We start from the raw sequence: 55,105 nt of genomic DNA, 5'->3' as shown, positions 1-55,105 counted from the left end.
CGGGCGCCACCGCGCTGCTGCTGCGCCGGCCCGGCGAACTGGTGCGGCGGCTGCACCGGCTGCTGCGCGTCCACAGCCTGTGGACCGGGGCCGACGACGTCCCGCCCGGTCTGCTGGACGCCCTGCCGGCCGCCCTGCGCCGGGTGGGCCCCGGGCCGCTGCTGGGGGCGTGGGGGCGGCTGCGCGTCCCGCACGAGGCGGGCGAGCGCCGGGTGTTCTTCCCGCGCGGCACGATCGCCCTGGCCCACGGCACCGACGACCACGCGCCGCCGGTGCCGCCCGCGGCGGCCGCCGCGGTGTGCGCGGTGCTGGAGGCCGAACTGCTGCGCCGCGCGGGCGAGTCGGCGGGCACGGCGGACGGCGGGCCGGGCGGTACGGCCGTCCTGGACGCCGCGCTGGCCGATCTGGTGGTGCCGTTCGCCGAGCGGGCGGCGGCCCGGACGCTGGTCGCCGTGCCGCGCGGCAGCCGTCGGCCGCTGCCCGGCGGCGACGGTCCGCTGCGGCTGTTCCTGCACTGGACCGAGCCCCGGGGGCAGCGGGTCGACCTGGACCTGTCGGTGGCGCTGTACGACGCCGAGTGGCGCTTCACCGGCCTGTGCGACTACACCCGTCTGACCTTCGCCGACCGCGCCGCCGTCCACTCCGGCGACCACACCTCCGCCCCGCCGCCGCGCGGCGCGACGGAGTTCGTCGACCTGGACCCGGCACTGCTGGCCCGGGCCGGGGCGCGGTACGCCGTGATGGTCGTCCTCAGCTACAACGACGTGCCGTTCGACGAGCTGTCCGACGCCTTCGCGGGCGTCATGCGGCCGGACGGGGCGCGGACGGGCGGCCGGTCCCGGCCGTACGACCCGCGGCGGGTGCGGCAGCGCTTCGACCTGGCCGGGCGCGCCCGGGTGTGCATGCCCATGGTCCTGGACCTGGCGGAGCGCACCGCGCTGTGGACGGACACCAACCTGTCGGTCGCCGGCGGCCTGCACAACGTGTACCGCCACCGCGGCCGGCTCGGCCGGCTCGCCGCCGACCTGACCGCCCACTTCGCGCCCGGCGCCCGCGCCACCGTGTGGGACCTCGCGGCCCGGCTGGCGGCGGCCGGTTCCGCGCAGGTGTGGGTCCGCGCGTCCGACGGGCGCTCCGCGGCCCGCTACCGGCGCGGCGGGCAGGAGCCCGTGGAGCGTTTCGCCGCCCGGGTGCTGGCGGGACGGGGCCACGACGAGCTGCGCACGGGGACGGCGAAGGAGATCGGCGGGGTGCTCGCCGGGGAACTCGGCGCGGACGGCCGCTTCGCCGCGCTCGTCGACGGCGACCTGCCGGCCCGGTGGGAGCGCGGCGACCTGTACCGGCTCTTCCCCGGCCCGCTGGACGCCGGTCTCGGCCCGGACGTCCGGCTGCTGGCGGCCGCCGACCTGACCACCCGCTTCGCCCCGGCCGCGGACTGACGGCCCGGCAGGCGCCCGGCTGACGGACCGGCAGATCACATGACGGTTGCGCCGCCGACCCCGCCCTCCGTGCGGAAAGCCCCACGGGACCATACTGGCCCGCGGGTTGGTGAGTTCCTGGGGGCGGGGTTGGAACGGATCGGCAGGTACGCCGTCGAGCGCAAGCTCGGCGAGGGCGGCATGGGCACGGTGTATCTGGCACGCTCGCGCGGCGGACGGGCCGTGGCCGTCAAGGTGGCCAAGCCGGAGCTCGCCTCGGACCCGGCGTTCCGGGAACGCTTCCACGCGGAGATCGAGGCCGCCCGGAAGGTGGGCGGCTTCCACACCGCGCCCGTCGTCGACGCCGACCCGGACGCCGAGCCGCCCTGGCTCGCCACCGCCTACGTACCCGGCCCGACCCTCTCCCAGCTCCTCGCCGCCGAGGGCCCGATGGACGAGGCCGCCCTGCGCCGGCTCGGCGCCTCGCTCGCCGAGGCGCTCCAGGCCATACACGCCTGCGGGCTCGTCCACCGGGACCTCAAACCCGGCAACATCGTCATGGCCGAGGACGGCCCGCGGGTCCTGGACTTCGGCATCGCGCGGGCGGTCGGCAGCACCCGGCTCACCGGCGCGGGCGCCGCGTACGGCACCCCGGGGTTCCTCGCCCCCGAACAGGCCCGGGGGCACGCGGTGACCAGTGCGGCGGACGTGTTCGCGCTGGGCGCGGTCCTGGTGGCGGCGGCCGGCGGCAGCGCGTTCGGCGAGGGCGCCCCGTCGGCGCTGCTGTACCGGTCGGCGCACCACGGCGCGGACGTCTCCGCGGTCCCCGAGGGGCTGCGGCCGGTGGTGGCCGCCTGTCTGGCGAAGGACCCGGAGGACCGGCCGGGCACCGAGCTGCTGCTCGACTGGTTCACGGAGGAACCGGACGCGGCGGAGCTCCCCGCCGCCGCTCCCGCTCTCTCCGCCGCTCCGGCCGCCGCGGCAGTCCCGGCCGTCTCCGCCGTCTCCGCCGCGCCCACCGTCCCCACCGCCCTCGCCGTCCCCTCGCAGCCCGCCCGCCGGCCCGGCGCGTACCCGCCCGTGACCGACCTCCCCACCCAGGCCACGCCTCCGCCGCCGGAGGCCGAGTTCCTCGCGACGGACCGCCGGAGCGACATCGTCGCGGACGCCGACGGGATCTCCTTCAGCGTGAAGGGCCTGGGCGTCGACTTCTCCTGGCACGAGATCCGCGCCGCCCGGTACGCCCGGGACGCCCGCGGCGGGCTGACGGTGACGGTCACACTGGACGACGCCAACACCTACTCCTGCCGGGTCACCACTCCGCACGGAGCCGAGCTGGACACCTGGACGGCGCGGCTCGACACCGTGCTCGCCCTCTTCCACCGGACCTGAACCGGACCGCCGCCGCCCCGCCGGACCCGGTCCGGCCGGCTCACCAGAAGGTGCGGTGGGCGGTCCGCGGCGGCTCCCCGTCCGCCCGGAACCTCCGCCAGACGCCGACGGCCGCCGTCACCATCACCCGCCACTCCGGCCGGCCTTCCCACCGGGCCTGTTCGCGTCCGGCCTCCTCCTCGGACAGCCCGACGCGGACCTCCATGCCGCCCCCGGGGACGGCCCCCGTCCCGTCGCACTCCCGGAAGGCCCGCTCCGCCGGGACGAACAGCATCCAGCCGCGCCGCCCGTCGTCGGGCACCAGCCAGGAGTACACATACCCCTCACCCGCGTCCCCGGCCGTCCGGCCGGTGAGCCACACCCCGATCGACGCCACACCCATGCCCGTCCCCCTTCCCCGCGACCCGCGCCCCGGCCCGTTCGCTCAGCTCCGCGGGTCATCGCCGCCGGGGCCGGGCCGCCGCCGCGGGTCGAACCCCCACAGGACACCGGCCAGCCGCCACAGCAGCACCGCGGCGGCGAGGACGAGGGCGACGACGGTGACGACCCTCCGGGCGGAGCCGTCCAGGTCGAACAGGAGGACCGGGCTCGCCGCGAGGAGCCCTGCCGCCACCGCGAGGAGGACCCCGGTCAGGAGCGCGTAGACGATCTCCACCGTGACGGCGTCCCGCTCGGCCCGACTGCGTGCCACCGGCGTCCTCCCTCTCGTCCCCGGCCGTCCTTCCCGGTGCACGGACGCCGCAACCGGCCCGTCCCGGCGAACGGGCGGAGACCCCGCCATGCCGATGTCCGGCGCACCCGGCAGCCCCTGCCGGGCCACTGCCGGGCCCCTCCCGCGCCACGATGGCGCCACGACGATCGCTTACGAGTGCCGGGGCGGGATCGACAACGGCGCCCTCGACGCCCTGCACGCCGAGGGCTTCGGCCCCCGGCCCACGGGGACCGACTGGCGCGCACGGCTCCACCGGCACAGTCTGGGCTGGGTCTGTGCCCGGGAGTCCGGGGAGTCCGGGGAGTCCGGGGAGGACGGCCGCCTGGTCGGTTTCGTCAACGTCGCCTGGGACGGCGGGCCCCACGCCTTCCTGGTGGACACCGTCGTGGCCCGGCGGCACCGGGGGCGCGGCACCGGCGCCGCGCTCGTCTCGGTCGCGGCGGAGCGGGCCCGCGCCGCCGGGTGCGAGTGGCTGCACGTCGACTTCGAGGACGGTCTGGCCCCCTTCTACTTCGGCGCCTGCGGTTTCCGGCCGACGCGGGCGGGGCTGATCGCGCTGTGACGGGAGCGGGCCGGACCGGGCGGGGCCGACGTGGTCGCGTACGCCCGCCGGGCGCGGGTTCCGGTCCGGGCGCTGTGGCCAGAAGGAGCGTCCCGGGACGGGTGGGGCAAGGCCCAGGATGTGGGCCCATGACGACAATCCTGGCCTTTCACGCCCATCCCGACGACGAGGTGCTGCTGACCGGCGGCACCCTCGCCCGCGCCGCCGCCGAAGGACACCGGGTGGTGGTCGTGACCGCCACCGACGGCCACGTGAGAGCGGTCCCCGCGGACCGCGAGGCCCCCCGATTAGCCGAGTTGCGGGCGAGCGCGGCCGTGCTCGGGGTGGCCCGCACCGTCCACCTCGGCTACGCCGACAGCGGTCACGGCCCGGTGCTCTACCCCGACCCGCCCGGCCGTACCCGCTTCGTGCGGGCCGACGCGGAGGAGGCCGCCGGACGGCTGGCCGCCGTCCTGCGCGAGGAGTCCGTGGACGTCCTGCTGGGCTACGACGCCAACGGCGGCTACGGGCACCGCGACCACGTCCAGGTGCACCGGGTCGGCAGACGCGCCGCCGAACTCGCCGGCACCCCCCGCCTGCTGGAGGCCACCGTGCCGCGCGAGACCGTCGCCCGGCTGATGCGGCTCGCCCGGCTGGTCCGGGTGCCGCTCCGCTTCGACCCCGCGCTCCTGCACACCGTCTACAGCCCGCAGGCGGCCGTCACCCACACCGTCGACGTACGGCGCTTCGCCAGGCACAAGCAGGCGGCCCTCGCCGCCCACCGCTCCCAGGTCACGGGGCCCGGCCGGCTCTCACCGCTCCTGCGGGCGCTGGTCCGCCTTCCCGCGCCCCTCTTCGGGCTGCTGCTCGGCCGGGAGTGGTACACCGAGGTGGCGACGGCGCCCGCGCCCCGGACCGCCGACGGCACCTTCCGGACAGCGCGGTAGGCGCGGGGACATCCGAAATCCACCGGTGGTTCACCCGGGCTTCCGGGGAGGGCCGCCCGCCGCCGCTCAGCCCAGTGTCAGCAGGAGGGTGGCGGCCGTCGCCCCCAGCAGGCCCACGGCCTGCGCCCGGGTGAGCCGCTCGCGCAGCATCGCGAGCCCGAGAACCGTGGGGATCGCCGGGTACAGCGAGGCCAGTACGACGGCGACCGCCAGCATCTGCTGGCGGGTCGCCCACAGGTAGAGGCTCAGCCCCAGCGCCGCGCCCGCCCCGATCAGCACCGCCCCGCCCAGCAGCCGGGGCGGCTGCCGGAACCGGGAGGCGTGCCGCCAGGTGCCCGGCAGCAGCACCAGTACGGCCGCCACCCGCCCGGCGAACACGGCCCACAGCCCGCTCGCCGGATCGGCCTGGGCCAGCCCGATGTACTGCACGGCCACCCCCACACTGGCGATCAGGCCGTCCGACGAGGCCCGGCCCGTCCCTCCCGCCGCCTCCCGCGCCGCCCCGGCACGGCGGCCGGTGCCGCCGGAGACGAGCCACAGCGCGGGCACCGCGAGGACGATCCCCGACCAGGCGGGCACCGTGGGCCGGTCGCCCAGGAAGCACACCCCGCACAGCACGGACAGCGCCACCCCGGTGACGGCGCTCACCGGCACCACCACGCTCATCGCGCCCCGGCTCAGCCCGCGGTTGAGGAAGTGCATCGCGCCGCCGCTGCCGACCCCGGAGAGCGCCCCCCACAGCAGGTCCGCGGCCTCCACCCGCCCGGCGGGGACCAGAAGGGCCAGGGGAAGGGCGAGGAGCAGGCCGCCGACCTGCCCGAGGAAGGTGACGACGGCGAAGTGGATCCGGCGGGAGAGCATTCCGCCGGCGAAGTCGACGACGCCGTAGCAGACCGCCGAGGCCAGTGCGAGAAGGGCGCCCATGTCCGTTCCGGGTGCCCGGCCCGGACCGGCCGACGCCTGCCGGACGGGTTCTCCTCCCGTCGTTCCCCCTCCTCCGCGGTGGTGTCCGGTGGTGTCCGGCGGCGCGGTCCAGGGCAGGTGAGGACAGGCGTCCGGGCGGTGGCCGCGAGGTGCGCGGATTCGGCGTGGACGATGGTCCGGAAGGACCCGGAGACGGAAGGACAGGGGTGTGGGGACGGACGTGCTGCGGCGGTTGAGCGACCACGAGGACCTGGACGGCGTACGGCGGTGGCTGGACGAGAACCCACCGCATGTCATCGCCGACGAGCTGGCCCGGATGGACGCGGTCTCCGCGATGGTGCCCTTCCGGCTGCTGCCCAAGGACCGGGCCCTGGCCGTCTTCGAGGAACTGGAGCCGGTGGACCAGCAGCAGCTCCTGATGGGGCTGCGCGACCAGGCGTTCGGCGACCTGGTCGAGGCGATGGACCCCGACGACCGCGCCCGGATGCTGCACGAGGCCCCGGCGAAGGTCGCCCGGCGCGTACTGGCCGGGCTGAGCCCGGACGAACAGCGGATGACGGCCGCCCTGCTGGGCTACCCCGAGGGCTCGGTCGGCCGGGTCATGACCCCGGAGGCCGTGACCCTGCCCCGGCACCTCACCGCCGGGCAGGCCCTGGAGGTGGTGCGGGAGCGGGGGGCCGGCGCCGAGACCGTCTACACCCTGCCCGTGGTGGACGGCGAGCGGCGGCTGGTCGGGGTGACGGGACTGCGCGAGCTGTTCCTGGCACCGGCCGGGCGCCCCGTGGCCGAACTGACCGACACCGGTGTCGCCCGCGTCCGCGCCACCGAGTCCGCCGAGGACGCCGCCCGGCTGATGCGGGAGACCAACCTGCTGGGCCTGCCGGTCGTGGACAGCGAGGACCGGCTGGTGGGCCTGCTGACCATCGACGACGCCGTCGAGGTCATCGAGGCCGCCGACACCGAGGACGCCGCCCGGCAGTCCGGTGCCGACCCGTGGCCGGGGCACTACATGTTCGCCAGCGTGTGGCAGCTGGCCCGCTCCCGGGCGGTGTGGCTGCTGCTGCTGATCGTCGCCGCCACGCTCACGGTCAACGTGCTGCAGATCTTCGAGGCGACGCTGGAGGAGGTCACCGCGCTGGCCCTGTTCATCCCGCTGCTGGTGGGCACCGGCGGGAACGCCGGGGCGCAGGCCGCCACCGCCACGGTACGGGCCCTGGCCGTGGGTGAGGTGCGCGGCTCGGACCTGCTGCGGGTGGTGTGGCGGGAGTGCCGGGTCGGACTGCTGCTGGGCGCGATGCTCGCGGCCGTGGGCATGGTCGTCGGGACCGTCCTGGTCGGGGGGGACATCGCGCTGGTGGTGGCCGTGTCCCTGGTGATCATCTGCTCCTGGGCGGCCACCGTGGGGGGCGTCATGCCGCTGCTCGCCAAGCGGCTGCGGATCGACCCGGCCGTGGTGTCCGCTCCCATGGTCACCACCCTGGTCGACGCCTCCGGCCTGATCATCTACTTCCTCACCGCCCGCGCCGTCCTGGGTGTGTGAGCCGCGGCCGCGTACGCGGCCGCATGCGCCCCGCACCCGTCCCGCCGCTCCCGGAAATTCCTTTTCCCTCCCCGAAGTCCTCCGCCTACCCTCCCGGTGAGGAACACAGCGGCGAGCGGGCCGCTCCCGAGGCCGTCCTGCCGGCCGGGACGGGGCGCGCGCCCGGTCCCCGAGTCCGGTCGCGGAGGAGAGAGCATGACGAACAGCACCGGCAGCACCGGCAGCACCGGCGGGACCGACCGGGCCGAGCACATCGGCGGCACGACCGTCCTGTTCTGCGCGGCCGAGGGGCCCCTGCTGCGCGGCACCCAGGACGCCCTCGACCTCATCGGCGCGGCGTCGGGCGCCGGAGCCGCCTGGGCGGCCGTCCCGGCCGGCCGGCTGCACGAGGACTTCTTCCGGCTGCGGACCGGGGTGGCGGGCGAGGTGGCGCAGAAGTTCGCGCAGTACGGCGTCGGCCTGGCCGTCGTCGGCGACATCGGTACGCACACCGCCGCCAGTGACGCCCTGCGCGACCTGGTCCGGGAGGGCAACCGCGGCAACGCGCTGTGGTTCGTGACCGACCCGGACGAACTGCGCGCCCGCCTGTCCCCCGCGGCCGGCGACCGGGCGCGGTCCTGACCCCGCCGTCCCACGGACGCCGGAAGCCCCGAGCCGTGATCGGCTCGGGGCTTCCGCCCTGCTGGGGCTGTGAGCCGCCTGTCGGGTTCGAACCGACGACCTTCGCTTTACAAGTTCGATCACGTCACCGCCCCAACGCTGAACCGTTACGTCATGGGTGGCGCTCCCTCTCCGTAGGACACCGCCGCGATCCGCCTATGTCCGCCATCGTTGATGTCAGCCATGGATGTCAGCGGTGCGCCACCACTTCACCCATGGGCATGCGCGCACACGGCTCCGGAGGCCGACTGTTCCTATGACGCCTCCGCAGTTCAGAGGTGCCTGGTGAGTGGTTAACGCTCAATTGGCCCACACATAGTCCACGGTTCCGCCAAAGATCCAGCTTGAGGACGAGCCGATCCGATGTCCTTCCAACTGCTGGGATGATGGCCAGTGGGTACCGTAGGCGCCTCGATCTTGGTGCGCCGGAGGCATGCGCATCTACCTTCCTACTGAGCTTGTGACCCATTGACCTAACGACTCTTGTGCCCCCTGCCCCGGCATCCTGAGCAATGAAATAGCACTTAGGGTTTGGCCACAAAGATAAAGGTGCTACTCGCCCAAACGGCCGAAGAGTTCGGCTATGTACTCATCTGAGCCCCTGTCGTCTTTGTCACGTAGTCGACTACCATCTGGCTCATAATCATCGTCAGGCTCGTATTCGTCTTGCAAGACTTCTTCGATTCTGTCGGAAAGTTCATACAGGCCAAAATCCTCTGCCAGTGACTTCATCTCATCGAGATCGTCCGGAGGGTGGTCCTGAAGGAGTTGTTGATCCATGAAATTCTCAAACTGCCAGGCGAGATCCGGCATGTCGTCGAGATCAACATTGTCATAATGGGAGAGGTGGTTGGCGTAGTGATACCAGTCACTGGTTTTGTTGAGAGTTGACTCGAACCAAGTGTGCAGGGCTTCATGAGCTTCATTTGAAGCATCCACTTCTAGTGGATGCTGAGAAATCATTTTCAGCGTCCTTGCAGCCGCACTCTTATCACCTGTATGGCTCCGCCAGCGCACGATCAAGAGATCTATGGCGCTCCGCACCAAGGCAGGGCTGACATTCCATTCGGTGTCAACCTGCAGGTAAAATTGGATCCGATTCTCCATTTTTTCTGGAGGATCTATGAAAATTCCAGTCGGTCCATCGGTCAGTCGAACTTCAAGTTGTGTCGAGGATGGCGAGTTAATCGTCGCTGCCATGGCTTGGAGGAAGTCATTCTTGCTCCTAACCAAGGCTGCCATCAGCGAAACATTTCCTGGACGCAAGAAAGATCCGCCGCGTCCGTAGAGGAATAGTTCGCTCAGTTGCTCAAAGAAGACCGTCGACCTTATGAGCGACGCGATGATCCTTCGATCTGCGGCGATCCGGGCTAGTGCAAACTCGGTGACCGAGGGGTTAAGGTGCCGAACGAAGGTGTTTCGGTCAGCGTCTTTATGGATAACTATAAAGGTACCCTCGAGGACATCAAGGGCCTCCCGAAAGCTGGCCTCAGTAGAGACTACTCCCAGAGCCTCACACAAGGCTGTATGGGCTTCCTGAAGGTTTTCAAGGAGCACTGACCTTGGGAGAGTGCAGAGCACAATAACGAGCAGTTGTTGCTCCATTGTCAGATGCTTCTCAAACGCTACCTTCCATATTCTTTCCGGGTGGTCAAGGGTGGACTTAAATCTTTCCGGATAACCAGGTGACTCGGTGTCGAAAGCCGCGCCCGTGCAGTACTCGATTAGCCGAGGGTTATAGGAGCGGTGCTTGATGATCTCTTTGTATCCGCCCTCTGCGATCTCGCGCAGGCAGACAAGACTCACATCTGAGTGCCACAGATGATTATAGAGTATTTGGGCTCGGTCTGCCTTATTGTAAGCCTTCAATTCAAGAAGGAAATGGTACCTCAAATCAAGTTCATTGAGTCGCTCATAGTTGAGTTTCGCATCCCGAAGAATATACTCACGGGTGGTCAAAATCAGTTTCTTTGAAGATCCCCCCAATGAGATCTTTTCGATTAGATTCGATAGGCGCTTATCTTCGTTTTTGGAAAGCCGTTCGGCGAAAGTGATTTGCCCGAGGAAGTCGTCGTATAGGAATACCTGTGGAGTCTCGCGGCGCAGAGAGGTCCATGCCTCGTTAATGTCCTCGGACACCTCCACGGGCTCGTATCGCATGGAAGTGTACTCCGCTAGGAGCATCTGGGCCAAAGTTGTCTTACCGATTCCCGGTGGGCCTGAAATGAGGCACACGTTATGAGAGGCCAGGATATCCCGCGCTCTTTGATACCCTGGACTAACTACATATTTCGGCAGAGACCTTTCGATTCGTTGCCGAAGAGCCTCCGTGCGATTCGCTATATCGGAATGCAGGGCCCAGAAAAGTTGCATTCCTGTCGAGACCCAGAGCTTTGGGTGTCGCCGTTCCACTTCGCTATGTCTCGTGATGAGAGCATCTACATCCCTTCCTCCCCAAACATCTCCAGGCCCTTTCATCCAGGGTGCGAAAATTGCATGTATGCGATCCTTCTGTGATACGGACAAGTCAAAGCTGGTGATGAAAAGGTAGCGGGACGGCTTTAGGCTTTCGACCTTCTTTCTTTCCTTTCTAGCGGAGTCTAGTAGCTGAGAAAATGATGATTTACGATAGTGCTTGCATTGGGCGATGCAGGCGCCGCTAGAAATATTCCATCGCAGATCAATTCCCCCATCGGCCCCCGCAGCGAACCGCTCCACCACCGTGTCGTGTTCTGCCCCGAGGAGGTCGCCTACCAGCTCTTCGAACTCGACGTCGGACAGCACTGAGAAGTCTCGCATGAGAGACTCATAGCACGCTTTACATCTCTATAGGTGCGGGATCTGAAGAATGTGCGCGCCTCTGCTGCCACTACCTGCGAGGTCGGCGGAGCGGGTTTGGGCGGTGTCCTGCCCGGGCTGGGGTCGGGCATGGCCAGGGGGCCGTACGCTGGTTGGCAACTCGGGCAGGCTGTGGACCTGCCCGCAATGTGTCCGAGTGGCCCCCTGGGCTTGCTCGACGCGGGTCCCGGACCGGGTAGGTGCGTAAAGCCGTCGGAGCCGACCCCCAGCCACGATGGCGCCTGGTCGGCAACCATGTGGCGTGCTGCTGGTGCGCGGCCGGCGGACGCCGGGACGGAGCGGGGCGAAGACAGGAGCGGCGGCCCGGCGGGGAGCCGGGCCGCGCGCGGCGAGCGTGAGCGAGCCGCCTTGAAGTCGTAGAGAAGGTTGTTACTCAGTGGGCCTGTTGGGCTGGCGTTGGCGGTCGTGCTCGATGTCCTGGGCGACTGTCTCGGCGCATTGGATGACCATCTGAAGGTGGTTGAGCACGTCTTTGCGGGCGGCTTCGATCAGGTCTTGGTGGGTGGCCTGGTCGGTGGTGGTGTGGGGTGTCCAGAAGCCGCGGTGGCTGTGGTCGCGGACGATGTCGGCGCAGGCGCGGACGACGGCGTTCAGGGCGGCGGTGATCTCGTAGCGGTAGAGCTGGTCGTTCTCGGTGGCGCGGTCGTGGGTCATGGTTGCTGCCTGGTGAGGGGGCGGGCGGTGAGCAGGTAGCGCACGGCGTCGTCGGGGATGGTGTGGCTGTAGGGCGCGCCGTGGGCGAGGACGGTTAGCGCGTGTTCGTGGGCCTGGTCGTCGTGGAGCCATGCCAGGACGGGGCGGGCGGCTGGTGGGTCGAGCTGGTCGCTGATGTGGCGGGCCCGGGTGTGGAGCCAGCGCAGGGCGAGGCGTGGTGAGCTGGTGTGGTGGGCGGCGAGCCAGAAGGTGCGGCCGTCGTCGGGGGTGTGGGCGATCGCCTCGCACCAGTAGGCGCGGGTGCTCAGCATGGCTGGGCTGTTCGTGCGGCCGGTTGTGGTGTGGGAGTGAGCAGGGTGGCGGTCACGGTGTGGCCGCCGGGGTCGTGGTGGACGGCGACGGCTGTGGCGAGGTGGGTGACGATCTCCAGCCCTCGGCCGTGAGTGGCGTCGGCGTCGGGGTGGGTGATGCGTGGGTGTGCGGTGGCGCCGCCGGTGTCGGTGACGGCGATGGTGACCGCTTCGGCGGTGCAGGCGACGGTGACGTGGAAGGCGGGGCCGGTGGTGTGGGTGACGGCGTTGGTGGTCAGTTCGGTGACGATCAGTGCGGCGTCGTCGGCGTGGGGGCTGCCGGTGAGGATGTCGCGGGTCCAGCGGCGGGCGCGGCCGACTTCGCCCGGGAGTCTTGGGCAGGAGAGTTCCCACGTCTGCACCCAACTCGTATACTCGTCCATACAAGTTCCTTCGTGCTGGTAGGCGGCCATGGGCAGCGGGTTCGGGCTAGACGAGTTTCACGCCGTCATGCGCCCGGACGGCCGGCGGGGCTGCCGCGTTAAGGGCGTCCAGGACGCGCACGGCGTATGCCTCGTCGGTGAGTTCGGTGACTTCCTCGCGGGTGGCCCAGCGCAATGCGCGGGTCTCGTCGCCGGTGGTGGGGGCGCCGTCGATCGCCTCGCAGCGGAAGACGAGGGAGACGATCAGGCCGGTCATGTTCTTGTAGACGCCGGTCAGGGTCGCCGGGAGGGCGATCTTGATGCCGGTCTCTTCGAGGACCTCGCGCTGGAGGGCCTCGGGGATGGTCTCGCCCGGTTCGAGGACGCCGCCGGGCGGCTCCCAGTGTCCGTTGTCCCTGCGCTTGATCAGCAGGGCGCGGCCGTGGTCGTCAACGATGACTCCGGCGACGCTCACGGAGTGGGGGCGTTCGGCAGTACTCACGTTCTTGGGTCCCCTTACCTGGCTAGGCTCTCCACCGTAGCAACGACACTCAGGTGCTCGTCTAGATATCTAAAGGAGTAAAGATGGCGGCTCTCTCCCCCGGCGTTCTCGGGGCGCTGGACCCGACCAGTGACCGCGCGGTGTTTAGGCAGATCGCCGATCAGATCCGCGAGGCGATCGACAAGGGGCGGTTCACCGAGGGCGCCAAGCTGCCGTCCGAGGCGGAACTGGTCGAGCACTACGGCGTCTCGCGGATGACGGTGCGCAACTCGCTGGCCATCCTCCAGACCGAGGGCCTGGTCGTCTCCGAGCACGGCAAGGGCGTCTTCGTCCGGCCGCGTCCGCCGGTGCGGCGGCTGGCCTCGGACCGGTTCGCCCGGCGCCACCGCGAGCAGGGCAAGTCCGCGTTCCTCGTGGAGGCGGAGGCAGCCGGGAGCAAGTCGGAGGTGGACAGCTTGGAGGTCGGGGAGGAGCGGCCCAGTCAGGACATCTCCGCGCGCCTGGGCTCCCCGCGGCGGGTGCTGGCCCGGCGGCGCCGGTATCTGCTGGACGGGCGGCCGGTGGAGTTCGCCACCTCCTACCTCCCGCTCGACCTGGCGCGGAACACCCCGATCGCCCAGCCGAACCCCGGTCCGGGCGGCATCTATGCCCGGCTGGAGGAGCTGGGTCACCGCCTGGACCACTTCGACGAGGAGATCAAGGCCCGGATGCCCACGCCCCAGGAGGTGCGGACGCTGCGGCTGGCCTCCGGCGTGCCGGTGATCCACCTGGTGCGCACCGCGTACGACACCGAGGGGCGGGCGGTGGAGGTCTGCGACACGGTGATGGCCGCCGACGCCTACGTGCTGGCGTACCGGCTGCCGGCCACCTGACGCCGGGGACGGGTGGGGTGCGATGCGGTCCGGTGCGCGGCTGGTTTCGACTCGTACACCCTCAGACGCATACTCGTATAGACGAGTGGGCAAGCTCTGTGGCACAGTGGTCCGCGTTCCCAGCCGTTCCGGGATCACCTCGACGTATCTTGTCTAGACGACTAGGTGTCATGGTTCCGGTGTGTTCTTCAAGGAGAGACATTGCTGCGCACCATCCGTGTGGAGACCTCCACCGCCACGATCCTGCTCACCGAAGCTCCCGCGCCGAAGGTCCGGGACCGGCAGACCGGGGAGATCGCCAAGGACACCGTGACCGGTGAGACGCTGATGACGGTCGGCGTCGTCTACATCGACGACGGCGAGTCGGCGCTGATCCGGGTCGCCGTGCCCGAAAGCGGCATCGCCGAGGGCCTGACGCTGGGCGCTCCGGTGTCCCTGCCGGGCCTGGTGGCCAAGCCGTGGGAGAACGTCTTCAACGGCCGGCAGCGGCACGGCATCGCCTACCGGGCCGCCGCCGTCACCCCGGGCGCCGTCCCGGCCGCGGTGGGGGCCTGAGCCGTGTCGGACCTGATGACCTGGGTGGAGGTGGGCGGTCCCGTCGCCGTAGCCGGTGGCGGGGCCGCCGCCTGGGCCAAGTCCCGGCGCCCGGCGGCCTGGTGGCCGATGGCGGGCCTGCCGGTTTCGGTGGTCCGGCTGCTGGCCTCCTACGGGTCGGTGATGGACTCCTGCGGGCTGACCGTGCCGCCCTCCCGGCTGCGGATGCTGGCCACCTGGGCGACCACCCGCCGCCAGGTCCGCCCGGTGCCGCCCCGCCGGGGCCTGATCCGGCCCACCTCCACCGGCCTACGCCTGCGGCTGCGGCTGGCACCGGGCCAGGAACCGGCGGACCTGGCGGCCTCGGCCGAACGGCTCCGCCACGCCTGGGGCGTCCACGCCGTCTACGTGACGGAGGTCAAGCCGGGCACGGTCGAGCTGCGCCTGGTCGGCTTCGACGTGCTGCACCGGGTGCGGATGCCACGCAAGACCGGAGGTGACTTCCTGGCGGTGCCGGTGGCGCTGCGGCAGGACGCGACCGCCTTCGTCCGCGACTACCGCACCGTGCCGCATGAACTCGTCCTGGGCGCCACGCTGTCGGGCAAGTCCATGTACCTGCGCAACCTCATCGCGGGCCTGGCCCGGCAGCCGGTCGCGCTGGCCGGGATCGACTGCAAGCGCGGGGTGGAGCTGGCCCCGTTCGCCCCGCGCCTGTCGGCGCTGGCGACCGATCCGGAGCAGGCGGCCGAGCTGCTGCCCGTGCTGGTCAAGGAGATGGAGGACCGATACGACCTGATCAAGGCCCGGCAGGGTCTCGCCCCGGGCACCCCGGAGGAGGAGATCACCTCCGATGTCTGGGGGCTGCCGGAGGATGAGCGGCCGGTGCCGATCGTGCTGGTCGTGGACGAGGTGGCCGAGCTGTTCCTGGTCGCGACGAAGAAGGACGAGGAGCGGCGGGATGCGATGGTCACCCATCTCGTCCGGCTCGCCCAGCTCGGCCGGGCTGCCGGGATCTATCTGGAAGTGTGCGGGCAGCGCTTCGGCGCCGAGCTGGGCAAGGGCGCCACCATGCTCCGCGCCCAGCTCTCCGGCCGCATCTGCCACCGGGTGAACGACGAAGCCTCGGCGAAGATGGCGCTTGGCGACATCGCCCCCGAAGCGGTCGAGGCGGCCTGCTCCATCGCCCCGGAGCGGCCGGGTCTGGCCGTGGCCGGTGACACCTCCGGCGGCTGGTCCCGCATCCGCACCCCCTACCTGTCCCTGACCGACGCCGCCGCTGTCTGCCGACAGACGGCGCACCTCGTCCCGGACGTGCCCGCCCTCGACCCGTTCCGGCCCGCTGTTCCGGCAGTCCCGGTCGAGCGGCCGACTCCGCTGGTCGCCCCGCGACCGGTGACCGACTGAACCACCCCGCACCGACGGTCGGCGCGACCGCCTTCGCGCCATGTCCCTACCCCCGCCATGCCTGAAACCAGAAAGGAGGTGCCAAGGATGCGCCGCTACCTGACCCGGGTCGACGCCGTGCTGATTCAGGCCGTCATCGCCGGTGCGCTGTCCTTCGCGCACCTGCACGACCTGGCCGAAGCAGCCGGACAGCACGGGTGGAAAGCCTGGGCCTACCCGATCAGCGTCGACCTGCTGATGGTCGCGGCCTGGCGGCGCCTGCGCTCCGGCACCGGGACGGCGGCCGGGTGGTGCTGGTTCATCATCGCCCTGGTTGCCTCGCTCGGCGCGAACGTCGCCACCGCCGGACTCCTCGACCTGGACGACGTACCCGACTGGCTGCGCATCCTCGTCGCCGGTTGGCCGGCCGTCGCCTTCCTCGGCGGAACCCTCCTGGCGCACTCGCCACACGCTCCGGCACCGAGTGAGGCCACGCCCGAACCGCCCGCGGCTGCCGAGCCTGAGCCGGAACCGGTCCGGCCTGCTGCGCCGGAGCTCCCGGCGGCTCCCGCTGTCCCGGCCGCGCTGGTCGAGCACGCCCGGAAGGTCGCCGACGCCCACCGCGCCCGTACCGGCTCGCCCATCGACGCCGACACCCTGCGCGCCCGCCTCGGCGTCCCGCCCGCCCTGGCCGACCAGATCGCCGCCCAACTCGCCTGACAAGAAGGAGGACCCTTGCGCCCGGTCATCCGCCTCGCCCTGGAGTGCTCCGCCGAACTCACCCGCAGAAACCGCCTCGACGAAGCCATGACCGTCGCCGAAGGCGCGTTCCAGCGGGCCACCGCAGACGAACACCCCGAGATCGAACAGTGGCTCATCGACCACGCCGACGACTTCACCGGAGAGGACTGACCACCCATGCCCGCGCACCGCCGCTTCCGCCACCTCGTCCGCCTCGGCCCCGTGCAGGTCGGCACCGCCTACGACGGCCGGGGCCGCGAGAAGCACACCGCCGCCTGCACCGCCCCGCGCTGCGGCTTCTGCGCCGACTACGACAGCCGCGCCGCCGCCGAGCTGGCCGCCCGCACCCACCGCTGCCCCGTCCGCTGAAAGGAACCCACCTGCCGTGACCGTCTCCCTGCCCCTGGTCCTCGTCCTGGGCGTCATCGCCTGGGCCGCGATCAAGTTCCTCGGCATCCGCCTGTGGGTCGTCGTGGTGATCGCCCTCTTCGGCTTCTACCTCGCTGACACCTTCCTCGCCCCCGCCATCGACACCGGCACGCGCACCGGGGTTGAGGTCGTCAACGGCACCAACAAGTGAGAGGAGAACCCGCCGTGTTCCTGCGCCCACAGCTCCCCACCACACCGCACCTCCCGGCCGCCGCCGAGCAGAGCCAGCCGCCGGACTGCTCCTGCCACCCCGCCCCCGCCCGGCGCCCGATGCTGCCTGCGGCCACGACCGGCGCGGTGGCCACCGTGCTCGTCGGCGGCGTGGTGCTGACCGCGCTCCTGGCCGCCGTCGCCGTCACCGCCATATCGGTGACCGTCGCCGCGGTGGTCCTGCGCTCCCTGCTCACCACGCAGCACCACCGCTGAACAGCCGGTCGGGGCGGCTCGATACCGCCAAGCATCCCGCCGCCCCGACCGGCCTCGCCCCCTCCCCAACTCACGCCAGAGAAGGAGAAAGCCCATCATCCCCCGCACGACCTCACTACCGCCGAAAGAACTCGGCATGTTGGCCGCCTGGGGCACCCTGCCCGGCCTGGTCCGGCAGCTCTCCGGCCTCGGCGGCTGCGCGCGCCCGATCCGGCTGTCCGGCTACCGCGTCGAGCACGCCCTGGACACCACGACCGGCGAGATCGGCCCCGAACTGCACCGGCTGGACTCCACCGACCTTCCGGCCGGTCACCTGCTGGTGCGCTGCAACAACCGCCGCACCACCCGGTGCGCCACCTGCGCCGAGACCTACCGCCGCGACACCTACCAGCTCATCACCGCCGGACTGCGCGGCGGCAAGGGCACCCCCGAGCAGGTCGCCGCGCACCCGCGCGTCTTCGCCACCTTCACCGCGCCCAGCTTCGGACCGGTCCACAACCGCCCCGACTCCGGCCGCTGCCGCTGCGGCACCCGCCACCCGGCCGACGACCCGGCCCTCGGCACGCCGCTAGATCCGGAGCGGTACGACTACGAAGCGGCCGTGCTGTGGAACGCGCACGCCGGGGCCATCTGGCGGCGCTTCTCGATCTACCTGCGTCGGGAGGTCGCCAAGCGGGCCGGACTCACCCAACGGGCCTTCCGGCAGTACGCGCGGGTGTCCTTCGCCAAGGTCGCCGAGTACCAGAGGCGCGGCGCGGTCCACTTCCACGCCGTGATCCGCCTCGACGGCCCGGACGGCGGCGACTCCCCTCCCCCGCCCTGGGCCAGTGCCGAGCTGCTGACCGACGCCATCCGCGCCGCCGCGTCCACCGCCCGGATCACCGGCCCGACCCTCGACGGACGGGCGCACACCTTCGCCTTCGGCCGCCAGCTCGACGTGCGGCCGATCCGCTCGGCCGACTTCGACGGCGGCGCCGAGCTGACCGACCGGGCCGTTGCCGCGTACATCGCCAAGTACGCCACCAAGGGCGCCGAAACCGCGACCGGCACCCTGGACCGGCCGTTGAAGTTCCTCGCCGAGCTGGCCGGACTCGACCTGTCCGACCACGCCCGGCGCATGATCCGCACCGCCTGGACCCTCGGCGCGCGCAAGGACCTGGAACACCTGCGGCTGCGGGCCTGGGCGCACATGCTCGGCTTCCGCGGCCACTTCTCCACCAAGACCCGCCGCTACTCCACCACCCTCGGCACCCTCCGGCAGGCGCGCGCCGAGTGGCAGCGCCTCCAAGCCGCCCTCGCACGCGGTGAAGACCCTGCCACCGAACCGGCGGAAACCACGCTCGTCCTCGCGCACTGGGCCTTCGCCGGTACCGGCCTCACCTCGGGCGAGCAATGGCTGACCGACGCTCTCACCCCCGACACCACCAGCACGGAAGGAGAGACCGCCCATGCCTGACGAGGAACTGCTGACCGTGCCGGAGGTGATGGCGCGGCTCCGGCTCGGCCGGTCCAAGGTCTACGACCTGATCCGCTCCCGGCGCCTGCCCTCGGTCACGATCGACCGGTCCCGGCGCATCCCCGCATCGGCGGTGCGGGAGTTCATCTCTCACCGACTGGCGGAGGCCGCGTGATGGCCGGACAGCGCAAGCGCAACCCCAACGGCGCGGGCACCATCACCAAGCGGAAAGACGGCCGCTATCACGCGGCGGTCTACGTCCTCCAGCCGGACGGCACCCGCGCCCGGAAGTTCGCGTACGGCAAGACGTGGGCCGAGTGCGACACCAAGCGCCGTGAGCTGCTGGCCAAGGTCGATTCCGGCATCCCCGTGCCGACCCGGTCGGCGAAGCTCGCCGAGTGGCTGCCGTACTGGCTGGAGAACGTCATCAAGCCGAACCGGAAGCGGACGACGTACAGCAAGTACGCGATGCACGTCCGGCTCTACCTCGTGCCACTGCTCGGCTCCAAGCGGCTGGAGACGCTGAGCCCGCGCCACGTGCGGACCTTCGTCGCCGAGGTGTCCCGCAAGGCGTCTCCGGCCACCGCCAAGGAGGCTCACCGGGTGCTGCGGACTGCGCTCACCTCGGCCTGCCGTGAGGAGCTGGTGACGCGCAACGTGGCGAGCCTCGTCGAGCCGCCGAAGGTGGTCAGCCGGGAGTCGTCGCCGTGGACGCTCGACGAGACTCTGACCTTCCTGGAGGCGGCGCGGCGCGATCCGCTGTACGCGGCCTTCGTCCTGGCCGTGGCCATGGGTCTGCGGCGCGGGGAGATCCTGGGGCTGCGCTGGTCGGACGTGGACCTGGAGGGCCGCGTCCTGCGGGTCGGCAAGCAGGTTCAGCGCGTCGGCGGCGAGCTGTACGAGGACACCACCAAGACCGGCCGGGTCCGGCCGGTACCCCTCCCCCTGATCTGCCTGGCGGCGCTGCGCTGGCACCGGATGCGGCAGCGTGAGGCGGCCCGGCGGAAGGGCGAGGAGCTGTCGCCGTCCTCGTGGGTGTTCCGCACCCGCAACGGCCGTCCGATCGACCCGCAGAACATCAACCGGTCCTTCTTCCGGATCGCGGACTCGGCCGGCCTGCGGCGCATCCGGCTGCACGACGCCCGGCACGGCTGCGCGACGCTGCTCGCCGCGGCCGGGGTGGCTCCCCGCGTGGTGATGGAGATCCTCGGGCACAGCCAGATCAGCATCACCATGGATGTCTACACGCACGTGGCGCAGGACACGCAGCGGGAGGCGATCAGCCACATGGACCGGCTGCTCAGGCGCCGCCTCGATCGCGGGTGACCGCCCTCGTGGATGTCACCCGTGGATGTCAGAAGCCCCGGACCGATCATGATCCGGGGCTTCTTCCCTGTTCGGGCGTGGAGCCGCCTGTCGGGTTCGAACCGACGACCTTCGCTTTACAAGAGCGGCGCTCTACCAGCTGAGCTAAGGCGGCGTGCGCTGTCGCGCACAGGCAGTCTACCCGCATCCCGGCGCCGGTCCGCGGGGGTTTCCGGGACGGTCGCGGGAGCGGAGGGGGACGGGAAAAGTGACGGGGATGTGTCCTGGAGATGCTGACAGCGGGCCCTCCGGCGGGTTACCGTCAGCGCACGTTCGAACAGGTTCACACCTGTGGAACACGACCTTTACTCGGATCGTCCGGCACGTTCCTGCCGGTGAAGGAGACACCAGACACATGGCTACGGTCACCTACGACAAGGCGACCCGGATCTACCCGGGTTCCGAGAAGCCCGCCGTCGACCAGCTCGACATCCAGATCGAGGACGGCGAGTTCCTCGTCCTCGTCGGCCCCTCCGGCTGCGGCAAGTCCACCTCGCTGCGCATGCTCGCGGGCCTGGAGGACGTGAACGGCGGCGCCATCCGCATCGGTGACCGTGACGTCACCCACCTGCCGCCGAAGGACCGGGACATCGCGATGGTGTTCCAGAACTACGCGCTGTACCCGCACATGAGCGTCGCCCAGAACATGGGCTTCGCCCTCAAGATCGCGGGCGTGCCCAAGGACCAGATCCGCGCCAAGGTCGAGGACGCCGCCAAGATCCTGGACCTGGTGCCGTACCTGGACCGCAAGCCCAAGGCGCTCTCCGGCGGTCAGCGGCAGCGTGTGGCGATGGGCCGCGCGATCGTCCGTGAGCCGCAGGTGTTCCTCATGGACGAGCCGCTGTCGAACCTGGACGCCAAGCTCCGTGTCCAGACCCGTACGCAGATCGCCGGCCTCCAGCGCCGGCTGGGCATCACCACGGTCTACGTCACCCACGACCAGACCGAGGCCATGACCATGGGTGACCGGGTGGCCGTGCTCAAGGACGGCCTGCTGCAGCAGATCGACGCGCCGCGCCGTATGTACGACAAGCCGGCCAACCTCTTCGTCGCGGGCTTCATCGGCTCCCCGGCGATGAACCTGGTCGAGGTGCCGATCACCGACGGCGGTGTGAAGTTCGGCGGCAGCGTGGTGCCGATCGAGCGCGACGCGCTGGCCGGTGCCGTCAGCAAGGGCGACAAGACCGTCACCGTGGGCATCCGCCCCGAGCACCTGGACGTCACCAGCGACCCGAACGCCGGTCTGGCCGTCACCGTCAACGTCGTCGAGGAGCTCGGCGCCGACGGTTACGTCTACGGCACCGCCCAGGTCGACGGCGAGGCGAAGGACCTGATCGTCCGCGTCGGCGCCCGCGAGATCCCGGAGAAGGGCGCGACGATCCACGTGGTGCCGCACGCCGACGAGAGCCACGTCTTCTCCACCTCCACCGGTGAGCGCCTGGTCGACTGAGCCCGGCGGCGCCCGCACCGGCGGGCGCCGCGGAGCAGCAGCACCGGCAGGGGCCCGTACACCCGCGTGACGCGGGGGTGCGGGCCCCTGCCGCTGTCCGCACCACCCCCGGCACAGGTGTTCCGTCACCCCGCGGGGTGACGGAATGTCGCCGGATGCCCACTCCTCGCTACCATCGCAACGGCCCCGGAACCGGTCGTTCCGCCGGCCGGACTCCCCGACCGGGGACCCGTGTCCGTCCTTCGCGAGGAAGACTCCAGCAGTGAATCAGGTAGCGCGCCGTATCGGCAGAACTCTCGCCCTCGTCCTCCCGGTCGTCCTGGTCCTGTCCGGGACGCTCGCCGTCACCGCCGTCCCCTGGGCGTCCTCCGCCGGGGCCGGGGTGCTCACCGCCTCCGCCGAACGTGCCGCACCCGGCGGGCCGCCCCGGGCCCGGCACGAGGTGCTCCGGGAGAGGCTCGTCGACGAGCTCCGGCGCGAGGACCCGGGTGCCGCGCTGACGAGCCTCCAGGCGGAGATCGACCGGGACCCGTCGCTGGCGGGGCACTGCGCCGCCCTCGCCCGGGCCCTGGGCCGGGCCGCGGTGGAGAAGTACGGCTCCGCACGGCGTGCCCACGAGTTCTCCCGGCCGGTGTGCGACACCTCCTTCGCCGCGGGGATCGCCGGGAGCCGCTGACCGGCAGCACCGCCGGTTCCCGGCGTTCCCCTTCGCTCCCCCTCTTCCTCCCCCTGTTACCCGCCACTTGTGCGGGGGTGCCCGGCCGGGCACCCCCGCACAAGTGGCGGGTACCGGGCGGGTGCGGTGGCGGCTGCGCATATCGTCACGGCATGACTCTCGACGCCCAGCTCGCTCACATCCACCCGACCCAGGCCGTGGTCCTGGCCGGCGGCCAGGGATCACGGCTGCGCCCGTACACCGACGACCGGCCCAAGCCGATGGTCGAGATCCCGGGTACGGGGACGCCGATCATCGGCCACCAGCTCGCCTGGCTGGCCGCCGAGGGCGTCACCGACGCGGTGGTCTCCTGCGGGCACCTCGCCGAGGTGCTCGAGGAGTGGCTGGTGAAGGCCGAGCTGCCGCTGCGGGTGCGGACCGTCGTGGAGTCCGAGCCGCTGGGCCGCGGCGGCGGGCTGAAGTACGCCGCCGCCTCGCTCCCCCGCCCCGACGAGCCGTGGTACGCCACCAACGGCGACATCTGGACGCGTTTCTCGCTGCGCGAGATGGCCGAGTTCCACGCCGAGCGCGACGCCACCGCCACCCTCGCGCTGGCCCGGCCGCGCATTCCCTGGGGGGCCGTGGAGACCGACGAGTTCGGGCACGTCCTGGACTTCATCGAGGCGCCGCCCTCGCCCTATCTGATCAACGCGGGCATCTACGTCTTCTCCGCGGCCTTCACCGCGCTGCTGCCGGACCGCGGCGACCACGAGCGGACCACCTTCCCCCGGCTGGCGCGCGAACGCGCGCTGGCGGGCTTCCAGATCCCGCACGGCGCGTACTGGCGGGCCATCGACACCGCCAAGGACCTCAGCGAGGCGGCCCGGGAGCTCGCGGACCGGGAACGCTCCCAGGCGGCGCGGCCGTAGGGATCGCGGGGGACGGCGGTGGCCCGGCGCCGGTCCGCGCCGGGGCCAGCGCCGGGCGCGTACGGGCCGCGTCGCGGCGCCGTCGGGCCGCCGCCGCCCGGGCGTCAGCCCAGCAGGCCGCCCAGCGCACCCGGTTCGGCCTCCGGTTCGTGGCCGTCGTCCTGCGGCTGCTCCCCGCCGCCCCCGGTGCCACCGCCCGTGACGGCCTCGGCGCTGCCGCCCGTGGCGCCCCGGTCCATCCGGGGCTGCGGTTCGGACACGGCCGGCGGCGGCTCGGGCCACTGCCGCGTCGCCTCCCCGGACCGCTCCCGGCCGGGCGTGCCGGTCCGCCGCCCGGTGTCCCCGGCGCCGTCCGTGCCGTCCGTACCGCCCGGCTCCGTGCTCCTCGACCCCGGGCCGGACGGACTCGGCGGCGCCGACCCCGCCGGGCCGCCGCCCGGCAGCCGGGACTCCCGCCCCGGACCGGACGGGCCCGGGTGCCCGCCGGGGTCCCGGGGCAGCGGCGAGCCCGGCTGGTTGTTGGTCAGCGGGCCGCCGGGCTCGGGCACCGTGACGACCCGCGCGGAGCGCACCGCGCTGCCCAGCACCGAGCCGATCAGCAGCGTCAGACCGAGCACGACCGTCGCGACGACCGCGCCGCGGCGCAGCACGCGCCGCCGCAGCTCCCCCGGCTCCACCCGCGGGCCGAGCTTCCGCCAGGCATCCCCCGCCAGCCGCGAGTCCAGCGAGTAGTACGGCGCGCCCGCGATGACCAGCGGGCTCCAGGCGGCGAGCCGGAGGAGGTCGGCGGCCTCGTACACCGGGGCCGCGCGCCAGCCCGCCACCGCGAGCGCGGCGACCGACAGCAGCACCCCGCAGCCGGCCGCCGCCCGCTGCCACAGGCCCAGGAGGGTCAGGACGCCGACGACGATCTGGAGGAAGGCGGCGGTCAGCCCGGCGCCGACGGGGTGGGCGAGCACCAGCCCGTGCAGCGGCTCGGCCACCGCCCACGGCCGCATGGCGCGCAGCCAGTCGGCCAGCGAACCGGGTCCGCCGGCGGCGAGGTGGCGGGGATCGCACAGCCTGCCGATGCCGTCCTGGACGCAGATCAGGCCGAGGAGGATCCGCAGCGGCAGCAGGACGGCGCCGAGGTTCGTACGGCGGCCGGGCTGGTAGCCGTGCCGGGCGGGGCCGCGGCGGTGCGCGTCCGCACCGTCCGCGCCGTCGGTGCCGGCCGCCGGTTCCGTGCCGTCCCCGGCGGCCGGATGGTCCGGGCCGTGGGGAACGTGTGTCTCGTACGGGTCGTACGGGTCGTCCCGGTAGAGGCGGTACGGCGGCTCGCCCTCCGGGACGTCGTACGCGCCCTCGGCCGGCCGCAGCCCGTCGAGCAGCGGGCGCCCGGGCGGCCGGGGCCGGGCACCTTGGGGCGGCACGACGGCGGGAGCGGCGGGGACGACGGGGAGAGCCTGGGTGACGGCGGTGGCGGACGGCCCGCCCTGCGGGGCGGGGCCCGGCTGCGCCGGCACCCGCGGCAGCGTCCGGGTGGCGGTGGTGCCCGGACGGTGCCCGCCGTCGGTCCTGCCGTCCGTCCCGCCGTCCGCGCGGCGGAGCGCCTGGAGGAGCCGGGCGGTCCGTACGTCGCCGGGCTCGGTCCGGCCGCTCCACACCACGGGGGCGCGCCGCCGGGCCGGACGTCCGGCCGTCGCGCGCCTGACCCGGGTGGCGCCGCGCACCCCGGCCAGTCCGGTCAGCTCACCGGCGCCGGTCGTCACCAGCCGGCCGTACGGCGGCGGCGAGGCGAACTCCACCCGGAAACTGGCGTGGTTGACGGTGACCTGGGCGGGGTCGCTCGGCACCCTGACCATGGTCAGCACCGGCTCGTCCTCGAGGAAACCGCGCTGCTTCCCTCCGGGGGCCCGCCCGGGAGCCTTCCCGGGCGGGCCCCCGGAGGAGCTGCCCGAGGGACCCGGTTCGCGGTGTGTTCTGGTGTCCACGCTCATCTAACCGAGTGACGCGCGCTGAGGACACTGCCTCGGCCGCCCCGATCTGTCGGGGGCCAGTCAAGGCCGCCCGCGGCGCCCGGCGGGTGTCCGGGCGCCGCGCCGGACTACGGGCGGCGCCGGCGGGCGGCCTCGTAGAGCGCGACGCCCGCGGCGACACCGGCGTTGAGGGACTCCGCGCCGCCCGGCATCGGGATGCGCACCAGCAGGTCGCAGGTCTCGCCGACCAGCCGCGACAGCCCCTTGCCCTCGCTGCCGACCACGAGCACCAGCGGCCCGTCCAGCGCGGCCGCGTCCTGCAGTTCGACCTCGCCCTCGGCCGCCAGGCCGACCACCATCAGCCCCGCCTTCCGGTACGCCTCCAGGGCGCGGGTGAGGTTCGTGGCCCGGGCGACCGGGGTGCGGGCGGCGGTGCCGGCGGAGGTCTTCCAGGCCCCGGCGGTCATCCCGGCCGCGCGGCGCTCGGGGACGACCACCCCGTGCCCCCCGAAGGCGGCGACGGAGCGGACCACCGCGCCCAGGTTGCGCGGGTCGGTGACGCCGTCGAGGGCGACGATCAGCGGGTCCTCGCCCTCGTCGTACGCGGCGGCCGCCAGGTCCTCGGGGTGGGCGTACTCGTAGGGCGGGATCTGCAGGACCAGGCCCTGGTGGTTGAGCCCGTTGGTCATGCGGTCCAGCTCGGGGCGCGGGGCCTCCATCAGATGGATGCCGCCGCGGTCGGAGGCGAGCTGGAGCGCCTCGCGGACGCGCTCGTCGTTGTCGATGAACTGCTGCACGTACAGCGTGTTCGCCGGTACGCCCTCGCGCAGCGCCTCGACCACCGGGTTGCGGCCGACGACCAGCTCCGAGGTGCCCTTCCCGCCGCCGCGCCGGGCGGCGGGGCGGCGGGCGGCCTGCCGGGCCCGGGCGTTGGCGACGCGGTTCTTGGCGTGGCCCTTGCGCATCTCGGCGGGCGGGGTGGGGCCCCTGCCCTCCAGGCCGCGGCGCCGCTTGCCGCCGCTGCCGACCTGCGCGCCCTTCTTGTTGGACGTGCGCCGGTTAGGGCGCTGGCTGTTCCCGGCCATCGGGATCACTCATCTCTGCTTGCTGTTCTTGCTGTCGGTGGGGTCGGGGCGGGGCGCGGAGCACCGTGCGGGACGGCTCGGCGCGGGACGGCTCAGCGGGCGGTGTCCCGCGGGCCCAGTTCCCAGCGCGGTCCGGCCGGGGTGTCCTCGATGACCAGGCCCGCCCGCTGGAGCCGGTCGCGGATGGCGTCGGCGGTGGCGTAGTCCTTGCGGGCCCGGGCCGCCTGGCGCTGCTCCAGGACCAGGCCGACCAGGGAGTCCACGACCTCGGTCAGCTCCTCGCCGCGGCCGTCGCCGGTGCCGCCGGCCCACCGCTCGTCGAGCGGGTCGAGGCCGAGCACGCCCAGCATCGCCCGTACGGCGGCCAGCGCGGCGGCCACCGCGTCCTTGTCGTCCTCGGCGAGGGCGGCGTTGCCCTGCCGGACGGTGGTGTGGACGACGGCGAGCGCCTGCGGGACGCCGAAGTCGTCGTCCATCGCCGCCGCGAACTCCCCGGGCACCTCGGCCGCGGGCTCCACGGACCCGGCCCGCTCGACGGCGCGCTGCACGAAGCCCTCGATCCGGCCGTACGCGGCCTCGGCCTCGCGCAGGGCGTCCTCGCTGTACTCGATCATCGACCGGTAGTGCGGGGTGCCCAGGTAGTAACGGAGCACCACGGGGCGCCAGCGCCTGACCATCTCGGAGACGAGCACCGAGTTGCCCAGCGACTTGCTCATCTTCTCGCCGCTCATGGTCACCCAGGCGTTGTGCAGCCAGTAGGAGGCGAACTCGTCGCCGTACGCCTTCGACTGGGCGATCTCGTTCTCGTGGTGCGGGAAGACCAGGTCGACGCCGCCGCCGTGGATGTCGAAGGCGCCGCCCAGGTACTTGTGGGCCATCGCCGAGCACTCCAGGTGCCAGCCGGGGCGGCCGGGCCCCCAGGGCGTCTCCCAGCTGGGCTCGCCGGGCTTGACGGCCTTCCACAGCGCGAAGTCGCGCGGGTCCCGCTTGCCGGTCTCGCCCTCGCCGGCGGGCTGCCGCAGGTCCGCGAGGTCCTGGTTGGACAGCGCGAGGTAGCCGGGGAAGGAGCGCACGTCGAAGTAGACGTTGCCGTCGGCGGCGTAGGCGTGGCCGCGGTCGATGAGGGCGCGCATCATCCCGACCATCTCGGGGACGTGGCCGGTGGCGCGCGGCTCGTAGGTGGGCGGCAGGCAGCCGAGGACGGTGTAGGCGTCGCCGAAGGCGCGCTCGTTGGCGTAGCCGATCGCCCACCAGGGGCGGTCCTGCTCGGCGGACTTGGCGATGATCTTGTCGTCGATGTCCGTGACGTTGCGGACGAACGTCACCTCGTAGCCGCGGTACTCGAACCAGCGGCGCATGATGTCGAAGTTCAGCCCCGACCGGATGTGCCCGATGTGCGGGGGCGCCTGCACGGTCGCGCCGCACAGGTAGATCGAGACGCGGCCCGGCGTGAGCGGGGTGAAGTCGCGGATCTGCCGGGCGCTGGTGTCGTACAGGCGAAGAGTCACGCGTCAAAGGGTAGTCGGAAAAGCGGGCCGTCCGGTGCCGGACGGCCCGTGCTTTCCGGCCGCCCCGGCCGCTCCCCGGCGGGGCGGGGGCGGGTGCCCGGACGGCGGGTGCCCGGACGGCGAGCGCTCAGACGAGGCCGCCCATGCCGGTGACCCGCTCGGGGGTGACGCGGACGACGACGCGCTCGGCGTCCCGGCCCGCGGCCGGGTTGAAGTCGGCGTACCGCTTGCCGGTGTACTTCACCGACAGCTCGTCGATCAGCTCCTGCCCGCCCTCGGTGGTCAGGGTGGCGGCGCCGCGGATCTCGGCGTACTCGTACGGCGAGTCCGGGTCCTGGACGACGACCGAGACGCGCGGGTCGCGCTCGATGTTCCTGGTCTTGCGCCGGTCCACGGTGGTGCAGATCAGCACGGCGTCGCCGTCCCGCTTGGCCCACACCGGCGAGACCTGCGGCCGGCCGTCGGGCTGGACGGTGGCGACGCTGACGAAGACGGGCTTGTCGAGGAGCTGCTTGAGGTTGTCCGACAGTACGGCTGCCACGGGAACGTCCCTTTCCCTTCGGGGGCGGCTGAATCCGGTCCCTGCCGGCCCCCCACGGGTGCCTCGGGGACCCGGCTCCCACCCTCCCCGTCCCGTCTGCGGCGGCGGAGCCGCCACGCCCGCCGGATACGCCGCACGGCCCAGCGGCTCCCGGCCCCGGGGTGATCCGGCGGTGCCGGCCGACGGCCCGGCCCGGCCCGAGTACCTCCCCAGGCCCCCCGGGCCGAGGGGTGGGGCATCCCCAGGCCCCCGGAGCCGAGGGGTGGGGCATCCCCAGGCCCCCCGGGCCGAGGGGTGGGGCATCCCCAGGCCCCCCGGGCCGAGGGGTGGGGCATCCCCAGGCCCCCCGGGCCGAGGGGTGGGGCATCCCCAGGCCCCCCGGGCCGAGGGGACGCGCTCGCCCCCCGGAAGCCGCAGGCGACCGGCCCTGCCCGGGCTTCCGCCCGGCGCGGCACGGGGTACCTCCCGGCCGGAGGCCAGGGGAGGGCCGGGGCGGCGAGCGGGGCGGACCCCGGCTCGCGCGGCACTACCCGCGGCGGACGACCAGTGCCGTCGCCACGGCCGCCAGCCCCTCGCCGCGGCCGGTCAGACCCAGCCCGTCGGTGGTCGTCCCGGAGACGGACACGGGCGCGCCGACCGCCGCCGAGAGCGCCGCCCGCGCCTCCTCGCGCCGCCTGCCGATCTTGGGTCGTACGCCGATGACCTGGATCGCCACGTTGCCGATCCCGTACCCCGCGTCCCGTACGATCCGGGCCGCCTCGGTGAGCAGGGTCACGCCCGAGGCGCCGGACCACTCGGGGCGGCCGGTGCCGAAGTGGGCGCCGAGATCGCCCAGGCCGGCGGCGGAGAACAGCGCGTCGCAGGCGGCGTGCGCGGCGACGTCGCCGTCGGAGTGCCCGGCCAGGCCGTACTCCTCGCCCTCCCAGCGCAGTCCCGCGCACCACAGTTCGCGGCCCTTCTCGAAGGCGTGCACATCCGTGCCGATCCCGACCAGGGGCAGGGGCGGCGGGGGATCAGTAGCCATCGGTGGCCCTCCGGCGGGCGAGTACGGCCTCGGCGAGCACGAGGTCCAGCGGGCGGGTCACCTTGAACGCCTCCTCGTGGCCGGGCACCAGCACCACGGGCACGCCCAGCCGCTCGACCAGCCCGGCGTCGTCGGTGGCGCCCTCGCCCTCCTCCGGAGCCCCCGCGGCGCGCTCGTGCGCCTTGAGGAGCACCGCACGGTCGAAGCCCTGCGGGGTCTGCACGGCGCGCAGCAGGGAGCGTTCGGGGGTGTCCGTCACCGGCTCGGGCTCCCCGGGCGCCACCCCGGGCGCGATCCGCTTGACGGTGTCCGCGACGGGCAGCGCCGGTACGACGGCGGGCGCCCCGGCGCGTACGGCGGCGGCCACCGCCTCCACGGTCTCCACGGGGACCAGCGGCCGGGCCGCGTCGTGGACGAGGACCACGTCGATGCCGTCGGCCAGTACGGCCAGCCCCAGGGCGACCGACTCCTGCCGGTTGGCACCGCCGGGAACGACCGTCACGTCGGTGGAGTCCGCGGAACCGGGCAGCGGGTGCTCGTCCAGCAGGGTGCGGACGGCCGCGGCACCGTCCGGCGGGGCGACGACGACCACCTGGGAGACGGTCCGGGCACGGGCCACCGCCCGGACGGCGTGGACGAGCATCGGGGTGCCGCCGAGGGGCCGCAGCGCCTTGGGGGCGCCGTGGCCGAGCCGTACGCCGCGGCCGGCGGCGGGGACGACCACGGCGGTGCGGCCGGTGGCGGACATCGGATTGTCTGGCATTGCTTGCACGTTCAGGTTTGTGTCCTCGGCGCGGTTGGGTATGGCATTCAGCGTGCCGGGCGCGACGTCCCGATCGGCCCCTTCCGTGACGACCGTTCGTGCAGCCGCCCGGGCCCGGCACCTCAGCACCGAAGCAGGCCGGGACGGCCTGGAAGTGGCCGCGAGCCCTCGGCACGGGGGCATTCGAGGTGACTTCACGGTCCGGCCGCGAAGGCCCGCGGCCGTGCGGAGTTCCTCGGCCGCCGGTTTCCTCACCCGGAGATGCCGCAGCGCCCGGTGGTGGACCGCACGTCCTCACCCGGGCACCGCGGCATTCTTCACGGTGTTCACGGTTCACGTTCGCTTCGCGGCACGTCGGGCGGTGTACGTACCCGCCGGGCCGGCTGGTCACCTGCGTACCGCCGCGGGGGCGGCCGTACGCCCGCCGCGTCCGTCCGGTCCCGCGCGCCGGATCACGGACCGGGTCCCGGAGGAGCTCCGGAGAGCCGGCTCCTGTCGGGGCCCCGCGGTTCGGCGGGCCGGGCCGGCCGGATCAGGAGGCCGCCGGATCGGTCAGGAGGCCAGGACCTCGTCGAGCAGCGTCTCCGCCTTGTCCTCGTTGGTGTTCTCCGCGAGAGCCAGTTCGCTCACCAGGATCTGGCGGGCCTTGGCGAGCATCCGCTTCTCACCCGCGGAGAGCCCGCGCTCGCGCTCGCGGCGCCACAGGTCGCGCACGACTTCGGCAACCTTGATCACATCGCCGGACGCGAGCTTCTCCAGGTTCGCCTTGTAACGCCGGGACCAGTTGGTCGGCTCCTCGGCGTAAGGCGCTCGGAGCACCTCGAAGACCCGGTCGAGGCCGTCCTGGCCAACCACGTCACGCACACCGACGAGCTCCGCGTTTTCCGCCGGTACGCGCACCTCCAGGTCGCCCTGCGCGACCTTCAGAACCAAGTAGGTCTTGTCCACGCCTTTGATCTGACGAGTTTCGATGGCCTCGATCAGCGCGGCCCCGTGATGGGGATAGACCACGGTGTCGCCAACCTTGAACGTCATGTGACAGGTACCCCTTCCGTGGCTATCCAGAGTAACACGAGAACGCTCTCTTCTGAATGGCGTTTTCGCAGGTCAGGGCGCATCTCGGGGCTTGACAACAGCGACCGGATCGTGCTGCGAGGGGGTTCCGGAAGCGCGAATTCGCAGGTGGGAGGGGATCCGCGCGCGGGAGGAATCGGGTGCGTCGCCGCCCCACGGGAGGCCTGCCGAAACGCCCGTACGTCCGTTTTGCCGGATTGTCTCGGGCGGCCGAACGGACCCCGTCCAATTGATCAGCCCAGCCGGGGCGCACACCCGGGGGTCGTTTTCCGGCGAACCTCCGCGAGGCCTTCCGCCGGATCTTCCGGAGCCCTTCCCGGCGGGCTTCCGGGGAATGCGCGTAATCGTCCGCACCGGCCCGCCGCGATATTCCGCGAGGTACCGGACACCGCCGCTCCGCCGCCGTGAGCGGGCCCCCGGCACCCCTGGCCGCCCCCGCCGGGGGCGGCCCGGCTGCGGGAACGCCCGCGGGGGTCGGTACGCTGAGGCTCGCCCACAGAACCACTCACCGCCAGTAGGAGTAGCCGCCGCCGTGAGCAGCAGCCTTCGACGCGGCGCCCTCGCCGCCACCGCCCTCGCGCTCTCGATCGCGACCCTGACCGCCTGCGGAGCCGGGCCGAACGCCCAGAGCCTGACCATCAGGCCCGACAACGCCTCGGCCACCGTCGAGGACCTCAAGCTCCAGAACGTGAACATCGTCACCTCGGAGGACGGCGAGTCCGGCCGCGCGGCCGTCACCGCCCGCATCTTCAACGGCGGCACCGAGGACGAGACGCTGGAGTCCATCACCATCGGCGGCTCCGACACGGCCGTGGAGCTGACCCCGGCCGAGGGCGGGGAGCTGACCGTCCCGGCCGGCGGCTCCCTGGCACTCGGCGGCGAGGACAACGCCACCGCGATCGTCGAGGACGTCGAGCAGGCGGGCATCCGGCAGGGCGACGCCCAGTCGCTCGTCTTCGAGTTCGGGTCGACCGGCCGGGTGGAGCTGCGCGCCACCGTGGTCCCGGCGACCGGCCCCTGGGAGGGCTACGGTCCCGGCGCCGCTCCGGAGGAGACCCAGGAGCCGGGCGACGGGTCCACCGCCGAGCCCGGCCAGGAGGAGGACGACCCCGACGGCCAGGACGAGGGCGCGAACGACAGCGGGGACGACGGCACCCAGGGCGAGATCGGCAACTCCCAGGAGGAGCAGAACGACTGACGGCCGGTGACCGGCGGCGACCGCGGCCGCCGGTCACCCGGACGAGTGGCATGCCGGTGGGGCCGCCCCGTTCGGGGCGGCCCCACCGGCATGCCACTCACTCACCGGACAGCGGCCCGGGGCCCTGTCACGGCCGGTACCGTCACGGCTCGAACTTGTAGCCCAGCCCCCGCACCGTCACCAGGTAGCGCGGCGCGCCCGGGTCCGGCTCGATCTTGGCGCGCAGCCGCTTGACGTGCACGTCAAGCGTCTTGGTGTCGCCGACGTAGTCCGCGCCCCAGACCCGGTCTATGAGCTGCATCCGGGTGAGCACCCGCCCGGCATTGCGCAGCAGCATCTCCAGCAGGTCGAACTCCTTCAGCGGCAGGTCGATCTTGGTGCCGCCGACCGTCACCACGTGCCGGTCCACGTCCATCCGAACCGGTCCGGCCTCCAGCGCCGCCGGGGCGGCCTCCTCCGGCTCGCCGCGCCGCCGCAGCACGGCCCGGATGCGGGCCACCAGCTCCCGCGAGGAGAACGGCTTGGTGACGTAGTCGTCGGCTCCTATCTCCAGACCGACGACCTTGTCGATCTCACTGTCCTTGGCGGTCACCATGATGACCGGGACGTTCGAACGGCCGCGGAGCTGCCGGCAGACCTCGGTGCCGGGCAGCCCCGGCAGCATCAGGTCCAGCAGCACCAGATCGGCGCCGTTGCGCTCGAACTCCTCCAGGCCGTCCGGGCCCGTGGCCGCGACGGCCACCTCGAAACCTTCCTTGCGCAGCATGTACGACAGTGCGTCGCTGAACGATTCCTCGTCCTCGACGACGAGCACTCGGGTCACGGGAGGACCTCCGGGGCGGGTGCGGAATGGTGGTTGTCGGACTCATGGGGGGTTCGAGTGTCGTCTCGGGGGCGGTCGCGGACCGTGGCGGACGCACGGCCGGTGCCGTACGGCCGCGCGGTGCCCGGACCGCCCGGTTCGTCGGTTCCACCGGGTCCGCCGGCGGAGTCGTCCGGGCCGCCCGGGTGCGGGAGGCCCCTGCGGCCGGGGCCGCCGGGGTTCTCGGCGGCCCTGGCGTCCACGGGTTCGTCGATGTCGTCGAGGCCGTCGAGGCCGTCGAGGTCGTCGAGGTCGTCGAGGTCGTCCACGTCGGACGGCTCGCGCAGCGCGCCGCCCACCCGCTCCCGCTCGCGTCGCCGGGCCTCGGCGCGCTCCCGCGCGCTCCCGGCCTCCGGCAGCCGCAGGGTGAAGGTGGAGCCCTGCCCCTCCGCGCTCCACACGGTGACCTCCCCGCCGTGCGAGGCGGCCACGTGCTTGACGATGGCCAGCCCCAGGCCGGTGCCGCCGGTGGCCCGGGAGCGGGCCGGATCGACGCGGTAGAACCGCTCGAAGATCCGGTCCTTGTCCCTGTCGGAGATCCCGATGCCCTGGTCGGTCACCGCGATCTCGATCATGTCCCCGCCGGGTGCGGCCACCCGGCGGCCGGAGATGCCCACCCGGGTGCGGGAGGGCGAGTAGTTGACGGCGTTCTCGACGAGGTTGCCGAGCGCCGCCGCGAGCTGGCCGCGGTTGCCCCACACGTGCAGGCCGGCGGTGCCGCCGGTGGCCATGGTGATCTGCTTGGCGCCCGCCGGCTGGCGGCAGCGGTCGATGGCCTCGGCCACCAGCTCGTCCACCCGTACCGGCTCGGAGTCCTCCAGCGGGTTGTCGTTCTGCACCCGGGAGAGGTCGATCAGCTCCTGGACGAGGTTGGTGAGCCGGGTCGCCTCCTTCTGCATGCGCCCGGCGAAGCGCTGCACCGCCTCGGGGTCGTCGGCGGCGTCCATGACCGTCTCCGACAGCAGCGACAGCGCGCCGACCGGGGTCTTCAGCTCGTGGCTGACGTTCGCCACGAAGTCGCGGCGCACCGCCTCGATGCGCCGGGCCTCGGTCATGTCCTCCACCAGCAGCAGCACCAGCCGGGAGCCGAGCGGCGCGACCCGCGCGGAGACGGCCAGCGCCTCGCCGCGGCCGGTGCCGCGCCGCGGCACGTCCAGGTCGGTCTGGCGGATCTCGCCGTCGCGGCGGGTGGCGCGGGCCATCTGGAGCATCGGCTCCACCGTCAGCCTCCCGCCGCGCACCAGCCCGAGGGCGTAGGCCGCCGAGCTCGCCTTGACCACGGCGTCGGACTCGTCGAGCACCACGGCCGAGGAGCGCAGCACCGACAGCACGGTGTCCACGCCGGGCGGCAGGACGGCCTCGTTGTGCAGGGAGGTGCGCGTGGGACGGGTCTGCTCCCGCTCGCTCCAGCGGAACGCGAGTACGGCGATCACGCCGGTGCACACCCCGACGATCGCTGCCACTGCGGCGACCGCCGCGTTCACGTCCATGTGTCCAGATTAAGCGGGCCCCGGAAGCCCTCCACAGCCGTTCGGACCCCCACTCGAACACTCGTCTCCGAGAGTTCACGTCGGTGTCGGTGCTGATTCACCTGGGTGGACGGAAGCGGACGCGTTTCGGCCAGACCGTGGGAGCGTAGGGGAGAGAGCGGGGGGCTCTCCCCCCGGAACACCATGCGAGGGGAAGGACAGTCATGCGGGACGCGTACCACGAGGAGCTGGACTCGATCGGTGACAGCCTGGTCGAGATGGCCCGGCTCGTCGGCTCCGCCATCGGCCGCGCCACCACGGCGATGCTGGACGCGGACCTCCAGCTCGCCGAGAACGTGATCGCCGCCGACGAGAAGGTGGACACGCTCCAGCGCGAACTGGAGACCAAGGCGATCAACCTGCTGGCCCGGCAGCAGCCGGTCGCCACCGACCTGCGGATAGTGGTCACCTCGCTGCGGATGAGCGCCGACCTGGAGCGCTCCGGCGACCTGGCCCAGCACGTCGCCAAGGTGGCCCGGCTGCGCTACCCGGACTCGGCGGTGCCGCGCGACCTGCACGCGACCATCCTGGAGATGGGCCAGCTCGCGCAGCGCCTGATGGCCAAGACCGCCGAGATCCTGATCACCAAGGACGTCGACCTGGCGCTGCAGCTGGAGCAGGACGACGACGCGATAGACCTGCTGCACCGCACCCTCTTCCAGCACCTGATGGACGACCGCTGGAAGCACGGCATCGAGACGGCCGTGGACGTCACCCTGCTCGGCCGCTACTACGAGCGCTTCGCCGACCACGCGGTCTCGGTCGCCCGCCGGATCGTCTACCTGGTCACCGGCGACTACGCGGACGAGGTCGATCCGGCCGCCGCCGCGGAGGGCGTCGCGGAAGGCGTCGCGGAGGGCGTCCAGCCCGAGAACGCCTGAGCGCTCCGGGAGCGCCCGCGCGTACGGCGGGCGCGGCGGGGGCACGGCGCCGCCGTTCCCGGCCGCCGTACGCCCGCCCCGGCGGGCACGCGGGACATGCCCCCGCACGCCGTTGACGCGCCCGCCGGGGCGGGCCGCCAATGGGTGGCGGAGGCGCGCCGGCACCCCGTCGGCGCGATGACGGAGGAGGCACTCATGGCGGACTTCCCGATCCCGTCCACGACGACCGGGTACGCGGCCGGGCGGCCCTCGGCGCCCCTGCCGGGGGCGTGCGGCTGCGGCTCGGGCTGCTCGTGCGGCTGCCAGTCCGGCGGCAGCTGCCAGTGCGGCGGCAGCTGCCGCTGACCCGCCGCCTTGCGGGCGGCTCGGCGACCCGGCCGGGCCGGCCGGGCCGCCCGTGCGCCGCGGCGCTCCGGGGGAGCCCCGCGCCCCCTCCGGAGCCGTCCCCCGGCTGTTCGCCGCGCCGCCCGGGAGCCCCACGGCCTCCCGGGCTCCGAGAAGGCTCCGAGAAGGCATGGACATGGCCGGATCGCGCCGCCCGCCTCCCCATCGCCCGAAGGCCCGGTCCGGCCCCGTCGCCGAGGACCGCTCCGCGGGGCGAGGAGCGGACGAGGGCGGAGGACGCGTCGCCTCCTCGCCCGCGCCCCCGGCGGGCACACGGCCGACGCACCGGGGTTACCGCTGACACCCCCCGCTCCCCGCCGCACCTCCCACACCTCCCGCCGTACGCGCGGGCGGAGCGCCGCGCGTACGAACTCCCCCCGTGGGCTCCCCCTTGGCCCGGAGCCGGGCACGGCACCGCCGGCACCGCCCCCCTCCAGCCCCACACGGGTGAAAAGCAGCGATTTCACCCATGGCGGGCGCTGTCTCCCACTACGGTGTCCAGCCCTGCCGCACACCTCCGGAGGAGACCCATGCCGCGCACGTCGACCAGCCCGCCCGGGCACCGGGACACCGTCCGTGCGCCGCGCCGGGAGGAGGGCGGGCAGTGCGCGCCCGGAGCCCCCGGCTTCACCTGGACCGGGCACCCCGGCCACGGGCCGGGCGCGGAACTCCTGGGCGGCCCGCGCACCGCCCTGGAACTCGGCTGCGCCGGGGGCGACCGGGCCGCGTACCTGGCCCGTGCCGGCGTGGAGGTGACGGCCCTGGACTCCTGTGCCGACCGGATCGCCCGCGCCCGCCGGCGGTGGGGCGGCACCCCGGGGGTGCTCTTCGTGCGGGCCGAGGCCCGCGACCACCTCACCCGGGCGGTGACGACGTACGACGCCGTCTACTCCGCCCTGGGCGCGGTCCGGCGCACCGACCCGGAGGAGCTGGTCCCGCTGGCCGCCCGGCGCCTCACCCCGGGCGGGACCCTCGCGCTCTCCCGGCCCGAACCGGCCGACGGGCACCGGCCGGGTGCGTACGGCCCCGGCCGGTGGGCCGACCTGCTCGGACGCGGCGGCTTCATCGACATCGACGCCCGCGTCCTCCCGTCCCCCGTCCCCGGCGGCGCGGGCACCCTCCTGGTGCACGCCCGCCTCCCCGGCCACCGGACGCCCCCCGCCGGCGGCTGAGCCCCCGCGCGCGGGCGTCAGGTGAGTTCGCTGAAACGCTCCGTCTGGCGGGTGCGCCCGGCGACGATGATGGTGTCGCCCTCCGCCACGACGGTGTCGGCGGTGGCGTAGGTGAAGCCCTCACCGGGACGTTTGACCGCGACGACGGTGACGCCGTGCCGGGTGCGCACCCCGCTGTCACCCAGCCGCAGACCGACGATGTCGGCCGGCGGACTGGTCTTGACCATGGCGAAGTCGTCCTCGAACTCGATGTAGTCGAGCATGCGGCCCCGCACCAGGTGGGCGACGCGCTGCCCCATGTCGTGCTCCGGGTAGACCACGTGGTGGACGCCGAGCTGGGTGAGGATACGGCCCTGGGCCTCGCTGATGGCCTTCGCCCACACCTGCCGGATGCCGAAGGAGACCAGCAGGGAGGCGGTCAGGATGCTGGCCTCCAGATCGCTGCCGATGGCGACCACGGCGCGGTCGAACTCGTGGACGCCGAGCTGGCGCAGGACCTCCTCCTTGGTGGAGTCGGCGCGCACCACATGGGTGAGTGAGCCGGACAGGGACTGGACGGTCTCCTCGTTCTCGTCGATGCCCAGGACCTCGGTGTCCTCGTCGACCAGCTCCAGGGCCAGGGCCCGGCCGAAACGTCCCAGGCCGATGACGACGACCGAGTCGTCGCGGGCGATGCGGCGGCGGGCCCTGGCACCGCGGCCGCGGGCCAGTGACGGGTTCTTAGCCAATGACGGGTCGCTCCTCGGGAAGGTCGTACATGCGGACGCGCTGGCGCAGGGCGAGCGCGGAGGCCACCGTGATGGGACCGAGCCTGCCGAGGAACATCAGCACGACCAGCAGGATCTGCTCCGGTGCTGGCAGGTCGCCGGTGATGCCGGTGGTCAGCCCCACGGTGGCGAAGGCGGAGGTGACCTCGAACAGGGACCGGTCGAGGTTGATGTCGGTGAAGACCATGAAGACGACCGTGGAGCCGACCACGGCCGCCACCGCCAGCAGGACCACGGTCAGCGCCTGCCGCTGGACGTCGCCGTGCAGCCGGCGGTTGAAGATGTTCACCGCGCCCTCACCGCGCACCTCCGCGTAGATGACGAACAGCAGCACGGCGAAGGTGGTGACCTTGATGCCGCCGGCGGTACCGGCACTGGCCCCGCCGACGAACATCAGCACATCCATGCCCAGCCAGCTCGCGGGGTTCATCTGACCGATGTCGAGGCTGTTGAAACCCGCGGTGCGCGGCATCGCGCCGCCCTGGAAGAACCCGGCGAGCAGCTTGCCCGGCACGTCCATCGGCCCCAGCGTGGCCGGGTTGGACCACTCGATCGCGGTGATGAACACCGTGCCGCCGGACAGGAAGATCCCGCTGGTCCACAGCACGATCTTGGTGTGCAGCGACCAGCGGCGCGGCCGTAGCAGCCGGCGGCGCAGCTCGAAGAGCACCGGGAAGCCCAGCCCGCCGGCGATCACCGCGAAGGCGATGGGCAGGCAGATCCACGGGTCGGTGGCGAAGCCCATCAGGTTGTCGGTGTAGAGGGCGAACCCGGCGTTGTTGAACGCCGAGACGGCGTGGAAGACGCCCAGCCACACCGCCCGCGGCCAGGGCTCGTCGTAGCCGAGGCCGAAGCGCAGGGTCAGCGCCAGGGCGGTGACCGCCTCCAGCAGCAGGCTGACCTTCACCACCCCGGCCACCACCGCGCGGACCTCGCCCAGCCCCAGGGTCTTGGTCTCCGCCGCGGCGGTCAGCCTCGCGCGCAGCCCCATCCGGCGGGAGATCAGCACTCCGAGGAGGGAGGCGAAGGTCATGATCCCGAAGCCGCCGACCTGGATCAGGGCGAGGATCACGGCCTGTCCGAGGCCGGTCCAGTAGGTCTGGGTGTCCACCACCGTCAGACCGGTCACGCACACCGCGGAGGTGGCGGTGAACACCGCCTGGAGGACCTCGGCGCCCCCGGGGTCGGTACGGGCGCCGGGCAGCATCAGCAGCAGGCTGCCGACCACTATCGCCACTGCGAACCCCGTGACGACCACCTGCGCCGGATGGCGGAACCGCAGACGCCGCCACCCCGAGCGGGCTACCACAGCCCCGCTCCCTCAGGAGTGCGGCACACGATCGTATGCACCGGATGACGATAACCACCCCGGCGGCGCACCTCGCCCCCGGCCCGGCGCCGCGCGTACAGTTCCGCGTATGACCCGCTCCCCCGCCACCGTGGGCAGGACGGAGGGCCGTCCCCGGCCCGGCGCCCACGCCGGGCCGCCGAGTACGGACCACCGGCCGGACGCACCGGGGGGCGGTGCGTCCGGATGAGGGACCTCTTCCGCCCGGACCGCGGCGTCCGGCGGGTCGTCCTCGCTCTGCTGGCCGTCTCCGCGGCGCTGATCGCCGCGGGTTTCCTGCTCGACCTGATCTGGCTCTTCGTGACCGGTGCGTGGGTCCTGATCGCCGCGGGATCGCTGGAGATGATCTACCGGCCCTGACGGCACACGGGGCGCGGGGCGCGGGGAGCACGGTCCCGGCCGCGCCGGCGCGCCTTCCCCGCCGCCGTCACCCCCGGGCGGCCTGCTCCGGTTCCAGGCCGGTCAACCGCGCGCTGCGGTCCCACAGTTGAACGGCCATGGGCGGGGCCTTGACGGTGCGCGCCTTCCCCTTCTCGTAGTAGGCGCCGGATTCCCAGTCCCGGCCCGGCTCCGAGGTGGCCAGCCGCAGCAGGTGCCGCGCGCCCTTGTCCGGCGACTGGAAGAACAGGCGCGGCACGGGTGTCCGGAACAGGGTGCCGACCGGGCTCCGGCTGCTCCTGGCGAAGTTCGAGGAGACCCCGCCGGGGTGGAAGGCCACCGCGGACAGTCCCCGGTCGTGGTACCTGCGGTGGAGTTCCCGGGTGAACAGGACGAGTGCGAGCTTGGCGTTGCCGTAGGCGCGCACCGGTGAGTACCGGCGGGAGTTGTCGAGATCGTCCAGGTCCAGGCGCGCGGAGAGCCGGGCGGCGTTGCTGGCGGTCTGGATCACCGACGCCCCGCCGGCGAGCAGGGGGTCGATGAGCAGGTTGGTCAGCAGGAACGGAGCGAGGTAGTCGACCTGGAACGTCTCCTCGAACCCGTCGGCCGTGACACCGCGGTCGCCGAGGATCGCTCCCGCGTTGTTCGCCAGTACGTCGATGCGGGGGTACTTGGCGGCCAGCTCAGCGGCGAGCGCACGCACCTCGTCCAGGCGGGCGTAGTCGGCGGTGAAGCAGTCCGCGCCCGCTTCGTCCGCGACGGCGCGGATCTTCTCCGGAGACCGGCCGACGACGACCAACCGATGTCCCCGGCGCGCCAGTTGACGGGCCGCCGCGGCACCGATCCCGTCGCTCGCTCCGGTGATGACGATGGTCTTCGGCACAGGGCCGCCTCTCTCCGACTGCTCCGCGTCGCAGCGCCACGGGATCACCCGGCACACCGCCCCCCGCAACGTAGCACCCGCCGGCAGCACCGGCCGATCCGGCGGACCATGCAGCGGGGCCCTCCGCCCGGCGCGGACCATGCCGCCGGTCGGAGGGCCCCGTGGGAGCGCCGGGTTACTTCTTGCCCTGGTTCTTCACGGCCTCGATGGCCGCCTTGGCGGCGTCCGGGTCGAGGTAGGTGCCGCCCGGGTTGACCGGGTGGAAGTCGGTGTCCAGGTCGTAGGTCAGCGGGATGCCGGTGGGGATGTTCAGCCCGGCGATCTTGTCGTCGGAGATGCCGTCGAGGTGCTTGACCAGCGCGCGGAGGCTGTTGCCGTGCGCGGCGACCAGGACGGTGCGGCCGGTCAGCAGGTCCGGGACGATCGAGTCGTACCAGTACGGCAGCATGCGCGCGACGACGTCCTTGAGGCACTCGGTGCGCGGGCGCAGCTCGCTGGGGATCATCGAGTAGCGCGGGTCGTCGCTCTGCGACCACTCGGCGCCGTCCTCCAGCACCGGCGGCGGCACGTCGTACGAGCGGCGCCAGAGCATGAACTGCTCCTCGCCGAACTCGTCGCGCACCTGCGCCTTGTTCTTGCCCTGCAGGGCGCCGTAGTGGCGCTCGTTGAGGCGCCAGGAGCGGCGGACCGGGACCCAGAGTCGGTCGGCGGTCTCCAGGGCGAGCTGCGCGGTGCGGATGGCGCGCTTCTGGACGGAGGTGTGCACCACGTCGGGGAGCAGGCCGGCGTCCTTCAGCAGCTCACCGCCGCGGGCCGCCTCCTTCTCGCCCTTCTCGGTCAGGTTGACGTCCACCCAGCCGGTGAACAGGTTCTTCGCGTTCCACTCGCTCTCGCCGTGGCGGAGGAGGATCAGCTTGTACGGTGCGTCGGCCATGGGCCCGAGCCTAATCGAACGGGTGAGGGCGCACGGGACCCGGCCGACTGGCGAGACGGGCACGGTGGACGGCACGGCGCACGGGACGTACGGGCGTTCCGCGCCGGGGACGGGACAGGGAGCACGGGCGCGCCGCGTCACTCGTCGCGCAGCAGGTGGCCGAAGGCCTCCAGGTTGCGGGTGGACTCGCCGCGCGAGGTGCGCCAGGCGTGCTCCTTGCGGATCGCCGAGGCGAAGCCCATCTCCAGCAGGGTGTTGAACGCCCCGTCGGCGTTCTCCAGGACCGCGCCGAGGAGCCGGTCCACCTCCTCGGGCGTGACGGCGGGCAGCGGCAGCCGTCCGACCAGGTAGACGTCGCCGAGCCGGTCGACGGCGTAGGACACGCCGTACAGCCGGGTGTTGCGCTCCAGCAGCCAGCGGTGGACCTCGGCGTGGTTCTCGTCGGGGCGGCGGACGACGAAGGCGTTGACCGACAGGGAGTGCCTGCCGACGATCAGCGAGCAGGTCGTGGTGAGCTTGCGGGTGCCCGGGAGCGTGACGACGTAGGAGCCGTCGGCCGGGGTCTCCCACTCCAGGCCGGCGTCGCGCAGGGTGTACTCGATCGCTGCCCTGGCCCGTGCGGTCGCGTCGTCGCTGCCGGCGCGGTCGTCGGTGCCGTCGCTGTCGGCGTGGGCGTGCTCACCTGTGGACATGTGTCGATCGTAGGTGACGGCGGCGCTCGGCCGCCGCTTCGGCGTATACCTCGGCGGTGGCGGCGGCGGCCGTGTCCCAGCCGAAGCCGCTCGCGTGGCGGGCGGCGGCCTCGCCCATCCGGGCGGCCAGCGCGCCGTCGTCGATCAGGCGGCGCAGGGCGCGGGCGTAGTCCGGCGGGCGGTGGCCGTCGATCAGGAAGCCGCTGACGCCGTCGCGCACCGCGACCGGCAGCCCGCCGACGGCCGCCGCGACGACGGGGGTGCCGCAGGCCTGGGCCTCGACGGCGACCAGTCCGAAGGACTCGCTGTGGGAGGGCATGACCAGCACGCTCGCCGCGCGGTACCAGTCGGCGAGGACGTCCTGGGTCACCGGCGGGTGGAAGCGCACGACGTCGGTGACGCCGAGGCGGGCGGCGAGCTTCTGCAGCCGTTCGGGTTTGGCGAGGCCGGTGCCGCTGGGGCCGCCGACGACGGGGACGACGAGGCGTTCGCGCAGCGCGGGGTCCGCGTCGAGGAGGACGCGGGTGGCGTGCAGCAGGACGTCGGGGGCCTTGAGCGGCTGTATCCGTCCGGCGAACAGGGGGATGAAAGCTTTCTGCGGGAGCCCGAGCCGGGCCCGGGCCGCGGCGCGTCCGTCGGCGGGGCGGAAGCGGCCGAGATCGACGCCCGGATGGACGACGGCCGTCCGGGCGGGGTCGGCGTCGTAGTGGTGGACCAGTTCCCCCGCCTCCTCGGCGGTGTTGGCGACGAGCCGGTCGGCGGCCCGCACGATCTGGGTCTCGCCGATCACGCGGGCGGCGGGCTCGGGGGTGTCGCCCTCGGCGAGCGCGGCGTTCTTGACCTTCGCCATGGTGTGCATGGCGTGCACCAGGGGGACGCCCCAGCGCTCGGCGGCGAGCCAGCCGACCTGGCCGGAGAGCCAGTAGTGGGAGTGGACCAGGTCGTAGTGGCCGGGCCGGTGCCGGGCCCAGGCGCGCATCACGCCGTGGGTGAAGGCGCACAGCTGGGCGGGCAGGTCCTCCTTGGCGAGCCCCTCGTAGGGCCCGGCCTCCACATGGCGCACCAGGACGCCGGGGGCCAGTTCGACGGTGGGCTCCAGGGCGGCGGTGGTCGCCCGGGTGAACACCTCGACCTCGATGCCGAGGGCGGCGAGCTGCTTGGCCAGCTCGACGATGTAGACGTTCATCCCGCCGGCGTCGCCGGTGCCGGGCTGGTGCAGCGGCGAGGTGTGCACGCTGAGCATGGCCACGCGCCGCGGCCGGCGCACGCTGAAGCGGCTCCGCCGCCGACCGAGCCTGGTGGGGTACGGGCTCACCTGCGATGCCTCCTCCGGAGTGGGTGGCCGAGCAGCGCCGTCGACGGTCGGCTCCTCAGGGGGTGCAACCACTGAACGCCGGGGTCCATTTCTGCTTTGCCGAATTTTGACCCGTCCCCGGGAAACCGCGGACGGAGCGGGGGCGTCCGGAGGTGACGGAGGCCGGTGCGACGCCCCGGTTAACTCTGTGGCCACATATGCCCTTCGAGGTTGACAGAGGTCAGTGGGGCTACAACGATGCGTGATGCCGCGGTTGCCGCTGTGCACCGTGTGCGTTCTTCCGATCTTTCACGTCCGGCCCGGCCCCGGCCTGCCCTCCACCGCCCCGCGCGGTCCTGCCCACCGCGCCCCGGGCGGAGACGGTGCGCGCCGTGCGCCGGCCGGTTTCCGCACCGACATCGTGTTGGGAAAAACATGCCCATAGTGAATCGAACCGCCGCTCGGCTGCTGGGCACGGGCGCCATCGCCCTCGCCCTCTCCGTCGGCGGCGTCGCCACCGCCGGCGCCACCAACGGCGGCGACGGCTGGGACAGGGGGAAGTCCGCCGGCTTCAAGCCGGGGAAGGGCGCGGGCAAGAACACCGCGGCCGACGAGTGCGTCTTCTCCCTCGACGGGGAGAAGTGGCAGTCCTCCGTACGGGTGGACAACGTCAACCTGAAGCCCACCGAGGACGGCACCGTCCACATCCACGTCAAGGCGGCCAAGGAGTCCGGCACCTGCACCGCCTCCCTGGCCGCGTACCGCACCCACGGCCCGACCTGGGAGACCTCCGGGGAACAGGTCTTCCACGACTTCGACACCGTGTCCCTGAAGGGGAAGGCCGTCGACACCCTGGACATCTCGGTGCCGGACGAGGGCTGCTACGCGCAGATCGACCTCTACCGGGGCAGCACCCGGTTCGACGGCGGCGACGGCCCCGGCCACGGGCCGCTGCCGGTCGGCCCGGACCGGCCGGTGATCAAGGACAAGCTGATCGCCGCCTGGAACGGCGGCACGCGGGAGTGCCTGGAGGAGACCCCGCCGCCGTCCCCGTCCGCCCCGGAGACCCCCTCCGAGACCCCGCCGGAGACCCCGCCGGGGAACGAGGAGTCCACCCCGCCCGCGGAGACCGAGCCGCCGTCCGAGTCGGCGTCCCCCGTCCCGTCCGCCCCGGAGACCCCGGGCGGTGAGTCCCCGCAGGCTCCGGAGGCCTCCGAGCCCGCCGCCGAGCCCAGCGAGTCCGCCCTCCCGTCCGGTGGCGGCGACCTGGCCGAGACCGGCAGCAGCAACGTCGCCCCCCTCGCCGGTGGCGCCGCCGTGCTGCTGCTGGCCGGCGGTGGCGTGCTGTTCGCCGTCCGGCGCCGCAGGGCCGCCGGGAACTGACGGCAGGCCGGTCCGGTCCGCACACTCGCGGCCCCGGCGCCCGGGCGTTCAACGCCCGGGCGCCGGGGCCGCGCCGTTTCCCGCTCCCGCCTGGATGCCTGTCCGGTGGTTTTCCGCAGTCCGCCTCCCGGCCGGCCGCCGCCCCCGCCGACGCCGTTAGGGTGCGGGCGTGACTCCGCTCCCCCGCCCGAAGGAGGGGGGCTTCCAGCCCGAAGGTCGCGGTCCAGCCCGAACCGATCCCTTTCGGGACGAACGGAAAGTACCACAAGCCAGGGAAGCGATTCCCCCACCGGCTGAAGTCGGTGTTCCCCTCGCTAGGAGACTGATGGGCAGGCGTGCGGCACAGCGGCCGGTGGGGGCCGTCACGCGGGGGACGACGAGTCCGAACCGGCTGCGGCGGATGGACCGCTGGATCGCCGCCGCGCACGGTCCCGCGCTGCGCCGCGCCGCCGGTCCGGACGGGCCCGTCGCCGTCGACCTCGGCTACGGCGCGGCGCCCTGGACCGCCGTGGAGCTGCTGGAACGGCTGCGGGCGGTGTGCCCGGACGTGCGCGTCGTCGGCGTCGAGATCGACCCGGCCCGGGTCGAGGCGGCCCGGCCGTACGAGCGCCCGGGCCTGACCTTCGCGCACGGCGGCTTCGAGGTGCCGCTGCCCGGCGGGCGGCGACCGCTGCTGATCCGGGCCGCGAACGTCCTGCGGCAGTACGGGGAGAGCGAGGTGCCCCCCGTCTGGGACCGGCTGCGCGCCCGTCTCGCGCCCGGCGGGCTGCTGGTCGAGGGGACCTGTGACGAACTGGGACGGCGGCACGTGTGGGTCGCGCTCGGCCCGGAGGGGCCGCGCACGGTGACCTTCGCGACCCGGCTCGCCTCCCTGGACGCCCCGTCCGACCTGGCCGAACGGCTGCCCAAGGCGCTCATCCACCGCAATGTGCCGGGCGAGCCGGTGCACGCCTTCCTGCTGGAGATGGACCGGGCCTGGGCGGCTGCCGCCCCGTACGCCGCGCTGGGCGCGCGGCAGCGGTGGATGCGGACGGTACGGGAGGTCGCCGGCGGCTGGCCGGTCGTGGACGGCCCGCGCCGCTGGCGCCAGGGCGAGGTCACCGTCCGGTGGGAGGCCCTGGCGCCGCGCGGGAACGGGAGCTGATCCCGGAAACCGGAAAGGGGGCGCGGGGCCCGCCCGCGTGGCGAGCCCCGCGGGTCCGGCCTCAGCTGGTGATCTGCTTCTTCTGGGAACCGCCGCTGATCTGGATCTTGCGCGGCTTGGCCTGCTCCGCCACCGGGATGCGCAGCGTCAGCACACCGGCGTCGTAGGAGGCGTCGATCCGCTCGACGTCCAGGGTGTCGCCGAGGAAGACCTGCCGGCTGAACCGGCCGGACGGCCGCTCGGCGGCGATCCGCTCGGCGTCCTCGGGGCCGAGCCACCGGCGCTCGGCGCTGACGGTCAGGACGTTCCGCTCGACGTCGAGGTCCACGCTCTCCGGGTCGACGCCCGGCAGGTCGAAGTGGACCACGACCTCGTCACCGGTGCGGTAGGCGTCCATCGGCATTCCGACGGGGCGGGCGACCGTGCCGAGCAGCTGCTCGGTGAGGCGGTCGAGTTCGCGGAACGGATCGGTGCGCATCAGCATCACGACCAACTCCCTCCTTGGGTCACACCATCCTGTGATGCCCTCACATCTCCTGTATAACTCCACGGAGGAAAGTTGACAAGTAGACGCTCAAGTTAGTTGAGACAGTAATGTCGCGCAGCGGTGAAACCGCAGGTCAGAGCTGTCTGGCACATGCTGGCACACGGGGCGGGCCGGTACGCGTCAGTGCAGGTTGAGTGCCGCCAGCAGCGCGTCGACGAGTTCCCGGTCCTGTTCCCGGGTGAGCCGCTCCCTGGCCTGCCCGGGAGGCAGCCACAGCAGCCGGTCCACCTCGTCGCCCGGGACGAACGCCCCGCCGGTCGCCTCGGCCGCCCAGTAGTCGACCGTCTTGGGACGGCCCTGGGCCGTGTAGCGCACGGTGGGCAGCACCGCGCCCGGCACACAGGACATGCCGGTCTCCTCGCGCACCTCCCGCACCGCCGCCGCCAGGGCCGTCTCGCCGCGCTTGAGCTTGCCCTTGGGATGCGACCAGTCGTCCCACTTGGGCCGGTGGACGAGGGCGATCTCGATGCCGTCCGCGTCCCCCGCCACCGTCCGGGCCGTACGCGGCCGGCGCCACAGCACGCACCCCGCCGCCCGGACCACCGGGGCCGGTTCATCCGCCACCGCGGCCACTCCTCTCCACGCCGGTCACCGGCCCGGGCACGGTCTCGGGCACGGTCTCGGGCACGGCCCCCTCCGGCACCGTTCCCGGCCCGGCCCCCGGTGCCGTCCCGTCCACCGCCACCAGCGGCGCCGACAGCACCGGCCGCCACAGCCGTCCGAAGGTGAACCGGGCGGCCTCCACCTCGTGCCGCTGGTCGGCGTGGAGCACCCCGAGGGCGTAGGCGGTGGTGGGGGCGATACGGGGGGTGCGGGCGGCGGCGGCCGCCGCGGCGGCGGCCTCGGCCGCGTCCCGGTGCCGGTCCAGGGCCCGGCCGGCGGCGGCCAGCGCGGGATCGTCCTGCCCGATGACCTCGTGCGCGTAGCGCCGCAGCCGCACCAGCAGCCGCACCCTGTTCCAGGCGGCGTCCAGTTCCCCGTCGACGGCGAGGGTGTGGGCGAACGCCTCGCCGTTGTACGACTGCCGGGCCCGGGTCAGGGGCAGGGCCTCCACGGCCTGTGCCGCCCGCCGGTGGGCCTGCTCGGCCAGCGGCGGCAGCACCCGCAGCGCCCGCTCCCCGGTGGCCGAGGCGGCCGGGTCCGCCAGCGGCGCCTCGGAGGCCAGTACGGCGACCGCGTCCGCGACGGCGTGGAAGCGGGCGGAGCCCAGCGCCTGGAGCGCGGCGGAGTGGGCACGGGTCCGGGCGAGGGTGAGCTGCCGCTCCAGCAGCGCCCCGGCCCGCGCGACCCCGGCCCCCAGCCCGCCGCCGGTGGCGGTACCTGCGGCGGTGGCGGTGGCGGTGCCGCCGGAGGCCGTCCCGCCCGGCCCGGAGGAGGGGGCCGAGGACAGCCGGTGCAGTGCTCCGAGCAGCCGGTCGAGCCGCGCCTCGTACATGCGCTCCCGCCCCAGCACCCCGGCCAGCCACGCCAGTTCGGCGCCGAGCTGGTCGGCCCGGGCGGTGTCGGTCAGCGGCCGGTAGACCTGCAGGACCGCGCCGATCCGGCGGGCCGAGCGGCGCAGCAGCCGTACGGCCTCGGCCGCCGCGGACACCGACTCCGGCCGGCTCGCGCTCTCCTCGTGCAGCCGCAGACTGCGCAGGAACTCGGTCGCCTGCCGGCTGAGGTACTCCCCCAGCACCTCGCCCGCCGTGGCCCCGGACAGGTCCGGATACGGCCCCGGGCAAGGCCCCGGGTACGGCTCGGTGACCGGTTCGGGGTCCGGTCCGGGACCCTGGCCGGGCACCGGCCCGCGGGCTTTCCCGTCCGTCCCGGCCGGCAGGTCAGGTCGCTGGACCACGTCGGCGCCTCCGGGCGTCGATGAGCATTTCCTGTACGTGCCGCAGCGGCCGTCCGTCGGCGTCGGTGGCGTGCCGCGTCCAGTCGCCGTCCGGGCCCAGGTGCCAGGAGGAGGTGGTGTCCGCCGTCCCGGTCTCCAGGAACTGGTCGAGGGTGGCCCGGTGACCGGGGTCGGTGACCCGGACCAGTGCCTCGACCCGCCGGTCGAGGTTGCGGTGCATCATGTCGGCGCTGCCGATCCACACCTCCGGGTCGCCGCCGTTGCCGAAGACGAAGACCCGGGAGTGCTCCAGGAAGCGCCCCAGCACGCTGCGCACCCGGATGTTCTCCGACAGCCCCGGCACCCCCGGCCGCAGCGCGCAGATGCCGCGCACCCACACGTCGACCGGGACCCCGGCGCGGGAGGCCCGGTACAGGGCGTCGATGACCACCTCGTCCACCATCGAGTTGACCTTGATCCGCACGCACGCGGGCTGCCCGGCCCGGTGGTGGGCGATCTCCCGGTTGATCCGCTGCACCAGCCCGTCGCGCAGCGAGCTGGGCGCGACCAGCAGCCGGCGGTAGGTGGTGCGCCGCGAGTAGCCCGACAGCCGGTTGAACAGGTCCGACAGGTCGGCGCCCACCTGCGGGTCGGCGGTGAGCAGGCCCAGATCCTCGTAGAGCCGGGCGGTCTTGGGGTGGTAGTTGCCGGTGCCGACGTGGCTGTAGCGGCGCAGCGTGTCGCCCTCCTGGCGCACCACCAGCGACAGCTTGCAGTGCGTCTTGAGCCCGACCAGGCCGTAGACGACGTGGCAGCCGGCCTCCTCCAGCTTCCGCGCCCACTTGATGTTGGCCTGCTCGTCGAAGCGCGCCTTGATCTCGACCAGCACCAGCACCTGCTTGCCGGCCTCGGCCGCGTCTATCAGCGCGTCCACGATCGGGGAGTCGCCGGAGGTGCGGTACAGCGTCTGCTTGATCGCCAGCACGTCCGGGTCGGCGGCGGCCTGCTCCAGGAAGCGCTGCACGGAGGTGGAGAAGGAGTCGTACGGGTGGTGCAGCAGCACGTCGCGCCGGTTGAGCGCCGCGAAGACGTCGGGCGCGGAGGCCGACTCCACCTCGGCCAGGTCGCGGTGGGTGCCGGCCACGAACTTGGGGTACTTCAGCTCGGGCCGGTCCAGCCCGGCTATCGCGAACAGCCCGGTGAGGTCCAGCGGGCCGGGCAGCGGGTACACCTCGGCCTCGGAGACCTTCAGCTCCCGCACCAGCAGGTCCAGCACGTACGGGTCGATGCTCTCCTCGACCTCCAGCCGCACCGGGGGCCCGAAGCGGCGGCGCATCAGCTCCTTCTCCAGCGCCATCAGCAGGTTCTCGGCGTCGTCCTCCTCCACCTCCAGGTCCTCGTTGCGGGTGACCCGGAACATGTGGTGGTCGAGCACCTCCATTCCGGGGAACAGCTCCTCCAGATGGGCGGCGATGACGTCCTCGATGGGCACGTACCGCTGCGGGGAGGCCTCCATGAAGCGGGAGAGCAGCGGCGGCACCTTCACCCGGGCGAAGTGGTGGTGTCCGCTGACCGGGTTGCGCACGACGACGGCCAGGTTCAGCGACAGCCCGGAGATGTACGGGAAGGGGTGCGCCGGGTCCACCGCCAGCGGGGTGAGCACGGGGTAGATCTTCTGCCGGAAGAGGGTGAACAGCCGGGCCTGCTCCTCCTCGGTCAGCTCCGGCCAGCGGATGAGGTGGATGCCCCGCTCGGCGAGCGCGGGCGCCACCTCCTGCTGGAAGCAGGCCGCGTGCCGGGCCATGAGCTCGCGCGAGCGCGTCCAGATCAGGTCCAGCACCTCGCGCGGCTGGAGGCCGGAGGCGGAGCGGGTGGCGACCCCGGTGGCGATGCGGCGCTTGAGACCGGCGACGCGGACCATGAAGAACTCGTCGAGGTTGTTGGCGAAGATCGCCAGGAAGTTGGCCCGCTCCAGCAGCGGCGTCGCCGGGTCCTCGGCGAGCTCCAGCACCCGCTCGTTGAACGCGAGCCAGCTCCGCTCCCGGTCGAGGAAACGTCCCTGCGGGAGCTCCCCGTCCACGGTGTCCGGGCCCTCGCCCTCCCGGTAGGCGTCGGCGTCCGCGTCGAGCCCCGGTTCGAACTCGGCGGGCTCGGGCGTGACGAGGGCGTTGGGGCGGGTGGCGGCGATGGAACCGACGGAAGGCTGGGCAGGCTGGCTCATTCTTCCATTCTTCCGCGCCGCGGCGATCAGCGGCGCCCGAGGAGACGGCGCCGGGCACGGCCCCCGGCTCGGCGCGTTCGGCAGGGCGGGCAACATTCCGAGATGCTCGCAAGCGAGTCTGAATGAGCGGTTACGTCGACATGGCGGCCAGGGGATGCGCGCACTGCGCGCGGGTGCGCCGCCGCGGCGGCGCTTCGCACTGGTGGGGGCCGGTGGCGGAGGGTGACGAGGGCGTGGAGTGCGGTGCCCGGGGTCGGCGGGCGGACCACCGCCGACGTCCGGCGCGGAGCGCGGGAACCGGTCAGGCCAGCATGAGGACGACGGCGTCGCCCGCCCCTGCGGCGGCGGCGAAGAACCGGACCAGTTCCCCGTAGCGCTCCCGCAGGGTCTTCAGGCCGAGCGGGACCTCGGCCTCGTTCTCCGGCAGGAGGTACACCTCGGCAGAGCGCATGGCGGCCAGGTCGTAGTGCCCGGCAAGCGCGTCGAACGGCGTCTCGGCGAGGGAACCGGCCGCCCGGGCGACCTCCCCGGGGGTGAAGTAGCGGGCGGGCCCGTAGTCCGTCCCGTCCTCCAGCGGGAGTTCGGCCCCTCCACGGACGACGTCGACCGCCGTGCCGCCGTGGGCGGCGAGGAGGTGATGGAGCTTGTGCCACGTCTTCTCGATGCTGAGGAAGGGCGCCTCCTCGGGCGGGTGTGGTTCCCCGTCGGCCCAGGCGTCGCCGAGTTCGTCGATGCGCTCCTGCGCCCCAGGCCGGGTCGTCCAGCGCCCGTCGCAGGTCACCGGGGGACAGACGCGCGTACTCGCAGTGGATGCCCATGGGCGGGGACAGTAGCGGCGGGCTCCGACAATCCACGCTCACGGCCGGTGACGGCGCACCGGATGCCGGTCAGTGGGCGGGCCACGACCACCGGGACCCGCGTACCACTGCCACTGTCATTCGATACGCGCCATGGAGTGGTCCGCACTCAGACGCTCACACCGCGTGGTCACCTGGCCTTCATCAGAAAGTGCTGGGGGAGACGACATGACATCCAAGCCCTCCGCCGGGGACGGCTCCGCCCTGGGGTGGGTCAAGAGCAGTCACAGCACCGCCGACTGCGTCGAGGTCGCGGCCACCTCCGGCACCGTCCACGTCCGCGACTCCAAGCGCACAGCAGGCCCACGGCTCACCTTCGCACCGGAGGCATGGACCGGCTTCCTGCCGTACGCCGCCGGTCGCTGCCCCTCTCCCCCACCCACCTCCCGGATCCGGCTGATCCCGCCCGGCACCCGCCCCGGGTGATCCGCCGGGCGGCCGTGACAGTCCGGCCGGGGACGCCCGGGCCGGGGTCCGTTGTCAGTCCGGAGGGCTAGGTTCACGTGCCATGACGACCACCACAGCGGTGCAGACGTACACCTATCTCCGGCCCTCCGCCGTGCGGCACGGCGCGGGCGGGGCCGAGCTGGCGCTGGAGACCTCCGGCGGGGCGACACCGGCCGGGACGAGTGACCATCCGCGGTTCTTCGCCGGGTTCCTGACCGCGCCCGAGGCCGCCGCGGCGGCGCTGCTGTCCGTCGCCGACGTCGCCGCCACCCGCTACAACCAGCGGCTCTTCCCCGCGTCACTCGATCCGGTGGTGACGGGCAACGGCGACCGGCTGCGCTTCGAGTCGTTCTCCGGCTGCTGCGGCGTCTACGCCCGGCTCGACGTCCTCGGCGCGGGCCTGGACGGGGACGAGATAGGCCACGGCACCACCAACGTGGACGTCAACACACCGCTGCGGGACGCGCTGGCCCGGGTCGGTTCCGCCGATCCGCTGCACCTCCGGGTCGGTCCGGAGGTGCTGGAGGTGACCACGTTCGACGGGCCGGTGGTGGAGAAGAAGGTGCCGCTGCCGGACCGCTGGCTGCGCGGGTTCGCCGAGACGCAGGTGATCGCCGCCGCCTTCGACCCGCGCGCGGAGGTGAGCGCCGCCGAGGCGGTCCGTTTCCTGCGCGCCCTGCCGCGCGCCCGCGCCGGTTCCGCCCTGTGGGTCGTCCCCGCCGGGCGCGGCCTGCGGCTGACCAGCCGCGCCGTTCCCGGTGCCGTCTGCCTGCCGGGCCCGGACCGGCTGGCCGCCCTGCTGCGGGTGCTGCGGCACGCGAGCGGGCTGCGGCTGTACGGGCCGCCGGTCGGCGCCGGAGGCGCCCCGGCCGCCTCGGCGTGGGAGGTGCTGCTGCCGGGGATGCGGCTGACGCTGACCCTCTCCCCCGATCCGGCCCGCGGCTTCTCCGGTGAGGGCGCCGTCCTGGACGCGCTGGCGACGGAGGAGGCGGCCGGGGACGCCGAGCTGGTCTCGGTGCTGCTGGCCTGGGAGCCGCGGGTGGACGTGGACGAGCTGGCCCGCCGGTCGGGCCTGACACCGCAACGGGTGCGGGCCGCTCTGACGGTGCTGGGCACCGCCGGACGGATCGGCTACGACACCGCCGAGGCCGCCCACTTCCACCGCGAGCTGCCGTTCGACGGCGACCGCGTGGAGCGGCACAACCCCCGGCTGCGCGCCGCCCGCGCGCTGGTGGCGGCCGGGGCGGTACGGCCGGAGGGCGTGGAGGGCACGGAGGGAGGCGGTGCGGACGGCACCTTCGCCGTCGCCGTCGACGGCCACACCCACCGGGTGCGTTCCGCCGACGGGGAGCTGAGCTGCACCTGCCGCTGGTGGGCCGAGTACCGGGGCGGGCGGGGGCCGTGCAGTCACGCGCTGGCGGTGCGGATCGTCCTGCGTGGTGCCGGGGCAAGCGCCGGGCACGGTGCCGGTGCCGAGGGTGCGCGGGCGGGTGCCCGGTGAGCACCCTCGCGAGGCTGCTCCGCACGCGGGAGCGCACCGGCCGGCTGCTCCCCGTGGAGCAGGGGATCCTCGACACGGCCGGGCGGAAGCTCACCCCGGAGGCGTACGCGGTGCTGCTCGCCGTGGCGGACGGCGAGATCCGGCGGCTGCCCGAGCTGCTCACCGGTCTGAGCGAGGCTCAGCGGCGCTCCTGCGTGCCCCATCTGAAGGCGTGGCGCGCCGGGCTGCGCGACGAGTGGGGCCAGGAGACCCAGCTGCGCAGCCGGGCGCTGGTGATCGCGGGCGCGGGCTGCCACACGGGGGCGGCCGCCGCCGCGCGGTGGCTCGGGCACGACGATCTCAGCCTGCTCGACCCCGCCGACGCCGTCCCGCTGCTGACGATCCTGGCCGAGCGACCGGCGCAGTGGCTGAACGATGTCGCCCACCGCGTCGCCGGCCGCCTCCGGTCGGCCGACGAGTGGGGGAACCACTACCTCCTGGCCGAGCGGCTGGTGCTGCTCTCCGGGGGGCCGGTGCCGACCGGTGAGCCGTTCGTCCGGGGCTGGGCCCGCGCCAGATCGTGGCCGTACCAGGCCCTGCGCTGGCCCGCCGTCATGGCCGGCGCCCTGGCACCGCCCCCCGCGCCGGATGTCGCACCCGACAGTTCACCGGGCGGTACACGGCCCGGCCCGCTCGTGGAGCGGCTGCGCGCCGATCCGTTCCTGGACACGCTCCTGCCGCGCCTGTTCGAGACGGACGACGTCGGCGCCGCGCTCGCCGGCCGGATCGGGCTGAACTCCTGGCCGCCGGCCCTGGCGGAACTCGCCGCCGAGGGGCGGCTGGACCGGGCAGCGCTGATCGACGACTGCCTGTCGCGGCTGCTGCGCGGCGGACGGCCCGGTGAGCTGCGCGTCTTTCACACCTTCCTCAAGGAGCTCGACCCCACCGACGAGGAGTACGCCGCGCGCGCCACGGTCCTGCTGCGGCTGCTGCGCGACGGCACGTCCCCGGTGGCGGGGTCGGCGCAGGAGCGGCTGGCCGCACTGGACGCCGCCGGGCTCGTCGACCCCGAGCACCTCTTCGAGGCGTCCCGGACGGTGCTGCTCCGGCCGGAGAAGAAGCTGGTGCGGGCCCAGCTCAAGTGGCTGGACACCGCCGCCCGCCGGGACCGGGAGCGGGCCGGGGCCGTGGTGCTCGCCGCCGCCGACGCCCTCGGCCACGAGGACACCGGCCTCCAGGAGCGTGCGCTGAACCTGATCGCCCGTCACCTGCCGCACGCCGGGGAGGCGGTGAGCGGCGAACTGGCCGCCGCGGCGGAGGCGGTCAGCCCCGTGCTGCGGCCCCGCGCCGCCGAACTGCTGGGGCTGGAGACCGCCGGGAGTGGGGACGCCGCCGTCCCCGCCGGGGTAGCGGACGTCCTGCCGCCCGTGGCCGGGCCCCGGCCGATGGCGCCGCCGCTCGCCACCGCCGTCGAGGTGGCCGAGGAGGTGGGTGCCGCCCTGGCCGCCGTGTGGGCCGCCGAGTACCGGCCCGCCTCCGCCTCCGCCGTCGACGCCGCCGCCTTCGAGCGGGCGCTGGACGGGCTGGTCCGGCACGGGTACCGGGACCGGGCGGAGCTGGTGCGGGCACTGGCCCCGGTCGTCCGGGCCCATCCCTGGTCCGGGCACCACGCCTGGTGGAACGATCCGGGCCCGTGGGAGCTGCGGTATGTGGCGGCCGTGCTGGGCGGCGAGGGGGAGCCCGCCATGCCCTCGGGGGACGGCGCCCGCGCCGCGGGGCATCCGCACGGCCGCAACCTCACCCCCTTCGGGGAGGTGCTCGGTTCGCGAATACT

At 73.3% G+C, this 55,105-nt stretch carries 56 protein-coding genes, 1 tRNA gene and 1 pseudogene (1 of these 58 cut by a window edge); 29 read left to right on the top strand and 29 right to left on the bottom strand.

Annotation, left to right across the window (positions count from 1 at the left end; genetic code table 11):
• Together V1L54_RS23440 and V1L54_RS23435 are read left to right on the top strand one after the other, a co-directional pair.
• A protein-coding gene (locus V1L54_RS23440) for an MXAN_6230/SCO0854 family RING domain-containing protein (protein WP_330120081.1) crosses the window boundary here: on the top strand, positions 1 to 1,439 show its 3' portion. 1,366 nt of this gene lie to the left of the window's left edge; the window shows 1,439 of its 2,805 coding nt (coding positions 1,367-2,805); its start codon lies beyond the left edge, outside the window; it ends in the stop codon at positions 1,437 to 1,439.
• 129 nt (positions 1,440 to 1,568) lie between these two features.
• On the top strand, positions 1,569 to 2,810 hold the full coding sequence (locus V1L54_RS23435) for a serine/threonine-protein kinase (RefSeq protein WP_330120080.1): 1,242 nt from the start codon (positions 1,569 to 1,571) through the stop codon (positions 2,808 to 2,810).
• Positions 2,811 to 2,850: 40 nt separating this feature from the next.
• On the opposite strand, the gene V1L54_RS23430 is transcribed toward V1L54_RS23435, so the two are convergent.
• Both V1L54_RS23430 and V1L54_RS23425 read right to left on the bottom strand, forming a co-directional pair.
• On the bottom strand, positions 2,851 to 3,192 hold the full coding sequence (locus V1L54_RS23430) for a hypothetical protein (protein WP_330120079.1): 342 nt from the start codon (positions 3,190 to 3,192) through the stop codon (positions 2,851 to 2,853).
• 42 nt (positions 3,193 to 3,234) lie between these two features.
• Complete coding sequence (locus V1L54_RS23425; RefSeq protein WP_330120078.1) at positions 3,235 to 3,501, bottom strand: DUF6332 family protein; 267 nt, start codon at positions 3,499 to 3,501, stop codon at positions 3,235 to 3,237.
• A gap of 94 nt (positions 3,502 to 3,595) precedes the next feature.
• On the opposite strand from V1L54_RS23425, the gene V1L54_RS23420 reads away from it, so the two are divergent.
• The gene (locus V1L54_RS23420; protein WP_443076764.1) at positions 3,596 to 4,084 is read left to right on the top strand and encodes a GNAT family N-acetyltransferase; all 489 of its coding nucleotides are present in this window, start codon (positions 3,596 to 3,598) and stop codon (positions 4,082 to 4,084) included.
• Between the two features lie 128 nt (positions 4,085 to 4,212).
• Positions 4,213 to 5,010: a PIG-L deacetylase family protein gene (locus V1L54_RS23415; protein WP_330120076.1), complete on the top strand. Its 798-nt coding sequence runs from the start codon at positions 4,213 to 4,215 to the stop codon at positions 5,008 to 5,010.
• Positions 5,011 to 5,076: 66 nt separating this feature from the next.
• On the opposite strand, the gene V1L54_RS23410 is transcribed toward V1L54_RS23415, so the two are convergent.
• Positions 5,077 to 5,934, bottom strand: a complete 858-nt coding sequence (locus V1L54_RS23410) for an EamA family transporter (protein ID WP_330120075.1) — start codon at positions 5,932 to 5,934, stop codon at positions 5,077 to 5,079.
• A gap of 208 nt (positions 5,935 to 6,142) precedes the next feature.
• On the opposite strand from V1L54_RS23410, the gene mgtE reads away from it, so the two are divergent.
• On the top strand, positions 6,143 to 7,474 hold the full coding sequence (mgtE, locus tag V1L54_RS23405) for a magnesium transporter (RefSeq protein ID WP_330120074.1): 1,332 nt from the start codon (positions 6,143 to 6,145) through the stop codon (positions 7,472 to 7,474).
• A 195-nt stretch (positions 7,475 to 7,669) separates the two neighbouring features.
• On the top strand, positions 7,670 to 8,095 hold the full coding sequence (locus V1L54_RS23400; RefSeq protein WP_330120073.1) for a DUF4180 domain-containing protein: 426 nt from the start codon (positions 7,670 to 7,672) through the stop codon (positions 8,093 to 8,095).
• 591 nt (positions 8,096 to 8,686) lie between these two features.
• On the opposite strand, the gene V1L54_RS23395 is transcribed toward V1L54_RS23400, so the two are convergent.
• The 5 genes from V1L54_RS23395 to V1L54_RS23375 form a co-directional block, all read right to left on the bottom strand.
• Positions 8,687 to 10,933: an nSTAND3 domain-containing NTPase gene (locus V1L54_RS23395; protein ID WP_330120072.1), complete on the bottom strand. Its 2,247-nt coding sequence runs from the start codon at positions 10,931 to 10,933 to the stop codon at positions 8,687 to 8,689.
• 429 nt (positions 10,934 to 11,362) lie between these two features.
• Positions 11,363 to 11,647, bottom strand: a complete 285-nt coding sequence (locus V1L54_RS23390; protein ID WP_330120071.1) for a hypothetical protein — start codon at positions 11,645 to 11,647, stop codon at positions 11,363 to 11,365.
• Entirely contained in the window at positions 11,644 to 11,958 is a 315-nt protein-coding gene (locus V1L54_RS23385; RefSeq protein ID WP_330120070.1) for a hypothetical protein, read from the bottom strand. The genes V1L54_RS23390 and V1L54_RS23385 overlap by 4 nt, the downstream gene beginning before the upstream one ends.
• Positions 11,952 to 12,380 carry an ATP-binding protein gene (locus tag V1L54_RS23380; protein WP_330120069.1) on the bottom strand — a complete coding sequence of 143 codons (429 nt, stop codon included), beginning with the start codon at positions 12,378 to 12,380 and terminating at the stop codon, positions 11,952 to 11,954. The genes V1L54_RS23385 and V1L54_RS23380 overlap by 7 nt, the downstream gene beginning before the upstream one ends.
• A 46-nt stretch (positions 12,381 to 12,426) precedes the next feature.
• Entirely contained in the window at positions 12,427 to 12,834 is a 408-nt protein-coding gene (locus V1L54_RS23375) for an NUDIX hydrolase (RefSeq protein WP_330120120.1), read from the bottom strand.
• A 110-nt stretch (positions 12,835 to 12,944) separates the two neighbouring features.
• Between V1L54_RS23375 and V1L54_RS23370 the strand changes: the two genes are divergently transcribed.
• The 11 genes from V1L54_RS23370 (at position 12,945) to V1L54_RS23320 (ending at position 20,028) form a co-directional block, all read left to right on the top strand.
• A complete protein-coding gene (locus V1L54_RS23370) occupies positions 12,945 to 13,733 on the top strand; it encodes a GntR family transcriptional regulator (protein WP_330120068.1) in 789 nt (262 codons plus the stop codon).
• Between the two features lie 204 nt (positions 13,734 to 13,937).
• On the top strand, positions 13,938 to 14,288 hold the full coding sequence (locus V1L54_RS23365; RefSeq protein ID WP_330120119.1) for an SCO3933 family regulatory protein: 351 nt from the start codon (positions 13,938 to 13,940) through the stop codon (positions 14,286 to 14,288).
• Positions 14,289 to 14,291: 3 nt separating this feature from the next.
• Positions 14,292 to 15,671, top strand: coding sequence for an FtsK/SpoIIIE domain-containing protein (locus tag V1L54_RS23360; protein WP_330120067.1), 1,380 nt, complete (start codon positions 14,292 to 14,294; stop codon positions 15,669 to 15,671).
• Positions 15,672 to 15,758: 87 nt separating this feature from the next.
• Entirely contained in the window at positions 15,759 to 16,370 is a 612-nt protein-coding gene (locus V1L54_RS23355) for a DUF2637 domain-containing protein (RefSeq protein ID WP_330120066.1), read from the top strand.
• A 15-nt stretch (positions 16,371 to 16,385) separates the two neighbouring features.
• The gene (locus V1L54_RS23350; RefSeq protein ID WP_199185704.1) at positions 16,386 to 16,562 is read left to right on the top strand and encodes a hypothetical protein; all 177 of its coding nucleotides are present in this window, start codon (positions 16,386 to 16,388) and stop codon (positions 16,560 to 16,562) included.
• Between the two features lie 6 nt (positions 16,563 to 16,568).
• Positions 16,569 to 16,760, top strand: a complete 192-nt coding sequence (locus V1L54_RS23345) for a mobile element transfer protein (protein ID WP_330120065.1) — start codon at positions 16,569 to 16,571, stop codon at positions 16,758 to 16,760.
• Positions 16,761 to 16,776: 16 nt separating this feature from the next.
• Complete coding sequence (locus V1L54_RS23340; protein WP_330120064.1) at positions 16,777 to 16,971, top strand: hypothetical protein; 195 nt, start codon at positions 16,777 to 16,779, stop codon at positions 16,969 to 16,971.
• Between the two features lie 14 nt (positions 16,972 to 16,985).
• Entirely contained in the window at positions 16,986 to 17,246 is a 261-nt protein-coding gene (locus V1L54_RS23335; protein WP_330120063.1) for a SpdD protein, read from the top strand.
• A 136-nt stretch (positions 17,247 to 17,382) separates the two neighbouring features.
• Entirely contained in the window at positions 17,383 to 18,702 is a 1,320-nt protein-coding gene (locus V1L54_RS23330; protein ID WP_330120062.1) for a replication initiator, read from the top strand.
• Complete coding sequence (locus V1L54_RS23325) at positions 18,695 to 18,877, top strand: helix-turn-helix domain-containing protein (protein ID WP_330120061.1); 183 nt, start codon at positions 18,695 to 18,697, stop codon at positions 18,875 to 18,877. Before V1L54_RS23330 ends, V1L54_RS23325 begins: the two co-directional genes overlap by 8 nt.
• Positions 18,877 to 20,028 carry a tyrosine-type recombinase/integrase gene (locus tag V1L54_RS23320; protein ID WP_330120060.1) on the top strand — a complete coding sequence of 384 codons (1,152 nt, stop codon included), beginning with the start codon at positions 18,877 to 18,879 and terminating at the stop codon, positions 20,026 to 20,028. Before V1L54_RS23325 ends, V1L54_RS23320 begins: the two co-directional genes overlap by 1 nt.
• A gap of 78 nt (positions 20,029 to 20,106) precedes the next feature.
• Here the strand turns inward: V1L54_RS23320 and V1L54_RS23315 are convergent.
• Positions 20,107 to 20,182, bottom strand: a tRNA-Thr gene (locus V1L54_RS23315).
• A 240-nt stretch (positions 20,183 to 20,422) separates the two neighbouring features.
• Between V1L54_RS23315 and V1L54_RS23310 the strand changes: the two genes are divergently transcribed.
• From V1L54_RS23310 to V1L54_RS23300, 3 genes are all read left to right on the top strand, one after another.
• Positions 20,423 to 21,517 carry an ABC transporter ATP-binding protein gene (locus V1L54_RS23310; protein WP_330120059.1) on the top strand — a complete coding sequence of 365 codons (1,095 nt, stop codon included), beginning with the start codon at positions 20,423 to 20,425 and terminating at the stop codon, positions 21,515 to 21,517.
• A 262-nt stretch (positions 21,518 to 21,779) separates the two neighbouring features.
• Positions 21,780 to 22,193 (top strand): hypothetical protein, encoded by a 414-nt coding sequence (locus V1L54_RS23305; RefSeq protein WP_330120058.1) that lies wholly within the window; start codon positions 21,780 to 21,782, stop codon positions 22,191 to 22,193.
• A 152-nt stretch (positions 22,194 to 22,345) separates the two neighbouring features.
• A complete protein-coding gene (locus tag V1L54_RS23300) occupies positions 22,346 to 23,101 on the top strand; it encodes a nucleotidyltransferase family protein (RefSeq protein WP_330120057.1) in 756 nt (251 codons plus the stop codon).
• 104 nt (positions 23,102 to 23,205) lie between these two features.
• Here the strand turns inward: V1L54_RS23300 and V1L54_RS23295 are convergent, their stop codons facing one another.
• From V1L54_RS23295 to V1L54_RS23265, 7 genes are all read right to left on the bottom strand, one after another.
• Positions 23,206 to 25,080 carry a DoxX family protein gene (locus V1L54_RS23295; protein ID WP_330120056.1) on the bottom strand — a complete coding sequence of 625 codons (1,875 nt, stop codon included), beginning with the start codon at positions 25,078 to 25,080 and terminating at the stop codon, positions 23,206 to 23,208.
• A gap of 107 nt (positions 25,081 to 25,187) precedes the next feature.
• Positions 25,188 to 26,144, bottom strand: a complete 957-nt coding sequence (gene rlmB / locus V1L54_RS23290; RefSeq protein WP_330120055.1) for a 23S rRNA (guanosine(2251)-2'-O)-methyltransferase RlmB — start codon at positions 26,142 to 26,144, stop codon at positions 25,188 to 25,190.
• Positions 26,145 to 26,236: 92 nt separating this feature from the next.
• On the bottom strand, positions 26,237 to 27,652 hold the full coding sequence (cysS, locus tag V1L54_RS23285) for a cysteine--tRNA ligase (protein ID WP_330120054.1): 1,416 nt from the start codon (positions 27,650 to 27,652) through the stop codon (positions 26,237 to 26,239).
• Positions 27,653 to 27,779: 127 nt separating this feature from the next.
• Positions 27,780 to 28,193 (bottom strand): PPOX class F420-dependent oxidoreductase, encoded by a 414-nt coding sequence (locus V1L54_RS23280; protein WP_330120053.1) that lies wholly within the window; start codon positions 28,191 to 28,193, stop codon positions 27,780 to 27,782.
• Between the two features lie 526 nt (positions 28,194 to 28,719).
• Positions 28,720 to 29,217 (bottom strand): 2-C-methyl-D-erythritol 2,4-cyclodiphosphate synthase, encoded by a 498-nt coding sequence (ispF, locus tag V1L54_RS23275; protein WP_330120052.1) that lies wholly within the window; start codon positions 29,215 to 29,217, stop codon positions 28,720 to 28,722.
• Positions 29,207 to 29,980, bottom strand: coding sequence for a 2-C-methyl-D-erythritol 4-phosphate cytidylyltransferase (gene ispD, locus V1L54_RS23270; RefSeq protein ID WP_330120051.1), 774 nt, complete (start codon positions 29,978 to 29,980; stop codon positions 29,207 to 29,209). Before ispD ends, ispF begins: the two co-directional genes overlap by 11 nt.
• A 552-nt stretch (positions 29,981 to 30,532) precedes the next feature.
• Positions 30,533 to 31,015: a CarD family transcriptional regulator gene (locus V1L54_RS23265; protein ID WP_093658831.1), complete on the bottom strand. Its 483-nt coding sequence runs from the start codon at positions 31,013 to 31,015 to the stop codon at positions 30,533 to 30,535.
• Between the two features lie 571 nt (positions 31,016 to 31,586).
• Here V1L54_RS23265 and V1L54_RS23260 point away from each other — a divergent pair.
• Positions 31,587 to 32,252 carry a hypothetical protein gene (locus tag V1L54_RS23260; RefSeq protein ID WP_330120050.1) on the top strand — a complete coding sequence of 222 codons (666 nt, stop codon included), beginning with the start codon at positions 31,587 to 31,589 and terminating at the stop codon, positions 32,250 to 32,252.
• 142 nt (positions 32,253 to 32,394) lie between these two features.
• Here V1L54_RS23260 and phoP read toward each other — a convergent pair whose 3' ends face one another.
• A complete protein-coding gene (phoP, locus tag V1L54_RS23255) occupies positions 32,395 to 33,066 on the bottom strand; it encodes a two-component system response regulator PhoP (protein ID WP_503676905.1) in 672 nt (223 codons plus the stop codon).
• A 5-nt stretch (positions 33,067 to 33,071) separates the two neighbouring features.
• Positions 33,072 to 34,604: a sensor histidine kinase gene (locus tag V1L54_RS23250; RefSeq protein ID WP_330120049.1), complete on the bottom strand. Its 1,533-nt coding sequence runs from the start codon at positions 34,602 to 34,604 to the stop codon at positions 33,072 to 33,074.
• A 203-nt stretch (positions 34,605 to 34,807) separates the two neighbouring features.
• Here V1L54_RS23250 and phoU point away from each other — a divergent pair, with 203 nt between their 5' ends.
• Both phoU and V1L54_RS23240 read left to right on the top strand, forming a co-directional pair.
• On the top strand, positions 34,808 to 35,524 hold the full coding sequence (phoU, locus tag V1L54_RS23245) for a phosphate signaling complex protein PhoU (RefSeq protein WP_330120048.1): 717 nt from the start codon (positions 34,808 to 34,810) through the stop codon (positions 35,522 to 35,524).
• A gap of 914 nt (positions 35,525 to 36,438) precedes the next feature.
• Positions 36,439 to 37,080, top strand: coding sequence for a class I SAM-dependent methyltransferase (locus V1L54_RS23240; RefSeq protein WP_330120047.1), 642 nt, complete (start codon positions 36,439 to 36,441; stop codon positions 37,078 to 37,080).
• A gap of 17 nt (positions 37,081 to 37,097) precedes the next feature.
• Here V1L54_RS23240 and V1L54_RS23235 read toward each other — a convergent pair whose 3' ends face one another.
• Both V1L54_RS23235 and V1L54_RS23230 read right to left on the bottom strand, forming a co-directional pair.
• Positions 37,098 to 37,808 (bottom strand): potassium channel family protein, encoded by a 711-nt coding sequence (locus tag V1L54_RS23235; protein WP_330120046.1) that lies wholly within the window; start codon positions 37,806 to 37,808, stop codon positions 37,098 to 37,100.
• Positions 37,801 to 39,156, bottom strand: coding sequence for a TrkH family potassium uptake protein (locus tag V1L54_RS23230; protein WP_330120045.1), 1,356 nt, complete (start codon positions 39,154 to 39,156; stop codon positions 37,801 to 37,803). Before V1L54_RS23230 ends, V1L54_RS23235 begins: the two co-directional genes overlap by 8 nt.
• Before the next feature lie 225 nt (positions 39,157 to 39,381).
• Here V1L54_RS23230 and V1L54_RS23225 point away from each other — a divergent pair, with 225 nt between their 5' ends.
• Positions 39,382 to 39,555, top strand: a complete 174-nt coding sequence (locus tag V1L54_RS23225) for a hypothetical protein (RefSeq protein WP_330120044.1) — start codon at positions 39,382 to 39,384, stop codon at positions 39,553 to 39,555.
• Positions 39,556 to 39,622: 67 nt separating this feature from the next.
• Here V1L54_RS23225 and V1L54_RS23220 read toward each other — a convergent pair whose 3' ends face one another.
• From V1L54_RS23220 to mshA, 4 genes are all read right to left on the bottom strand, one after another.
• A complete protein-coding gene (locus tag V1L54_RS23220) occupies positions 39,623 to 40,456 on the bottom strand; it encodes an SDR family NAD(P)-dependent oxidoreductase (RefSeq protein ID WP_330120043.1) in 834 nt (277 codons plus the stop codon).
• A 175-nt stretch (positions 40,457 to 40,631) separates the two neighbouring features.
• The gene (locus tag V1L54_RS23215) at positions 40,632 to 41,390 is read right to left on the bottom strand and encodes a phosphoglyceromutase (protein ID WP_330120042.1); all 759 of its coding nucleotides are present in this window, start codon (positions 41,388 to 41,390) and stop codon (positions 40,632 to 40,634) included.
• A 137-nt stretch (positions 41,391 to 41,527) separates the two neighbouring features.
• A complete protein-coding gene (locus tag V1L54_RS23210) occupies positions 41,528 to 42,082 on the bottom strand; it encodes a type III secretion system chaperone family protein (protein ID WP_330120041.1) in 555 nt (184 codons plus the stop codon).
• A complete protein-coding gene (gene mshA, locus V1L54_RS23205; protein ID WP_330120040.1) occupies positions 42,069 to 43,397 on the bottom strand; it encodes a D-inositol-3-phosphate glycosyltransferase in 1,329 nt (442 codons plus the stop codon). Before mshA ends, V1L54_RS23210 begins: the two co-directional genes overlap by 14 nt.
• Before the next feature lie 414 nt (positions 43,398 to 43,811).
• Between mshA and V1L54_RS23200 the strand changes: the two genes are divergently transcribed.
• Positions 43,812 to 44,759: an LAETG motif-containing sortase-dependent surface protein gene (locus tag V1L54_RS23200; protein WP_330120039.1), complete on the top strand. Its 948-nt coding sequence runs from the start codon at positions 43,812 to 43,814 to the stop codon at positions 44,757 to 44,759.
• A gap of 325 nt (positions 44,760 to 45,084) precedes the next feature.
• The gene (locus V1L54_RS23195; protein ID WP_330120038.1) at positions 45,085 to 45,903 is read left to right on the top strand and encodes a class I SAM-dependent methyltransferase; all 819 of its coding nucleotides are present in this window, start codon (positions 45,085 to 45,087) and stop codon (positions 45,901 to 45,903) included.
• A gap of 61 nt (positions 45,904 to 45,964) precedes the next feature.
• Here the strand turns inward: V1L54_RS23195 and V1L54_RS23190 are convergent, their stop codons facing one another.
• The 5 genes from V1L54_RS23190 to V1L54_RS23170 form a co-directional block, all read right to left on the bottom strand.
• Complete coding sequence (locus V1L54_RS23190; RefSeq protein ID WP_330120037.1) at positions 45,965 to 46,387, bottom strand: Hsp20/alpha crystallin family protein; 423 nt, start codon at positions 46,385 to 46,387, stop codon at positions 45,965 to 45,967.
• Positions 46,388 to 46,570: 183 nt separating this feature from the next.
• On the bottom strand, positions 46,571 to 47,014 hold the full coding sequence (locus tag V1L54_RS23185) for an NUDIX hydrolase (RefSeq protein WP_330120036.1): 444 nt from the start codon (positions 47,012 to 47,014) through the stop codon (positions 46,571 to 46,573).
• Positions 47,004 to 48,287, bottom strand: coding sequence for a CHAD domain-containing protein (locus V1L54_RS23180; RefSeq protein WP_443076759.1), 1,284 nt, complete (start codon positions 48,285 to 48,287; stop codon positions 47,004 to 47,006). The genes V1L54_RS23185 and V1L54_RS23180 overlap by 11 nt, the downstream gene beginning before the upstream one ends.
• Positions 48,271 to 50,583: an RNA degradosome polyphosphate kinase gene (locus V1L54_RS23175; protein ID WP_443076758.1), complete on the bottom strand. Its 2,313-nt coding sequence runs from the start codon at positions 50,581 to 50,583 to the stop codon at positions 48,271 to 48,273. Before V1L54_RS23175 ends, V1L54_RS23180 begins: the two co-directional genes overlap by 17 nt.
• A 205-nt stretch (positions 50,584 to 50,788) precedes the next feature.
• Positions 50,789 to 51,268 (bottom strand): DUF1877 family protein, encoded by a 480-nt coding sequence (locus V1L54_RS23170; RefSeq protein WP_330120034.1) that lies wholly within the window; start codon positions 51,266 to 51,268, stop codon positions 50,789 to 50,791.
• A 244-nt stretch (positions 51,269 to 51,512) separates the two neighbouring features.
• Between V1L54_RS23170 and V1L54_RS23165 the strand changes: the two genes are divergently transcribed.
• From V1L54_RS23165 to V1L54_RS23155, 3 genes and pseudogenes are all read left to right on the top strand, one after another.
• The gene (locus V1L54_RS23165; RefSeq protein ID WP_443076757.1) at positions 51,513 to 51,770 is read left to right on the top strand and encodes a DUF397 domain-containing protein; all 258 of its coding nucleotides are present in this window, start codon (positions 51,513 to 51,515) and stop codon (positions 51,768 to 51,770) included.
• 82 nt (positions 51,771 to 51,852) lie between these two features.
• A complete protein-coding gene (locus V1L54_RS23160) occupies positions 51,853 to 53,292 on the top strand; it encodes a DprA-like winged helix domain-containing protein (protein WP_330120033.1) in 1,440 nt (479 codons plus the stop codon).
• Positions 53,289 to 55,105: pseudogene (locus tag V1L54_RS23155) on the top strand (DUF6493 family protein); the annotation flags it as partial. The gene V1L54_RS23160 and the pseudogene V1L54_RS23155, both read left to right, overlap by 4 nt.

This window comes from Streptomyces rubellus (genome assembly GCF_036323805.1).
Classification (GTDB): Bacteria; Actinomycetota; Actinomycetes; order Streptomycetales; family Streptomycetaceae; genus Streptomyces.
This window is presented reverse-complemented; position numbering and strand designations above follow the sequence as displayed.

Excerpts from the sequence above, each read along its gene's own strand:
- V1L54_RS23430 (WP_330120079.1), bottom strand. The coding sequence starts at position 3,192 with ATGGGTGTGGCGTCGATCGGGGTGTGGCTCACCGGCCGGACGGCCGGG.
- V1L54_RS23420 (WP_443076764.1), top strand. The coding sequence starts at position 3,596 with ATGTCCGGCGCACCCGGCAGCCCCTGCCGGGCCACTGCCGGGCCCCTC.
- V1L54_RS23415 (WP_330120076.1), top strand. The coding sequence starts at position 4,213 with ATGACGACAATCCTGGCCTTTCACGCCCATCCCGACGACGAGGTGCTG.
- V1L54_RS23410 (WP_330120075.1), bottom strand. The coding sequence starts at position 5,934 with ATGGGCGCCCTTCTCGCACTGGCCTCGGCGGTCTGCTACGGCGTCGTC.
- V1L54_RS23400 (WP_330120073.1), top strand. The coding sequence starts at position 7,670 with ATGACGAACAGCACCGGCAGCACCGGCAGCACCGGCGGGACCGACCGG.
- V1L54_RS23395 (WP_330120072.1), bottom strand. The coding sequence starts at position 10,933 with ATGCGAGACTTCTCAGTGCTGTCCGACGTCGAGTTCGAAGAGCTGGTA.
- V1L54_RS23390 (WP_330120071.1), bottom strand. The coding sequence starts at position 11,647 with ATGACCCACGACCGCGCCACCGAGAACGACCAGCTCTACCGCTACGAG.
- V1L54_RS23385 (WP_330120070.1), bottom strand. The coding sequence starts at position 11,958 with ATGCTGAGCACCCGCGCCTACTGGTGCGAGGCGATCGCCCACACCCCC.
- V1L54_RS23380 (WP_330120069.1), bottom strand. The coding sequence starts at position 12,380 with ATGGACGAGTATACGAGTTGGGTGCAGACGTGGGAACTCTCCTGCCCA.
- V1L54_RS23370 (WP_330120068.1), top strand. The coding sequence starts at position 12,945 with ATGGCGGCTCTCTCCCCCGGCGTTCTCGGGGCGCTGGACCCGACCAGT.
- V1L54_RS23355 (WP_330120066.1), top strand. The coding sequence starts at position 15,759 with ATGCGCCGCTACCTGACCCGGGTCGACGCCGTGCTGATTCAGGCCGTC.
- V1L54_RS23345 (WP_330120065.1), top strand. The coding sequence starts at position 16,569 with ATGCCCGCGCACCGCCGCTTCCGCCACCTCGTCCGCCTCGGCCCCGTG.
- V1L54_RS23330 (WP_330120062.1), top strand. The coding sequence starts at position 17,383 with ATGTTGGCCGCCTGGGGCACCCTGCCCGGCCTGGTCCGGCAGCTCTCC.
- V1L54_RS23325 (WP_330120061.1), top strand. The coding sequence starts at position 18,695 with ATGCCTGACGAGGAACTGCTGACCGTGCCGGAGGTGATGGCGCGGCTC.
- V1L54_RS23320 (WP_330120060.1), top strand. The coding sequence starts at position 18,877 with ATGGCCGGACAGCGCAAGCGCAACCCCAACGGCGCGGGCACCATCACC.
- V1L54_RS23310 (WP_330120059.1), top strand. The coding sequence starts at position 20,423 with ATGGCTACGGTCACCTACGACAAGGCGACCCGGATCTACCCGGGTTCC.
- V1L54_RS23300 (WP_330120057.1), top strand. The coding sequence starts at position 22,346 with ATGACTCTCGACGCCCAGCTCGCTCACATCCACCCGACCCAGGCCGTG.
- V1L54_RS23295 (WP_330120056.1), bottom strand. The coding sequence starts at position 25,080 with ATGAGCGTGGACACCAGAACACACCGCGAACCGGGTCCCTCGGGCAGC.
- rlmB (WP_330120055.1), bottom strand. The coding sequence starts at position 26,144 with ATGGCCGGGAACAGCCAGCGCCCTAACCGGCGCACGTCCAACAAGAAG.
- ispF (WP_330120052.1), bottom strand. The coding sequence starts at position 29,217 with ATGGCTACTGATCCCCCGCCGCCCCTGCCCCTGGTCGGGATCGGCACG.
- ispD (WP_330120051.1), bottom strand. The coding sequence starts at position 29,980 with ATGCCAGACAATCCGATGTCCGCCACCGGCCGCACCGCCGTGGTCGTC.
- V1L54_RS23265 (WP_093658831.1), bottom strand. The coding sequence starts at position 31,015 with ATGACGTTCAAGGTTGGCGACACCGTGGTCTATCCCCATCACGGGGCC.
- V1L54_RS23250 (WP_330120049.1), bottom strand. The coding sequence starts at position 34,604 with ATGGACGTGAACGCGGCGGTCGCCGCAGTGGCAGCGATCGTCGGGGTG.
- phoU (WP_330120048.1), top strand. The coding sequence starts at position 34,808 with ATGCGGGACGCGTACCACGAGGAGCTGGACTCGATCGGTGACAGCCTG.
- V1L54_RS23240 (WP_330120047.1), top strand. The coding sequence starts at position 36,439 with ATGCCGCGCACGTCGACCAGCCCGCCCGGGCACCGGGACACCGTCCGT.
- V1L54_RS23225 (WP_330120044.1), top strand. The coding sequence starts at position 39,382 with ATGAGGGACCTCTTCCGCCCGGACCGCGGCGTCCGGCGGGTCGTCCTC.
- V1L54_RS23215 (WP_330120042.1), bottom strand. The coding sequence starts at position 41,390 with ATGGCCGACGCACCGTACAAGCTGATCCTCCTCCGCCACGGCGAGAGC.
- V1L54_RS23210 (WP_330120041.1), bottom strand. The coding sequence starts at position 42,082 with ATGTCCACAGGTGAGCACGCCCACGCCGACAGCGACGGCACCGACGAC.
- V1L54_RS23200 (WP_330120039.1), top strand. The coding sequence starts at position 43,812 with ATGCCCATAGTGAATCGAACCGCCGCTCGGCTGCTGGGCACGGGCGCC.
- V1L54_RS23195 (WP_330120038.1), top strand. The coding sequence starts at position 45,085 with ATGGGCAGGCGTGCGGCACAGCGGCCGGTGGGGGCCGTCACGCGGGGG.
- V1L54_RS23190 (WP_330120037.1), bottom strand. The coding sequence starts at position 46,387 with ATGCTGATGCGCACCGATCCGTTCCGCGAACTCGACCGCCTCACCGAG.
- V1L54_RS23175 (WP_443076758.1), bottom strand. The coding sequence starts at position 50,583 with ATGTTGCCCGCCCTGCCGAACGCGCCGAGCCGGGGGCCGTGCCCGGCG.
- V1L54_RS23165 (WP_443076757.1), top strand. The coding sequence starts at position 51,513 with ATGACATCCAAGCCCTCCGCCGGGGACGGCTCCGCCCTGGGGTGGGTC.
- V1L54_RS23160 (WP_330120033.1), top strand. The coding sequence starts at position 51,853 with ATGACGACCACCACAGCGGTGCAGACGTACACCTATCTCCGGCCCTCC.